Raw genomic sequence first — 52,060 nt, forward strand, 5'->3', positions numbered from 1 at the left:
GGATTTCCACCTTTCGGACAGGAGCAGGACGGTAAGTTCCGCTGAGCAGTTCATTCCGGATTGCCTCCCAGCGCTGGTGACAGAGATCCCACAGTTGATCGACGGTAACACCGTCGATCCCCGGGGCTCCCTGATTACCCACCACACGCCGGTAAGCAGTCAACATGTTTTCTCGGCTGAGCACCTCCTCTAAAGTAACGGACACTGATTGTCTGACGGGATCAGTCCTTGCCGGGTCCGTTTGACGCGCAGACGACGTACCCTGGGCGGTTCCGCCGCCTGCTCTCGGTCGTTGCTCCGGCATCTCAGCCTTCGATCTGCGTCTGTTATCGGACATCGAAATTTCTGCATCAAACAGGTTAAATGGTTCGGCCCTTCACGCTGAACAGCACAGCACTACTATGGCCTCGGCTGACTTCTGAGACGACATCACGACTCCTTACGGAGTCATTAGCCAGTTGGCATCATCTCAGATCTCTCAGGGTAAGACGCGTGACTATCCTCCCAGATACCCGCCGCATATACGCCAGTTCGATCCGGATGACATCGGGCTTTGAGTCTTATTGCCCTCTCGCCCATCCAACCGGCGCCTCGTATGCGATTCGTGTTCCTCGGGCCAGGAGTTTGCCTGCTGCTTCCTTCAGATTCCGCCTCGCGGCGGACACCCTTGCAGTTCGGCTAGGAGTTCCTGTCATCAAGGCCTCCATCGGGACTTACACCCGACAAGTCACTTCCCGGATCGCTTTCGCTTACCGGTTGACAGCGTCAGGTCTTGACGCTGCGCGTCATGCCTGACGCACAACAAAAAAACGCCCCCCTGAATCAGGAGGGCGTTTTCAAAGTTCTGGATTTCGATAGCAAAGCGGATTCAGGAAATCGCGCGGCGCATGATGTTATGTGTGATCTGCTGCACACGGTCATCCGGGCCATGTGGTCGCGACCAGTGAGACCAAGGCAGCATGTGTCCGGGTGGACTGGCGAGATCCTGACACCAGAAGATCGTTGAGGCGTTGAATACAAAGTTGTTTTTCGGGCCGGGATAAATCGTCGCCGTCCACTGCTGAGGGTTCACGCCGCCTTGCAGCGCGGTTCCTTTCGCGACGACTTCCAGACCGGGAATATCGGCTGGCGGATCGCCGTGGTATTCCCAGCCGATCAAACCGGGAATTGAATCTCCTTGTTTCATGCCTGTGTTTTCGAAGATCCAGTGATCGGGCAGTTCACAAACCCAGTCGCCGCCCCCGTTGACCGGATCGACGTTACGGGAACCCATCAGATAACCTTCATCCGGCCCCCGGAACGGGAACGGGCCGTTATCCCGTTCGCGGTCTTTGGCATATTTGTACTCGCCGCCATAAGGGCCGCCGCGAAACATAATTCGCTTCGGGCGTCCGTCGGTACTATCCAGCAGTGGCGTCACCCAGCAAACCGAGTTACCGGAGAAGAATAGTAGATTGACGCCCGCATCGCGCATTTTCACCACCGACTCATACTGTTTGATATCCCAGTATTCATCGTGGCCGACTGACAGGAATGACTTGCATTTCAAGCCATGATCGGGAGTGACCATATCACTGTTGGAGCAATAGGTCACATCATAGCCGTGCTTTTCCAGCCAGTAGGCAAACGGGAATTCAAAACAGAGCCATTCTCCCGAACCGACCGACTGCGGGTTTTCGTAAATCTGCGAGTACTTGGCATAGGGGCGATCAAAACTGACGTCGGCCCACGGCCCCTGATTTCCTTTGGGGTGCGTATAAACCGAATAGTTGCTCGGCCATTTGTTGTAAGCTTGCCAGGTATTGTCCGAACATTGAAACAAAATATCCGCGGGCCGATCATCCTTGACAATGAAGACCACGTAACTCTGCCAGTAGCCATGACCGGTTTTGTCTTTCAATGTCGAAAGACGACCGAGATAAACGCCGCTCGTCCAGTCATCCGGAATTGTCAATGTGACCGCAGAATCCCAATGACATTCATGCAAATTCTTCTTGCCCGGTTGGGGAACGGGCTGCGCTTTGCCTTGCAGGGGACCTATGGTTTTCATCAAACGCGCACCACGTCCGCCATAATAACCGGTGCGGAAGATTTCGATCTTGAATTCCTGCGCGGGACGCGTGGAGACTTTAATATCAATGGTATCGCCGGCCGCCACACTCTGTTTGGAACAATAGCCTTCAATCTTGGGAGAACGAAAGCCAGCGCGTTTATCGAGCTGGATGCGGGTTAGTTGCCAATCGCTGGCACCTTCTTTGAGGTTTTCGCGATGGATTAAATCCGGGTCCGCTTTGGCAGCGTGTGCGTTTTCCAGAGAAAGGTTTCCTGCCAGCGACGCCAGCGAAGTCGCCACGGCTCCTTTGAGAAGCGTGCGACGATCCGAGTTCATCTCTTTCATGGTGCCAGTTCCTGTACTCAAAAGGTGTCTAAGATGAGTGAACGTTGTTGTGTTGTCGTGATCTGTTCTCTTTTTCTGCTGAACTCTACAGTTTATACGTTATCTCTTCATGATAACCTTAACTTTATTAAAATAATAAGTATAATTAAAGGATTTCCATATCAGTCTCTAATGAAATAGACTGTCACGATGACAGTTTATATTCATCATGGCTACCGCCCCCGGAGTTGAAAGTGACATCATTCTCGCTTGATCAGACAGAAATCAGAGCCTGCTATCAGGCGTTCTCAAAACAACTGGAACAGGAACTCAATGAGCTGGAACCAGCGCTGATTGACATCCGACGGACCCTGCATAAAAACCCTGAAGTCAGCGGCGAAGAAAAACAGACTTCCCAACTCATCTGTAAAACCTTACGTGACGTAGGGTTAACTCCCCAATTGATGCAGAACGAGATCGGAGTAATCACCGATGTGACACTGGGAACGCCAGCCCCCGATGCACCACGGATTGCCATTCGGGCCGACATTGACGCCCTGCGGATCACCGATCAGAAAGAAGTCGACTACTGCTCGCATAATCCGGGAGTAGGACACCTCTGCGGACACGACGCCCATACAGCAATCGCCTTAGGTGCCGCCCTCAGTTCTCGCAGCTTTACAGAAATATTCAATACCGAGTGGCCCGGCCAGGGTCTTCGTTTACGATTCATCTTTCAGCCGGCGGAAGAAATCTGCATGGGTGCCCGCTGGATGGTGGAACAGGGGGCGATGGAAAATGTCGCTGCGATCATCGGCCTGCATATGGATCCCGAAATTGAAGCCGGGACAGCAAATATCCGCTATGGTGTGATGACGGCGTTCTGCGATGAAGTTCATTTTGAAATTCACGGCACCGGTGCCCACGCGGCACGTCCCCATCACGGCAATGATCCAATTACAACCGCCGCCCAGTTGATCTCCAGCCTGTATCAGAATCTGCCACGTTCAATTGACTCGCGCATGCCGGCCGTATTTACCATCGGACAAATTACATCAGGGCAGGCGCCGAATGTAATTCCCGAAATCGCCGTCCTGAAAGGGTCACTGCGATCCACCAACGACCATGCCCGCGAGATTCTGCACCGACGCATTGAAGACATCACCGCCGGCATCGCTCAAAGTACGGGCACACGAATTGAAACGCTGTTTAAATCTCCTCTGCCCGCCGTCGTCAATGATTCCACCATTTCCGCGGCTCTGGAACAGGCCTCGCGAGATATCCTCGGCTCCGAGCAGGTGGGGCTGATCGATATGCCCAGCATGGGGGGCGAAGACTTTTCGATTTATCTGCAGTCGACTCCCGGTTCCATGCTGCGGTTGGGTTGTGCGAAACCGGGTCAGAAGACGGCCTTTTTGCATTCGCCCTTCTTCGACATCGACGAACGCGTTTTGACACTGGGAAGCCGCATCCTGCTGCAGACGGCGTTATTACTTTCACTGAATCCACAACTCATCAAAAAAGGTAGTTAGTGATATGGGAACAATTTCTTTCGCAAGAAATGAATACCCGACTTTGGGCGTGGAGCTGGAATTACAGCTGGTTGATGCAGAAACCTATGCGCTCTCGAATTCCGTCTCGGAACTGCTGGCAGGTCTCTCCGAAGAGATGCGAAAGTCGGTCAAACCGGAGCTGATGCAGAGCTATCTGGAAATCAATACCGGCGTCTGTCGCACGGTCGGCGATGTACGGCGGGATCTGACTGCCAAACTGGAAGCGGTTACCAACGTGACCGACAAGCTCGGGCTGAAACTGTTCTGGGCAGCCACACACCCCTTCTCTTCGTGGCGCGATCAGAAAATCACCGTCAACGAACGCTATTACGAACTCGTCGACTTGATGCAGGATGTCGCCCGCCGCCTGGTCACGTTCGGCCTGCATATTCACGTCGGCGTCGATTCGGGTGATAAAGCGGTCATGGTTTGTGATCGCATGCTGCGTTATCTGCCGCTGTTACTTTCTCTCTCTTCGAACTCTCCCTTCTGGGAAGGACGAAACACCGGCCTGCATTCGAACCGTTCCAAGATTATGGAAGGCCTGCCCACCGCGGGGCTGCCGCCCACAATGCGGAACTGGAGCGAATACACGTGGCTCATCAACCACCTGATCAACACTGGCTTCATCAATACCATTCGCGAGATCTGGTGGGACATTCGCCCGCATCATAACTTCGGCACCGTGGAAATCCGCGTCTGTGATATGCCTGCGAATCTGGAACAAGTTTTATCGTTGACCGCCTTCGTGCAGTGTCTTGTCAAATGCATCTCCGATGAAATTGACGAAGGCGCTTACCAACTGCAGCATCACCCGATGATGGTGCAACAGAATAAATGGCGGGCCACCCGCTACGGCATCGATGCCAGTCTGGTCAATAGCGACAGTTATCAACTCTATTCCGTAAGCGACTCGACCAGACATTTGGTCGATCTGGTGTCCCCCGTGTCGGAGCGACTAGAGTGTACGGACGAATTAAATCGAATCTACGATTTGATCCATCATTCCGGCGCGAAGCGGCAGTTAGAGATTATGGAGGCCACCGGCGACAAACGGGAAGTCGTTAAACAGATGATTGAAGAAAATAACATCTTCTGATTTCGCCCTGTCTCACCTATAATTTAACATCCTCAGCGAAATTTCAATCCACGTAGCGTTTTTCAGGAATCTGATTCCGTGTCTGAAACGGGGCCTCTTCCCAACGATGATTCTCCCGCGTCCGAACCGACGACTCCGTCGGCCGAAGAGCCTGCGCAGACACCACAGGAAAAAGCCCGCACGTTTCCGACGACACCGGGCGTGTATCTGATGAAAGACGCCCAGGCTCGTGTGATCTATGTGGGCAAAGCGGTGAATTTAAAAAGCCGTGCGTCCAGTTATTTCACACAGGCCGCTGCTGTGGAACGCCGCACCGCCGAGCTGGTTACCGAAATCGCCGACATCGATTTTCTAGAGACGGAAACCGAAGTCGACGCCCTGCTGCTCGAAGCGCGGCTGATTAAAGACATCCGCCCCCGCTTCAATTCAGAACTCAAAGACGACAAGACATTCCCCTATCTCGAAATCACGACCCGCGAGGATTTCCCGCGCGTCGAATTCACCCGCACGCCGCAGAGCAAAGGAACCAAACTCTACGGCCCTTTCACGAACGCCAAACAACTGCGGGGCACGATCACGGTGCTGCAGAAAATTTTCCGCTTCCGCAACTGTTCGCTGGACATTGAAGACGGCGACGAAAAGTGGCGCTGGTTCCGCCCTTGCCTGTTACACAGCATCAATCAATGCACGGCTCCCTGCAACTTACGGATCAGTAAAGAGGATTACCGTAAAGACATCAACAGGCTGAAACTGTTTCTGGACGGCAAGAAGGATCGGCTGATTAACGAAATGAAAAAGGAGATGCAGGCGGCATCGGAAGCCAAAAGTTACGAAACAGCGGCCCGACTGCGGGATGAAATTCAATTGCTCGACAGTCTGCACCAGCGCGGCAATCTCGAAGATCACGCGCAGCCTGAAGTGTTTTATATCGACCCGAAAAAAGGGATGCAGGGTTTGAAGAAAGTCTTCCAGCTCCCCGAACTTCCCCGCCGCATCGAAGGCGTCGACATCGCACACCTGCAGGGAGGCGAAACGGTCGCGAGTTTGGTCCAATTCATCGACGGCCTGCCCTTCAAGCATGGCTACAAGCGATTCAAAATCCGCACGGTCAAAGGCATCGACGATTACGCTTCGATCAAGGAAGTCGTCAGCCGACGCATCAGGCGGCTGCATCAGGAAGGGGAAAGTTTCCCCGACATTCTGCTGATCGACGGCGGTAAAGGCCAGCTCAATGCGGCGATGTCCGCGATGCACGAACTGGGAGTCGAACCGCCGTTTACGATTTCGCTGGCCAAACGGGAAGAAGAAGTCTACGTCCCGGGCGAAACCGAACCCCGCCGCCTCAGCCGGCACTCCTACGGCCTGCGTTTACTACAATACGTCCGCGACGAATCCCACCGCTTCGCCCAGCATTATCATCACCTGCTGCGGAAGAAGTCGCACTTTGATAAGTGAGTGTTAAAAAGTGTCGTAAAGACAAACTGCGAAGTCTTGATTGAAATTAATCTTTCACTGCTTCCGCTGTATTATCGTAGGATTTCTTCAAATTCTCCCATGCTGAATCCATGTCTTTCTTCAGGCCTTCCCAGGCGTCGGCAGAAGACTTACTGATTTCGTCAACCTTTTCAGCGACCTTCCCGCGCTTCATTTTCAGATCGTCCCGTTTCTCATTCCACTTCTTTTTGGCATCGTCTTTCAGATTGGCACCTTTGGCCTCTAACCCGGCGATTTTCGTATCCAGGTCTTTCAGCTTCTCATTGATCTGTTTTGCATATTCATCTCGTTTTTGCATCGTGAAGTCTTTTGCGGCGTCAATTGCTTCTCCGGCTTCCTTCTTCACATCTTCACCTGTCACCTGCTTCTCACCTGGAACCGGTGCAGGTGAATTCTCATTCCCACACGCGACGAATAATACACTCAGACTCAAGAAACAGGGAGTAAGATATCTCATACTGTTCTCCTTTTTGATATGATAAATAATTCGAAATTTGATTTTGTCAGCGTTCGTCCCAGTATAGCATTTCAACTCAATGATCACGCATAAAACATGTCATCTCCGTTACGATCACGAGAATGAAAAGGTGTTACCTTTTAACTCGGCGCACCGCGTTTGGCTAGAAACACGCCGACCAAGATGATACCAATGGCTCCCATTTGCCAGGCGTCCAGCAACTCGTGCAAGATCAGCCAACCTAGAATTGCCGTTGCCACCAGTTGCACTAATAACACAGATGCCGAGGCCACTGAGGAGACCCGGGTGGCCGGCCATCCCAGTGCCGAGTGGCCGAAGACCTGTGTCACGAGTGACATGCCGACCAGCGACCACCAGCCGGTCGCGTTGCACGGCAGATAGGGTTCTCCTAACAGCGCGGGAATCGCCAACCTCTCGTGACCGGAATTTGACTCCGATTCAGGGGGGGCTTGCAAGCGTTTCAAGCTGGCACGGCAGAACAAATTCCGAAATTGCCACTCACGAGCAACGCTCCCACGACTCGAGGGGGTAAAAACAATGCTCGGAGTTATTTGAAATTGCTTGGCAGAGAAAATCAGCGCAATGCTTCATCGATTTGTTTTATGAAGCCCCCACCAGAGAACCACTTCCTCGCGCCTATTTATTAACAAAGCTAACAATCACTTCTCTTTTTAATAACGGCTAGAAATCAATTGACATATTTGTAAAAACCCCTGTACAATCCATGTGTATATTAATGAACCAATGAATAAATTACCCCTAAACTCTCGCGCCAACTAAAGATAGTTCACACTCGACTAAGCACAGAGATACACACAAGTCTGTCGTCAATCAGATTTTATGTTGTTCAAGCATACATTTACAGTCAGATCGACGGGAATTGAAGCCAGGGTCATCTTTTCTAGCGAAAACACATTTATACCAGCAATCAGCAATCAAACTTACTCACGCGTGAATCTACTGCACGAACAGGAGTGAAGATCTTCGCGATGAACTGAGCCATCTCAATCCGGTGAAATTGACAGTCTCAAATCATCGGCTTCCCCAGGAATTATTTCGTATCAGAAGGAGATTTCATCACGATCAGGAATTAGAAAATAACATTTTTTTACATCTGTTTAATCTCTCTTATTTTCTCTTCCCAAGAAATCATTTTGCAGCGTTCCCTTTTTGTTTTTATTTGAGGAGGATTATTTCATGAGAAAGCCCCGCTTATCATTTGAACTGCGAAACCAACGCGGTTTCACTCTGATCGAGTTGTTGGTTGTGATTGCGATCATCGCTATTTTAATCGCCTTACTTTTGCCCGCCGTGCAACAAGCACGAGAAGCAGCACGCCGTTCCAGCTGTAAGAATAATCTGAAACAGTTAGGGCTGGCGTTCCACAACTACCATGACGCTTTTAACACCTTGCCCATGGGCAACCGTTACACTGGTGGATCGCATCCTCAGTCACTGGCCGGGGGAATCCGGGATAATTCCTGGGGTTGGCCTTTGTTTATTCTGCCTCAAATCGAAGCGGCCAATATCTACAACACTTTGAACACCGATGTCTCACCCTATACTCCCGACAGAAATGATGAGTGGGCGGGAGATTACGGGCCCAGTCTCGTCACAACAAATGAAGAAGCGTGCCAAAAAATGCCCCCGATCTTTGTTTGCCCCAGCGCAGAACGACTCGGCCCCACAAACAGCTATAAAGACTATGCGATCAACTCGGGAACCAATCATTGTTGTCCGGAACGATCGAATGATTCGATTACCTGGAATGGTGTGGGATTCATGAACAGCAAGATTTTGCTGCGTGATGTAAAAGATGGAACTTCAAGTACATTTCTGCTCCTTGAACAGCGGCACTTTACTACTGCCACGAACAAGCGTCCCACAAATCATTTCCTGTACGTCTCGCATAACTCGGAAGGGTATGCCAGCACCAACCGTGTTCCCAATGCCCCGAATGATAACAGTCATGGACGCGTCGCACGGAGCGACCATGTCGGCGGACTTCATGTCACGCTCTGTGATGGGGCCGTGCGCTTTATCAGTAATAATATTGACCTGGCAACGTGGCGCGCATTATCGACTCGTAGCGGTAAAGAAGTCATCGGCGAGTTTTAAAAAACGGGAATTAAAATACTACCTCCAGGTAAAGCATTCAGAGTTCTATTCCGGGTGCACTGGAGGTTGCTCATTTCTTCACTTATTTCAAGATAAAGATGATATCCCCATGAGACGACAACGACCATTTTTAGGATTGCTTTTCTGCTTATTGAGTGCCGTATTTTTATCAGGTTGCGGTGGCGGGGAAGACTTACCAACGCTGTACCAAATGAAGGGAACAGTGACCCATAATGGCAAGCCTTTAACGGGCATCATTCTCGTTTTCACCCCCTTGAGTGGAGGACGCCCCAGTTATGGAAACGTGGACGAGAATGGAAAATTTTCCATGGCGTTTACGAACGACGCAGCGGGTGTCGCGGCGGGGCAAAATATTGTCACGTTGATGCAGCCGAATCCAAACCCGGACACACCGCCTCTTACTCCTGAGATGCGGGCATTATTCGATAAATACGGAGAGGGAAAATCTTCACTGAATGTCACCGTCGATGGTGACAAAAATGACTTTGAACTTAAATTAGATTAACCCTTCGAGCTAAAAAGTGGCCTAAAACGATGTCAGGAACCTTCAACATCAGGTTCCTGACATCTTTCATATCTGCTATCTCGTTTTATAGCAGTACTTTATAGAGGGACCCACTTTTCCCGCGATCTCACTTGCAATTGCCCCGCCGGGCGGCTATCTTCGGAGCCTGTAATTGAGACTCAGTGTCAACTTCATCCCAGCTGTCGCCAGGAACAGGTTGTGTTTATGTGCTGCTTCGAGACGCGTTGTCTATAAGCAGCCCTGAGAGCCCCACCCATACCTTCCAGGAGACAGATATGCGGATTTCCTTGCGCCCTCGGTCCGGTTTTACCCTGATCGAACTTCTTGTTGTCATCGCGATTATTGCGATTCTAATTGCCCTGCTCTTACCGGCTGTTCAACAGGCCCGTGAAGCAGCCCGGCGGACTCAGTGTAAAAATAACCTGAAACAAATCGGTCTCGCCATGCATAATTACATGAGCACCTGGGCCGAGTCCATTCCGAACGCGGGGGGCACACTCACCGGTTATCCGAATGACCATTCTCCGCTGGCGAAGTTACTCCCCTACGCTGACCAGGCCAACCTGCAGAATCTGGTCGACTTCAATATTCAGATGGGGCACCCTGCGATTGCTGATCTTCCCATCGAAATGCAGGAGGTTGCCAAAACCGTCATCCCGATGTTTCTGTGTCCGAGTGATCCGGCTCCCAGCGTGAATGACATCCCAACCCGACCAGGTATAAAATATGCCGGCACCAACTATGCCATGAATCAGAGTGATGGCGTGCAAACCACACCCAACAATCAGGTGCATCCGATTTATCCAGGCAACGGGCTCTGTTGGATCGGAGCGAATCTGAAGATGCGCGACATTACCGATGGCACAACCAATACGCTGGCATTCGCTGAATCCACACGTGGAAACGGCACACGCGTGGCGAATACCAATCCAATCGAAAACGCGTTGCTGTACCGTCGCCTGGTTTCGAGCGATGTCTATTCGGGATCCCAGTCCGACTGGGACAGCGGGCGACTCACAACCTGGCTACGGGGTTCGGTTCCGGAAGGTCCCGTGATGAACGGTTATTATACTCCCAATGATAAGGCCGGCGATGCGATCGCGGGCTCTTCTAAACTCACAGCAGCCCGCAGTTACCATACCGGGGGCATCAACGCGGTCCTCTGTGATGGCAGCGTTCGATTCATCGGCGATTCCATTGACTTGACCCTCTACCGCGGGTTATGGACACGCGGCGGTGGCGAGGTCATCGGCGAATTCTGATGCTCCGTGAGATTTTCAATTCCGCGTCTGGATGCAAATACGTTCATCGCATCCAGACGTTTTCCCTGTACGGAATGCATTCCATTTAGATGAAGTTGCTACCGCAGTCAGAGAACAAACCATGTCGAACACGTTACCCGATCAAGCAACACAGGCCGCGAATCTCCCCGAATCGCAGACCAATTCTGCTCCGAAAAAAGGCCGACTCTATCCCGTCGTCTGGCGCTGGCATTTTTATGCCGGTTTATTGATCGCCCCCATTCTCTGGCTGGTCACGCTCACTGGTGCCTTGTATGTATTCAGTACCGAACTTTCTGAATGGCGCGACCAGGACATGCTGTATGTCACGCCGGAAACAGAACAGATCAGCTATGACCGGTTGCGTGAAGTTGCTGCCAAATCCGCCATCGCCGATGATCTGGAAGCCGTCATCGTCCACACCGACCCGGCCCGCTCGGTCGCGTTTGTAGCACATCTGGAAGGGGAGCCGAACAACCGTGCGGATGATCGACATCAGCGAATTTATCTGAATCCTTATGACGGAAGTGTACTGGGAAGCCGCATTCTGGAAGACGATTTTTTTGTGACAGTGCTCCAACTGCATCGTAATCTAATGCTGGGTAAAACGGGTCGATATTTAACCGAACTGGTGACCAGCTGGGGGCTGCTGTTGTTGGCGACCGGCGTTTATCTCTGGTGGCCGCGCGATAAAAAGAACGTCGGCGTCTTTAAGCCTCGCATCAAAGGAAAATTTTATGCGGTCCTGCGCGACTGGCATGCGGTCTCGGGATTTTATCTAGTGCCTTTGATTGCCATCGTTGCCTTAACCGGTCTACTCTTCACTGTGGTCTTGGGGAGTAATTTCAACACGACCGCTAAGAAGATGGGACATTGGCCACCCAAGTGGTTTCAAACCAGCAAAGCCTCTGCACCCACACCTGACACGAAGCCATTGACGCTGGATGAAATGGTACCTCTGTTTCTGAAATATAGCCGTTCGAACGAAGACGCCGTCGCCATCCGTTTTGCCGAAAAACCGGATCTGGCTCATAAAGCCTTTTTGATGATCGACGACGACAAGAACCAACTGCGTACGGTTTCGGTGAATCAATACACGGGTGAAGAATTCAACCTGCTCGATCCGCCAGATCTGCCGTTTCTGTATCGCGTTCGACTGTGGGCCGTTTCGATTCACATGGGAAAAATTTTCGGCATGCCAACCAAAATCCTGGCATTGATCGCCAGCCTGGGTCTGTTTGGTCTCTCAGTAACAGGCCTCTGGATGTGGTGGAAGCGCCGCCCGCAAGGTCGCTCAGGATTTCCCCGCACACCGCTGCCCCGCTCTCTGCCGCTCTGGGGCTGGTTGGTGATCATCGTCTGCGCATTCCTGCTGCCGGTCGCTGGTATTTCGATACTTATTATCTGTCTACTCGACTGGATTTGCTGGTTAGTAACAAGGCGCAGAACCTGAGCCGATTCATCAAAGATGATCAAGCACCTCTCGAACCCACCATACTGTGACCCATTCCAGATCATTGAAGGGCATCACGCGCGAGCTGGTCCAACCTCGATCATTGAGAGCCAGTTCCATGCCTGGTGCGGCGAGTGAATTGGTCGTATGAATGATCACGTGACAGACCGGTGATTGCGTCGCCAGAAAATCGGCAACATCGCGCCCGGTCCCCGGATCAGGATCGTCCTCGGATTGTGGAAACAGATCATGATCCAGGCTGATGATTGCCGCCGATGAAATGTTACTTGCCAACCATGCAACAATATCAGGCGCATTTTTGAATGTAACCATTTCATAACCAGGAAGGCGTTTTGACAAAACAGCCGTCATCGCTTCCAGACGATCAATTTCATCATCCAAAATCACAATTGTTGATGTCATCTTGATTCCACCTGTGCGTCTATCATGTGAAAACAATGCTTCATCTAGTTTTTTCTGATGCTTAAAAAGGATTTACCCCCTGAGACGAACCAGAGAATTATTATAACACGGCTCTTACGTTCGAGAACAGAGCCGACCAAAAGCCGAGGCTGGTTTGAGAATGTTCGCATTTACCCAAGAGCGGTCTCACATCCCGTTCTGGTGCATCTTGTCAGGCGAGATGGCACACCGATCTACTATCGTGACAATGGCGGATGGCCTCCGAAAATTCGCATCAAAGACCAACGGCCACAGAACATTGAAGATCTGGTTGTGGAACTCTGGACTGCGAATGGCCAAACGCGCGTCAGTCGCGGAATCTGGCGCATTACATGCTGCCGCTAAACCACGCAGATTGGGACGCCTTTCCCGTGGACGCTTTGGTGCGGGTCTCTTCCAACGGGACCTCTCTGGGAGAAGCGAAAATTTTTTTATCGGGACTCAATGGTCTCTATCCCGATGACGTTTACGATATTTTTGTCGAGTAAACTTATCAGTCTTAATTGCAGTCCAAAATAACGGGCATCTGCCTGGCCCCAAGAGGACGCTGCTGCTTACAAAGGCAGGTCATGCATTTCAAATGCGCAATCGGGGGAATTTATTAAGTAACTTCAGGAATAACCCTCAGTAAAAGGCTGAAAAAAACGGGTTTGCTTCTAATTAGGTAAGAAATCCGAAAACCGCAAAAATCCGAGCGGAAAATGTATGGTTGGCGGGGAATTCATACGTGATCTCCCTCAATTTGTGGTCCGAGTCGCTGGTGTCGGCAGGTGAACCCGAGTAAAACGGAGATCCGCAAATAATTTGGCACATATTCTGCTCAAATAATTCGAATGCGTTGTTTTTTCGGGAATTCTGAGCAATTTCGTGCCAGTGCATGTCACAAAAGAACAGTATCCCAAACCAGATATTTTCGCTGATTGTAAAAAGCGCAATCGGTTTTCATAGAAGAATCACGAAAGCCGCTCTGCCTCAGCTGCCTGGTTTCCCGCACACGTAAAAATCCTAAGTAGTATTTTCGCCCAAATGAAAAGGTAAAAAAGTGAACACAGAAATTTCAAGTTCCAATTCGTCGGTAACTTTTACTGGTGCCAGCAATGGAAGTAAAACCACTCTCAGCTCTGCTCGCTCTGCAGCAATTTCGGCTGTAACCAACTACCAGCCCAATCATCCACCGATGAATTTTCAGCAAATTCCCACGGGACAACTCTTCAACGCCAACGTGTTTTCGAAAAACGCAATGAAAAAACGGTTGCCCAAGGAAACATTCAAGAAACTGATTAACACCATTGAAGAAGGCAAGAAACTCGACTGCTCTACCGCCGACGTTGTCGCGTCTGCCATGAAGGACTGGGCAATCGAAAAAGGGGCGACCCACTATGCTCACGTCTTTTATCCCTTAACCGGTTCGACTGCTGAAAAACACGACTGCTTCCTCTCACCCGATGGTGAAGGCGGTGCGATTGCGGAATTCAGCGGTTCTCAGTTAATCCAGGGTGAACCCGATGGTTCGAGCTTCCCTACCGGCGGTATCCGTGTCACGTTTGAAGCCCGCGGTTACACCATCTGGGATGTGACCAGCCCCGCTTACATTCTGGAAAATTCCAACGGAACCACCCTCTGCATTCCAACAGCATTTGTCTCCTGGACGGGCGAAGCTCTTGACAAGAAGACTCCTGTGCTGCGGTCGATGCAGGCGTTGAATATTCAAGCTCAGAGAATTCTGAAACTGTTCGGGCACGATGAAGGCGATCTGGTTTCCTCCACTGCAGGTCCTGAGCAGGAATACTTCCTCGTCGATCGTAATTTCTATTTTGCACGCCCTGACCTGCTCAACGCCGGACGTACTTTGTTCGGAGCTAAACCTCCTAAAGGTCAAGAATTCGATGACCACTATTTTGGTGCGATTCCTGACCGTGTGCTGGCCTTCATGTTTGAAGCCGAACGCGAACTGTTCAAACTGGGAATTCCCATCAAAACCCGCCACAATGAAGTGGCACCGGGGCAATACGAAATTGCACCTCTGTTTGAATCGGCAAACATCGCGACTGATCATCAACAACTGCTGATGACCACACTGCGTCGTACTGCAGAAAAACATGGCATGGTCTGCCTGACACACGAAAAACCGTTTGCCGGCATTAACGGTTCTGGAAAGCATGTCAACTGGTCGATGGGCAGTGCCTCACAAGGCAACCTGCTTGATCCAGGTGATACTCCTCACGAAAACGCCCAGTTCCTGTTGTTCTGTGGTGCCGTGATTCGTGCCGTCCATAAATTCCAGGGACTGTTGAGAGCCGTTGTCGCGTCTGCCTCTAACGATCATCGCCTGGGTGCCAACGAAGCACCACCGGCGATCATCTCGATCTTCCTGGGTGATCAGTTGACTGACGTATTCGAACAGATCAAAGCCGGCGGTGGTGCCAGCTCTTCGATTCCCCGGGGAACACTGACTGTCGGTGCTGATGTTCTGCCACCACTGCCGAAAGATGCGGGCGACCGAAACCGAACCAGCCCGTTCGCTTTCACAGGTAACCGATTTGAATTCCGTGCTGTAGGTTCAAACCAGTCAATCGCCGGTCCACTGGTCGCGATGAATACCATCGTCGCTGATTCACTGGAATACTGTGCCACTCGTCTGGAAGAAGCCACCGGTGGTGATCCTGACAAGCTGCACGGCGAACTGCAGAAACTGCTGACTGAAATCATCAACGAGCATGGTGCCATCATCTTCAACGGCGATGGTTACAGTGATGAATGGCATGCTGAAGCGGCAAAACGGGGTCTGTTGAATCTGAAGACCACCGCCGATGCTCTGCCAATTCTTCAGACAGAAGAAGTGAAGGAACTGTTTACCAAGTACGAAGTCCTGTCGGAACGCGAATTGGAAAGCCGACTGGAAACCTACCTGGAACAGTACTGCATGTCGATTAAGGTCGAATCGAACCTGACAATCAAGATGGCGAAGACGATGATCTTCCCGGCTGCCATTCGTTATCAAAGCGAGTTGGTTACCAACTGTGCCAACTTGAAAATGCTGGGCTATGACTTTGATACCAACTCACTGGACCATATCACCGAACTGGTCAAATCAATGCAGGACGGTATCAGCGAACTGGAAGCGGCTGCCGGGGAAAACGGATCGGAAGATCTGCTCGCAGAAGCCAATTACTTCTGCCACACAATCCTGCCTTTGATGGACAAGGTGCGTGCGGTAGCCGATGAACTGGAAGGAATTGTGGCCGACGATCTCTGGCCACTGCCAACTTACCAGGAAATGCTGTTCATCAAGTAACAGTGACGAGTTAACAATTGAGTCTGTGAACCAGAGCCGACCAGAATTTCCGATTCTGGATCGGCTCTGTTCCTGTGTGACGCATTAAAACACGGATCACTTCAGCACGGCGACAGAGAAGGCGACTATGACCGATTCTGAATCCTTATTCTCTTCAGATGCGATTCAGCTTAAAAGTCAGGCTCACTCCAGACCATTCCGCAAAATCATCACCGGGATCGCCCTGTTCTGCACGATCTGCATTGTGGCAGTGATCGGCTATGTCTCCGCCGGCTGGAAGCTGGAAGATTCGATCTACATGGTCATCATCACCATCTTCGGCGTAGGTTACGGCGAGGTGCAACCGATCGAGTCGTCTGCACTCAGGGCACTCACGATCATGGTCATCATCGCCGGTTATGGCGCGGTGATTTATACTATCGGTGGTTTCATGCAAATGGTGATCGACGGCGAACTCAACCGGGCACTGGGAGCGAGAAGAATGACGAAAGAAATTGAACGCCTGCAAGGTCACACCATCATCTGCGGCGTTGGCCGCATGGGTTCCATCCTGGCCAAAAGTCTGTTTGCAGCGAAGAAACCATTCGTTGTCGTTGACTGCGACGAACGCCGCCTGAAGGCAGCCGAGGATCAGGGCTACTGGGTGATCAACGGCGATGCCTCGGAAGAATACGTGCTGGAACAGGCGGGCATCCGCCGAGCCGCGGTGCTGGCGACGGTGCTCTCGGCAGACGCGACAAATGTGTTCGTCACCATCACCGCCCGCGAGATGAACCCCGATGTGATGATCATCGCCCGCGGCGAAAACCCTAAGACAGAGAAAAAGCTGATCGGCTGCGGTGCGAATCGCGTCGTACTGCCGACCGCCATCGGTGCCACCAAAGTCGCGCAATTGATCATGCGGCCGACCGCAGAAAACATGCTGGAACAGCTTACCAGCAACGGCGACATCAAAGATGAACTCGGCCACCTCGGCCTGCAGTTTGAAGAACTACTGGTAAAACCCGATTCCACATTCGCGAACAAAACACTCGACAAGATCGAAGTCCGCAGCGATCGCGGATTTCTGGTCGTCGCCATTCGCCGCGCTGATGGTGAAGTCGAACAGGATCTCGCCTCCGACACCAAGCTCCTCCCCGGCGACTCCGTCATCGTACTCGTCCACAACAACGACATCCCGCATCTGACCGAAAAATTCGCCGCCAAGGGAATTAAGATTACCTATCGTGGCGTGACGGCGGAACTATGAGACTCCTGGGGTATTTTTCAGTCAGGTAACGGCAGCCCAAGAGTGTCCCGTGCAACAAGCATTATCAGAAATCCATCCTGTTCTTCTAACAACTGCTTGAGCCCTTCAACGGACACGCCTGCTTTCAACGTGGGCACCAGTTTTTCTGCGACAAATTGCCTGATCCGTTCGAGCCTTTGCCCTTCATTACAGGGATAATCATCGATACTCAATAGATCGGCGATGCGGGGCGGACCTTCCTCCGGGCGGTGTGTTCCCTCAGGCCAGAGTGAACTGGCACGAGTGCGAATATGACATTGATGCTCTCCGGGAAAGTCGATGTGCTCTATCTGCTGTAACCAGAAGCCGAGATTGAGAAAATAAGTCGCACTATATTGCGACCTCTGCAGATTTAAAACCACAATCACCTGCTCGCTGGATAGATACCAGTTCGAACCCTTCCGCTGAAATCCATGCGGTTTCAGTTCTGTATGAATCGCATTATTCAGCAGTCGCGTCGTGATCATTTTTGTTTTATATTTCGTGTATGTGATTGATCAGCTATGAACAACTGCCCGATTTCCAGGCAATTCTTCAGCAGGTTCTTTGTATTCCAATGCATCCACTCGCGCGCGGAGTTCTTCATTTTCTTTCTGTAGCTGTGTCAGACAGAAAGTTACAAATATAAATATCCAGGGTACATTGACAAAAAAGAAAGAGTATAGCCAGTTACCCTGAGTGATACTTTCGACGACGGCTGTCGCAGAGAATAGCAGCGCGATAATTGTGGGTATCCAGGGATTCATTTTTGGCATTTGATTTTCTTACCTCACTATCATGGTTTTGTTTCTAAAACCGTTGTCTTCCAATTTGAATCAGCACATTGAACGCATGTCTCATACCGATTATCATAGTCTGCATTGTCAGCGGAATGAAGTCGAGACTGACTGCAGCCTAAAAATACGTCAGAAACAGAACAGATCACAGGAAACTATCATGAATCGCTTTTCTCAATTTATATCCGCCACCATCAACACGTTCGAAGCCAATAAAAAAATGGCAGAGCGGGCAGTGGAACAGGTCTCGGACGAAGGGCTACACGTCGCCCTGGATGACCACACAAATTCCATCGCCGTGATCATGAAACACGTCGCCGGGAATCTGATTTCGCGCTGGACCGATTTTCTGACCACCGATGGCGAGAAACCGGACCGCAACCGGGACGAAGAATTTGTCGATACGTTCTCGGAACGCGCGGAACTGCTGGCTTACTGGGAGCGGGGCTGGACGACTCTGCTGGAATCGCTCAAAAGTCTGACTGCAGACGATCTGGAAAAAACCGTTTACATTCGCGGCGACGCACACACGGTGCCGCTGGCGATTCAACGTTCGCTCGGCCACACCTGTTATCACGTCGGCCAGATCGTACAGGTCGCCCGCGTCCAGGCCGGCGATAACTGGAACACGCTGACCATCCCCCGCGGCCAGTCGGAAGAATTTAATCAGAAACACTGGGGCGATCGGAAATCGCAACCATAGTGTGAGCGGCACGGCGCCAGCCGCCGTTTTTTATAAACGTTGCGTTTCACAAAAACGGTGGCTGGCGCCATTCCGCTCATTTTGGTTGATCCACATCCGCGTTTTCGATTTCCAGCAACCGTTGCTTGCGCCACAAACCGCCGCCGTAACCGGTCAGACTGCCGTCGGCTCCGATCACGCGATGACAGGGAATCAGAATCGCGATCCGGTTATCGCCGTTGGCGCGTGCGACGGCGCGGACTGCCTTGGGTTGGCCGATAATCTCTGCCTGCTCGCGATAGGAACGGGTCTCTCCACAGGGAATGGTTTGCAGGGCCGCCCAGACTTTCTGCTGGAACTCGGTCCCCGGCGTGATCAACGGCAGATCGAACTCGGTACGCTTACCCGCAAAGTAGGACTGGAGTTGTCCTTCCAGTTGCGCGAAGAACGGACTGTCGCCGGGTAGTGCTTTGGCGTTGAGACGTTTTTGCAGTCGATCGAGCTGCGTTTCCAGCATGCGTCGATCCGTGAATTCAAGCAGGCAAATCCCCTGCTCTGTCGCGCCTGCGAGCATCGGGCCTAGCGGCGTCAAAATACGACTGACGGCGATCACTTGTTGACCGTTACTCTTCGCAGGCGCGGTCCCCATTGTCTTTTTGAATCCTTCACCAAACCCGCTGAGCGATTCATAACCGCTTTGAAAGGCAGCGTCGGTGACTGGCGTTTTGTGTTGTATCTGGCTGAAGGCCTGATTGATGCGTCGCATTCGCAGGTAGGCGGCGAAGCTCATGCCGTGCAGTTTTTGAAACCAGCGACGCACGCGAACCGGATCCAACCCACGCTCCCGCAGATCTTCGGCCTGCAGACGAATGGTGGCGTCCTGCTCGACCTCTTCGATCAATGGTTGCAGCCAATCGGGTGTGGAACCCAGCGGAACCAGCGGCCGACAGATTTTACATTCCCGGTAACCGTTGGCAAGGGCCGTCTTCGCATCAGGATAGTATTCGACATTCTCCGGCTTCGGCTTGCGGGCCGAACAGGAGGGCCGACAGAAGATACCCGTCGTGCGGATCGCCGCCACGAAGACGCCTTCAAAGCTGCTGTTCCGCTGGACCAGCGCTGCGTACATCGCATCGCGGTCGGGCAATGACTGCCTGTTATTGGTTGCTGAGTCTGTCTGTTTCATTTCCTGAAAGTCCCTGTAATACCTGTTTCATTTCTAACATGGTATCTGATCGGGAAACAGCGACAACCGGAAAAGGAACAGGGAATTGGGTTTTGTGCGATTCCCGGAACAGGTTTCGATTTCAGGGAACGCGAATCAGCTCGATTCCGCTGATGAGTGACTCTCCAGCTGTTGCCTGTAATGTCAGCGTCAAGCTACCGTCGATCTTAACGTTGTCGATCTGCCGGGTGATTCCCGTCATCGGCTGCTTTACTTCCGCGAGGATGTCAAATTGACTCAGCACTTGCTGCCCCTGGAGTGAGATGTTCTGCTTGCGCTGTCCGGGCTTGATGTCGTCCACTTCCGCGAAGTAGAGCTGAACCGTATAAACGCCCGGCTTGAGATCGTGCAACACCAGCTCATCCAGTCCTTCCACTGTCGAAGCGGCGACCCACGGCCAGGCAGCGCTGGCGTGCATCCAATTCGTGTGCCGATAACGGTAGAGCGGATCTTTCGGTTTCGTCTCGACGCGAATTTGGGGAGAGGGACCACCAATGGACGGGTAATCGAGCCAGAGTGTTCCCGCGCGCGTTTTCCGATCGCCGGGGGCGCCTAGATTCAAACCAATCCGCTGAATCGACGCGGGTTCAATTTTGTCATCGCCCCACGATGACCACTGCTCGTGGCTTTCCGGCATCGCCACCATCGACAGTCCCGCGGGTAACGGATAACTGCAGGTGCAACCGTCATAGAAATAAGGAACATTCAATAGCCCCCCCGAGGGAATAATGCTGTTGGTACAACCGCTGCGCGGGCCACTGATAAAAACCGTTCCGCTTTCCAAAGTTTTATCATAATAGGCGGCCGTACCGCTTCTTAACGTGTAAAATAAACCATAATCAACTCCCCCATCGCAGCCGTACGTTTTGGGAAAGACGCGTGGTTCTTTTAATCCCGTCAGCGGGTTAATGCGTGTGCCTGCCACGGGCGGATCAGGGTGTAGAATCTTTTTCTGGTGCGGCGCGTGATAGTAGCTTGACTGAGCGCCGGCAGGGTTCGCCGTCAAATTCTTTCGGAGTGTCGATTGTTCTGTTTGCGCAAGCACTCGGCCCGTATAGATATCTGAGAGCACAGGGCGGAGTAACGGATAATCGAGCTTATAATCGCCTCTCAGTCGTACTTGATGCCAGTCTTTCGGACGGGAGACCATCGTCCCGTTAAAGAAATGTGGCTGCGGAGAGCGCTTGAAGTGCGAGAGTGTATCGTCAAACCAAAGCACCCCCAATGGAAAGCGGACGAGACTATCTTCGCAATGTTCGTAGTTCCCGCGGTAGTCGGCGGCCCCCGGCAATGGGCCAGGTCGCCGAACCAATGCCTGCCCTGCAAACTCTCCCAACTCAAAGCTGCCGGGATTCAACGCTTTTAAATTCTCTGCGGTTGCAAAGCCGGTATCCCGCTTGATGCCTGGTGCCGCGACTCCACCAAAGGGTCGTAGCGACTGTAACAGCGCGCCCCAGTTTTCGGTGACCTGATCAGGAGTTTCCGTCACGATGACCGTCGCAAGATAGGGAGGCAAACTCAACTTGTTCGTGTCGCATTGAATGACGGCAGCCCGCGTTCCATACAGGTCCGCATGCTGCAACTCACGGCGGAGCTGATCGACTCGATCCGCGTTCTCATCAAAGGCAACCACATGGTAGTTCGATTCCTGCAGCAGCGCTTTCACCAGCGCACCGTCTTTCAGACCGACGACGACTGCAATTCCCTCAAGCCCCGTCGATTCACGAATTAGTGCTTTTGAAAACCGGGTTGCTTCCGGCGTCGTGGTGAGTTCGATCGGGTTTTGTTTCCAATGTTTGACTGGTGTCGTTGTTGCTGTGTCTGACTCTTCGAAGCAGTAGAGGGTTTCATTTCGCGTCGAGACAAACAGCCTGCCGTCGGCGACAATCATGGAATGAATGGTGCCTTCAATATCGTCTAGCTTGTCATCGAATTTTAACGAACGATCGCCGGCCCGAATCGCGCGGCTGACATCCTGTTTTCCCAGTCCTTCACGGACTTTGTCTTCGTGCCGTTGACTATTCACCACTTTATCAAAGGTCAGTGTTCCTCGGCGGACCGCTTTCGCGGTATCAGGATCCAGGGCAGCAAACCAGCCTCCGGGAAAACCTCCCGCATTGGGAAGTTCAAATTCAATCAGCGTGCCTGTCTTTCGATTCAACCGTGCCGGGTATGCGGTCGAACAGGGCACGATCAGTTCATTGTCATTGACGACCAGATACCCCTGCGGTGCCAGTCCCCCGATGGCGCTTGTATTATGAGGCTGTTGGCCAAACAGATATCCAAGCCGCTCGTTTCGCCAGATCACAGCGCCGGTCTCAATATCCATCGCATAGACAAAAACCCCTTCGAACGGCCAGACACCGGCGGCGAAGTAGACTTTGCCTTCTGAAACCACCGGACCTCCCCGAACGGGCCACACGGAGATTAAACGCCGATTCCCCAGCAGGCGTCGTTCATTTGGTACCGCACGATGCTTCCAGCGTAAATCTCCTGTCGACAAGTCCACACAGTAGAACCAGCCATCATCTGACCCAAAACAGACCGCGTTTTTCCAGACTGCCGGTGCGAATCGAACGGGCCCCTCTGTCTGATACACCCAGAGTTCGCGGCCCGTCGCTGCTTCATAGGCCGTCACACAATCATTACGGGACGAAGCGACAAGGAGAATCCCATCAGCCACGATGGGTTCGTAACCAGCATCAAATTGTAAACGCGAACTGTGATAAGCGGGTTCGATCTCCGGCAGATGGCGCACCCATTTGAGTGAGTGCGTTTCCGAAAGCGATTCCGCCGTCACGCCGGTGCGCCCCGCATTGTGTCGCCACATCGGCCAATCAGCGGCACAGGCATCATTTGCTTCGGCAGCGAAAACAGACGCCAGACAGCAGGACATGATCAGAGCATAATAACGCGATAAATCGAAGTAGTTCATCATGCGGGCGGCTTCTGTTCAGGAGAGATATTCGGGAAGGCATCAGTTCCAGGCAAGCTTGGCTAATCTATAGAAGAAAGCCAGAACCGCCGTCAACGTCATACATTATAGGCCCGTGTTCAGGAGGACACAACAAACTTATAATGCATGCGACGCGACGACGCATGTTCGCTTTTCAATCCCGTTCCCAGATCCATCCTTCTTTCAGTATGAATCGTATGACTGAATGGCCTACTCTCGTGTTTTCGATTCCTGGAAACTTTCATTTTCGGAAGCTTTTAGTTGATGATGATCGTAGCCAATTAATTTCATGTTCAGAGTCGTTTCTCCCTCTACCGACCATTACAATCTGATTCAAACTCAATTCAGTTTTGAACGTTTTTTTTGGAGAGATGATTCATGCGGCTCATGATGATTGCCGTGGGGAGTATTGGTGATGTGTTTCCCCTGCTGGGAATTGCGAGGGAAATGCACATGCGAGGGCATGCAGTTCAAGTCATCGCTAATCCCTTCTATGCAAAACATGTTGCGCAGGTCGGAGCGGAGCTACTGCCGATCGGGACGGTTGAAGAGCATCAGCAGATGATGAGCCATCCTGAGATTACCCATCCCCGTAAAGGTTGGGCACTCTGGCTGAAACTGGGTTCTTTGAATTATCTCAAGCAAACGTATCAGTTGATTGAAGAACGCGTTTTTCGGTTCCTGGAACCCTTTTTGATTTGGCGCCCTGTGTTCAGTACAGAATAGTAAGATGAAACTCTACTGGAATATGAAATCCCTGTTCGCAGCTAAACATGAATTAGGGTCTCTATCAATTAAAGAAAGGGGATGAAATGGGTCTATTTGACTTCCTGCGAAAAAAGAAACTGCAAACCGAAGCCGTACCACTGGAGCAGGTTTGCTACGACATCGCCTACTTCCTGCTACCGCAATATGTGTTTCAAGATCTTACCCCCATACTGGAACTCTATGACAAAACTCCTGCAGCAGCTGGACCATTCTGTTACCTCATGGCATGTCAGATCCGAAAAAACGAACCAGACATGGACATCGCCACTACATTCCGCTGGCACCGGGATGCGTTTGAGGATGGTCGCGAATATCTGGCACTGGAATATCCCTCACCGCCGCCCGTTGATCTGGAGGACGCAGATCCAATTGCTCTGTTAGAATCGGGTAAGATGCCGGTGCTGGCCCCTTATTTTTCAGTCGTCCTGCTTAGTGAGAATGCCGAGCCCGAATACTTTATCCTGGGTCAGGCTCCCTTAGGGGAGGGAACTACGGTCCGACAAATCCTGGATGGGGGAATGAACTGCAATCTAGGCCCTGGGCCCACACCGGACCTGGACGCATTTCTAAACGCAATCCGCGAACGATTGTCTAAACGTAAATCTTAATGTTGAAACTTTAGCATCATTTTAAAATTCATGCTTGTTCACGATGTCTAAAGGACTGGTGCGTTCACGGTTGCTGCAGATAGTTTTTCATATCGACCAGCACCCAACCCAGTTCCTGGTCGCTTAGTAACCATGTTCCACTGAAACCTGTTTGTGTCTCCGTGCCATTCGTTCCTGGAACCTTTAATCAACCTGCCCCCGATCCATTCCAAGTTTTCATCGTATTTCAACTGCGATTTCGTATTTTCGACTCTTTTAGATGATCAAAATCACGGCTTTGTGAAAAGTTGCTTTGTCAGTCTCATCTTTTTTTCTTGCAATATAACTAGTCGTATGTATTGTATACGATATCTGAATAGGTGAAAATTCTCATACTAGTGGAGTGTCATTTTAAACTTTGGGTTGATCGATATTAGAGAGTGCGACAACGGAGCACGTAAACAACACCCCCAACCCTCAATTTCTAGCTTGACAAAGCGCTAGGCTAAACATGGGCTATTTCATTTTGATGATCTGAATGTGACATCATCACTAAATGTTTGCATTTCTCGCAGCTTATTTTGAACAGAGTTTCCGACGATTATGTCGAATTCAATATCAACGCTTGATCAAAATACAAAAACGATTTTTACCTCTTTCTTAAGTAAAGATCGCTTAAGGATATTTGGTTACATCCGGGCATTGGTGCCTCATAATTCTGATGCAGAAGATGTTTACCAGCATGTCTGTTTGACTCTCTGGAAAAAATTTGATGACTTCGACCAGAAACGAGACTTCTTTTTCTGGGCCTGTGGAATCGCTTTTTATACTGTTTGTAATCACCGAAGAAGTATCCAGCATGATCGGCATTTTTTCAGTCAAGACCTCATTGAAGCAATGTCTCAGAAACGAGAAGAGCAGTTAAGTAATTACAATATCCGAATTGAGTTTCTCCATGAATGTTTAAGTGGACTGGCCGAAACCGATCAACAACTATTACAAAATGCTTCTTTTGAAAACCAGTCACTGAAAGAAATAGCGAAGGCAGCCAATAGATCGATTCAGACTCTGTATAACCGTCTTTCACTCCTCAGGCGTGAATTGGCGGATTGTATATCTCGTAGGCTCCAAAGTGAGCAGCAGGTATAATGGTAATCCAGGATCTCCCCCCCAAGTTTGAGCAGTTATTGAACCAGCTGTTAAACAGCCAGGAGGGAGAATTCTCTACTTCGGAATTCGAACAGTTCCAAAGCATTCTCTCCACTGATCCCCAGGCGATGCAGCGCTATTTTGAGTACATCGATATCAATTCGGGGATCCAGACTCACATGTCAGAGCGTCTGCAGGCGCTGGAAGAGACTGCCATAGAGGAAACCGCGCAGGAGCCGCAGTTCTACCAGGAGCCCCAGGTAATCAAGGATGTTCCTTCAAGGAGACGGGCGCCTTACCTTAATTACTTCTTCGTTGCCGCCGCTTCGCTGATGATGTTTCTGACACTGGAATGGATAGTTTCAGGCGATTTCCTCTGGAATCAGACATCCGATTCGATCACAAAGAAAAATTTAACGGATCTGCCTTATGTCGCGACACTCACCCGTTCCACAGATTGCGTCTGGGGGGGAGAGTCCCCTCCTGAATTCTCCGGGCAGAGGTTATTAACCAACGAGCTGATTCTGGAACAGGGGGTTGCCGAATTTCGCTTTGATTCCGGAGTCCGCCTGATTATCGAAGGGCCGACCAAAATCAATATGGTGTCGGCCTGCTGTGCGAAGCTGGCTTATGGAAAAACGGTTCTGCACGGATATGAAGCATCACCCGAATTTGCGTTGATCACCCCCTTGCTGACGTTTCATGATATTGGGACAGAATACGGGGCTCGGATTGATAAGGATGGTGAAGTGGATCTGCACGTGTTTGAAGGAGCCGTGCGGGTTGACCCCAATCAGAAGAACGAACAGTTTGCAGAGTCGGTGATTATCAATGCCGGACAAGCCAGGCATCTCAAAGAGACCGCCGTCGATAAGATTCAACTGCAACCGGAACTCTTTAACAGAGAAGTTCCGGGAGCGCCAAAAAACCTACAGGCACTGCAACAGGAGCTGCGAGTCTACGACAGTTTCCATCCCTCTGCGATCAGTGATCCGGAACGTTTGTCTGAATGGCAAAATGCCGGTATCGGCTGGGAAAACCCCTGGCGAAAGCAGATCCATAGCAGGGAGCTTGCCAAAGGTGACAGCCACCCCCGCAAGTCTCTGGCCAGAACAGAACTGACAGAGAACCAGTTGGGTCTGATCGAGCTCCGCAAGGGAAAAAGGGTCTGGCGAACCTTAGAAAAACCGATCCTCATGGATACGAACGCCATTTATTACCTCAGCTTCTACATGCAGAAAATAGACAGTGGACCGGATGTAAGCGGCGAGCAATTCGGCAATCTTTCTCTACAGACATCAGTCGTATTAGAACATCCTCGCAAAATTCTGTTTGGTATGAGTTCTGAAAGTTTCGCCACCCTGCAAGCCGGTATGCAGATCGTTGAAACCGCACCTCCGCTGCAAACCGGAGAAACTTATTTCTTTGTCGCGAAAATTGTTGCCAGTGAAAAAGCGGCTGACCAGGTCTTTCTGCGGACCTTTTCAGAAGCAGAAACCATTCCTGATCGAGAACCCCCTGTCTGGACCTGCGTTACAACCCCGTTTCAGGACTCAAATCAGTTCGACCTGGTTCGAATCCATGTCGCACGCCAGGGTGACTTCCTGTTTGATGAATTACGCATCGGCACCACCTGGGGCTCTGTTATCAATCCTGACCTCCCCAGACTGATACTCGAAAAGAAATAAGACCGCCCGCGCCGCCTGAGTGATCCTGAGATCTGACCGGCCTCAATTCAAACTGCAGTCTTAACACTCACGACTTAATCGCAGTCCGAGACGGGGAGCAGTATTTTAAACCACCAATCTCCCACGTCATTTCCCTCAATAGATTTGATTTCTTATTTATTGTTTTTTTCCCCGTTTTCAACGGTAGGAATTCGTGTTACTTTTACAATCACTTGATGCAGGCAACGTTAAGCAGGCGGAACAACTGGCTCTGAACGGATTCGGGTCATCCATATTGCTAGTCCCTGAACGACAGGGGCCTGAGATGAATTCAGGCCCCTTTTTTTCTACCGCTTCCATGCTTCAGAAGCAAACCGATTCGTGCTGGACTTCGAATCCATTTCTTCTTGCTTCATACCGATTCAGAAAGCCTGCGAAGTTTTCGTTCCAGTAGTTCCTTCTCATGCGGCGCAACCGTTTTGGATAACGCACGCAAGTAGGCATCAATGGCGTCCTGCGTGTTGCCTTCCAATTCATGAATCCGAGCGAACGCACAATCGAGCAGCAGATAATTCTGCATCTCTTCTCGACTCTGTAACGACTGTAATTGCAACAGCGCCTCGCGTGTATCGCCCGCCTGGCCCACAGCGATGGCCCGGTTCAAAGCATAAACGGGCGATTCCCGCAACTGCATCAGACGGCTGTAAAGCAGAACAATCGTGCCCCAATCCGTCTCTGCGACACTGGGAGCAATACAGTGCTGCATCGCGATCGCTGCCTCAAAATGAAACGTCGTGGGCTGATCGATTTTTGATTGCGCCAGCCAACTTTTCGCATTCACCATCAAGCAACGATCCCATTTGGTACGGTCCTGGTCTTCCAACAAGACCACAGCGCCGTCCGCATCCGTTCTCGAGTCAAACCGGGCTGCTTGAAATAACATCAATGCCAACAAAGCCTTCGTTACAGGCGAGGAATAGGCACTTTCGCAAAGCAGATGACACAACCGCGCTGCTTCTTCACAGATGTCGTCACGGATCGGTTCGCTGCCGTGCGAAGTGCTATAACCTTCATTAAACATCAAATAAAGCACATCGTGAACCACGTCCAGCCGTTGCGTCAACTGATCATCGCCCGGAAATTCCAGTGACAGATTTGCTTCCGCTAGAGAATGCTTCGCACGTTGAATGCGTTTTTTCACGGTCTCGTCGGGCAGCAGCAGGCCCCGCGCGATCTCAGAAACACCAAATCCGCACAGTGTTTTCAGTGTCAATGCGATCTGTGTTTTTCGCGCGAGTGAAGGATGACAGCAGACGAAGATCATCCGCAGCAAACTGTCTGGTAGCTGCGCTTCATCCAGCCATTGATCGACAATGGCTTCTTCGTCAGAGATTGATTGACCAGATAGCGCAATCGCTTTTTCATGTATTTTTTCACGGCGCAACACATCCAGAATACGGTTCTTTGCGACACGATGAATCCAGGCGGCAGGCTTATCCGGAACGCCACGCTGTTTCCAGGCATGCACCGCTTCCAGCATCGCCGCCTGAACCATATCTTCGACAAGGTCAAGGCGGCGGATACCAAAGGCACGAGTCAACACTGCAACCAGATTGGCAGACTCGTGCCGAAAGAAGTGCTCGACTAACTGATTTGTCGGCTGCTTCATTCGGTTTGTTTTCCGACATTGGCCAGTTCACGAACCTCGACAGATCCCCCTGATTGAGGCATCGGAGAGCTTTTGGCCAACTCAATCGCGGCCGCCAGATCAGGTGCTTCCACCATCGAATACCCGCCGACGAGCTCTTTCGATTCTGTAAACGGGCCATCGATCACAGACAGGTCCGGATTCACAATCGCACCTTCCGGCTTCAAACCATCACCGCCATCCAGTAACCAGCCGGCCTCGACACCACCCTGGATCCAATCCATCCACACCTGCATCACTTGCTGCATCTCTTCGGGCGTTGCTTGTTCCATGCTTTCATGACCACCACGATAAACAAACATAAATTTCGGCATTTTCTAACTCCTCAGATTAAAAGGTTGATGTTCCGGCGACTGCCCATTAACAGTCGTCTTGCATAAGTCTGACGAATGACGCCGCGCATGCGGGACATCAATCGCAAGAAAATTAATCGGACTGATCATTCACTAAAATTAGCGAATTCGCGGACTTCAATCTTTCCCCCACCTGCGAGCTTCATGGTTTGCTTTGCCAGGTCGCACGCCGCGGCTAAATCAGGAGCCTGGACGATGGTGTATCCCCCCACCAGTTCTTTTGACTCGGTAAACGGGCCATCGATCACTGTCAAATCAGGTTGCACCACGGCGCCGGCACCGCTCAAAGGACTGCCGGGATCGAGCAACCAGCCATCATCGGTCCCCTTTTTAACCCAATCCATCCAGGCCTTCATACCGGCTTGCATTTGTTCGGGTGTCATTTCCGGGCGATTTTCTTCACAGCTTCCACTACTGCGCTGTAGAAACATAAACTTAGGCATCGGATTGTCCTTTTCTGAATTCTTGAATTTCGCTGATGCGAATTGATCGTACACAATAATAACGAACGACCAACAGACCAGGGGACAACTTTTTCCGCGAATTCTTTTCTAGCCATGCGACTGCCGCATTTCGAGCGGGAAACCCTGATCGAACGCGCGTTTGACGGCGTGCCACAGTACTTCCACGACCTCGGCGATAACGACGACATCAACAATCTCAATGAAGTCTGGGCTCATGCTGCGCCGCTGGTTCAGTATTTGAACCGGGTTTGTCGTGAGCGGGTGAGAGGTTAAACAAACTCTAATGAAACCTGTTTTCTTCCGCTATTCTGCAGTAACCTGGCGGCGTATAATGAGATCATTGATATAGCTTGAATGGCACGTTGAATCAGAATATTTGGGAGACCATGAGATGAATCGATCGGCACTTGTCAGCTTTTTCGGATTTTTCGCTGTAATGATCGGCGGCCTTACTGGCGCGATCGCCGAGGAGACAAAACAGCCCCGCTTCGTCCAGTACGGCAAGATGCACGAGGTGATTGGCCAGCAGCAACATCAGGGCCGTGTCAAATTTTCTGAGCTGATTAAGCAGCCCCACTTCTATGGCGTGGGCGCGTTAGAATCGCTGGCAGGTGAGGCGACGATCTTTGATGGTCAGGTCACGCTCACGAAGGTCAAGCCGGATGGTGCGATCAGCCCGCAAAAACTATCCCCAAACACACAGGCCGCCCTGCTGGTGGGCGCGTATGTGAAAAACTGGTCTGAGCACCCGCTGACCAAAACAATCCCATCAGACGACCTCAATTCACTGATCGAACAGACCGCGAAACAGGCGGGGCTAAAAATGAATCAGCCGTTTCTGTTCGTCATTGAAGGCAATTTCAAAGATGTTCGCTTCCACGTGATCAACGGCGCCTGTCCGCTACGCGCCCGAATGCGCAAAGAAGTGCTCCCTGCAGACAAGCGACCTTATGAAGCGGACCTCCCCAAAGTCAGCGGAACACTGGTGGGTGTGTTCGCCAAAGATTCAGCCGGCAACATCACCCACCCCGGCACCTCGGTGCATATGCACCTGCTCTTTAAAGATGCGCGGAGCGGCAAGATGAAAACGGGACATGTTGAGCAAGTGACGATACAGCCAGGAGCGAAGCTGCTGTTGCCTGAGTAAGGCGCTGGATATAGCTTGAGCAAATATCTAATTATAGAATTTCGTGTCTTTCGAAATTTTAGCGGTAGGAAATTGAATCAGAATTAGACTTTTGAGACGGACATTTTAATTTGTCCTCAGCCTGAGCCGTTTTGTCCAAGCAGAATAACCTGTCCCCATCGCCCACCACTACGAGTACAGCGAAACCCCTCCTGACTCTTTGACTCCTAATCAGGGAGAACATAGATAAAATTATAAACAGGCCCTTGCGTTAACATACATTCATGCACCAGAATACTACTATACAAACTGCCTCGTAAACCACATTCAAACCGGTGCACAGTGATGAAAAACAAATTGCAAGGTCGGCTGACTTTACCGGAAAAAGTGCGAGTTGAAGAACAAGATTACATTAACCAACGACGGAACGCCGCTCAATTAGAGAATCAAGAGCTATCACCGCCCGTCGGGTTAGCGCTTTCAGGAGGAGGAATCCGTTCGGCTACGTTTGCTCTTGGTGTTCTTCAGAAATTTGCGAAACATAATAGTCTGCGGCTGGTGGACTATATGACAACAGTTTCTGGCGGCGGTTACATTGGCTCTTGCATCTCATCTTTGATGTCAAGTCCTCAACCAGACACGCCTTCCGATGTGGATGACACGAGCATCGATCAAAGTGCCTTTTCCAACTTCAACCTTTCAGACAACTTTCCGCTGGTGCGTGCCGATCAGATGCACCATTTACGAAAACATGGCAATTTTCTCATTCTGCGAGAAGGCGTGTTTCGAAAAGATGTCTTGCGCGCGGTGGGATTATTTCTAGTCGGCATTATATCAACTTTTTTTCTGTTAGCGCTGCCTTTACTAACCATCGTTGGTCTTTCGATTGCTTATATTTCCTGGGTGGGTGAGATACCTCTGACTACCAAGAAACTAACTTGTATTCCATGGTCTTCCTGGAGTGATGCGCTGGCAGTCAATAGTCATCATTTTTGTGTATTACTTTGGGGGTTTCTCATTGGGATCACGCTGACCTATTTGATAACGCTCATTCATTCCCGCTGGAAGCATCCAGGCGGCAACTTGGGTGAAACAGACGAAGATCTCGTTGAGAGAACCTGTTTGACACGCGTTTTCGTTGCCTACTATTTTGTTGCCGGAATCTTACTCACGTATCTCATTTCAATAAATCTACCACCACCCCAAACCTATTTTACGCTTTCTAACTTTCTGGTTCCCGTATTCTTCAGCCTGGGTAATGTTGCAGGAGCAGTATTTTTTTATTCGGTCATCCTTAGCAAGTTTAGAAAATTATGGACACTCAAACGCCGCTCACTTTCAGGAGCAACAATCGCGATCATGTTTAATGCCACGGTTCTGTTCTTCTTTCTGGCTTTTGTCGCCCTCTGTATTTGGGCAGTATTAGGAAAACATCTAGGACCAAAAGGATTAGACATTTATGATGCAACAGAAACTCCGCCAGGCATGTTTTTTCTTATTTTAAGTGCACTTTCATTCATTACCACGCGGCTATTTGCTTTGCGAGGAAAAGCCCCCAAATCAAACAGTGGCCCTCTTGCTATCCTCGCGTCAAAACTCCCTCTTCTGACTCTACAAATTGCGGTCCCACTGTTTCTCTTCTGTACTTTTATGGTCTGTATTGAATGGGTGATCAACTATGGCCACATCAGCACCCCCGAAGTAGGGCTCTGCCTTGCCGTCATTAGCGCAATCGTGTTACTCGCCGCAGGCTATATCATTGACGTAAATCGGCTGAGCATTCACTACTTTTATCGAGACCGGCTTACAGAAACCTATCTCCAGACTGAACGACACGAATCGGGAGAACTAAAATTGATTCGCGAAGACAGCGATATGACCATCGGAGAATTAAACCCTTCCGACAACGATAAAAAAAATCCGTTCCCCTATCACATTATCTTATGTGCATTGAATCTCGCAGGTTCGCGTGACCTGGCACGACGCACACGGAAATCAGACCACTTCATTTTCTCACGTAAATACTGTGGCTCCAGTTCGACAGGCTATGTCCCCACCAATGTCTATCGAAGGGGGACCACAAAACTGGCAACGGCAATGGCAATTTCCGGGGCAGCGGCTTCAAGTAACATGGGATTTCAAACATCCTTTGCAAGGGCATTTGCGATGACCCTGTTTAATGTGCGGCTCGGTTATTGGTTGGTAAACCCACGAGTTTATGATCGGGAATGTGATGAAACGACTCAGGAAGAAGTTATCCAATTCCCGGTTCAAAAGAAGCCAAAAACAAAATGGATTGATGAAAACTGGAAACATAAGCGACTTCCGTTTTGTCCAAAAGCACTTGAAAAGCGCACTTGGTGGCCTTGGTTTCTTCGCGCAGAAATGATGAGCGACACAAACAGCCAAAGTCGATTCGTTAATTTATCAGATGGAGGACATACCGGCGATAACATTGGTCTCTATCCTCTGTTTCAAAGGCGCTGTCAATTAATCATCGCCAGCGATGCCGAATGCGACCCAGGCTATAGCTTTAGCTCTTTGATCAATGTGATCAATCAGATCTACATTGATGAAAACGTGGAGGTCGAAATTGATATTACCAAACTACGCCCTGATCAGGATAGCGGTCCTGGTAAAGCCCACTTTTTGATTGGAAAAATCAATTACCCCGAAGACCCGGATCGAAACGATAAAGATGCTGAGCCTTCAACCGGTTGGTTAATCTATCTGAAGTCGTCGCTCATCCACAACTATTATCAAAGCACACGCAATGAAGCACACCACCAGCATAATGACCTAAAACATGAGCCGCCCGCCGTTCAAAGCTACGCCATCCATCATAAAGATTTCCCGCATGAGACTACAGCCGATCAATTTTTTGATGATGATCAGTTTGAAGCCTATCGCGCACTCGGTTTCCACGTCGCTGCATCCATGCTTGATTCGTTCGAAAACTGGCGTAAAAAAGAGCCCCCAGAGAAAACAGAACCTGAGTCAGCGGCAACCGTAGAAGAGTTCGTCAAATGGTGTGAATCTCAGTTTCATAAACCAACCAAGGTGCCCCAAGGGGAACACAAACATTAAAGTGAGAATATAGATAGATATCAGGTCCATTTCTTTTAAACTTGTCACTTTTTAATTTAGCAAAGATAGAAACCAACTCCTTCGCGGCAAGATGAAAACGGGACATGTTGAGCAAGTGACGATACAGCCAGGAGCGAAGCTGCTGTTGCCTGAGTAAGGCGCTGGATAAAGCTTGAACAAATATCTAATTTGAGGCTCCTGAAACCTTTGTTTGTCCTCTTCGGGTAAAACCTTGACGACCGCGAATTCACGTAATACTATAAGTTACATGAAACGCGACAGCAAATTATCCGGTGTACTGCACATCCTGCTCCACATGGCTGAGCAGACGATTCCCATCACTTCCGCAGACCTGTCCCAGATGCTTGCCACGAATGCCGTCGTCATTCGGCGAATCATGGCAGGCCTCCGACAGCAGGGATACGTGCAATCTGAAAAGGGACATGGCGGCGGATGGACTCTGTCGTGCGACCTATCGAAGATTACACTACGGGATATTTATGCTGCGCTGGGCAGCCCTTCGCTGCTCGCCATTGGCAATCGCACTGAAGCGCCTGGCTGCCTGGTGGAACAAGCCGTGAATGCGACCCTGCAACAGACGTTTCATGATGCGGAGGAGCTGCTGCTCTCTCGCTTTGGTGAAATCACACTGTCCATGCTGAGCGCCGACTATCAAGCGCGCCTCAGCGCTCGTGGCAATTCTCCTCAATGTGGCGGAGCAAGTTAATGTCCCTTAACCCAACTGAACCCACTGCCCCGTTCTCCGATGCGCGCGTTGTCGCGCGCTATGCCGAAGGTCCGCCACGTATGGTTCCCGGGTTCGCTGACATGCAACGCATGACGACGCTCCTGCTAGCGGAACGCGTCCCAGAGAAAGGTCGCGTGCTTGTCGTAGGGGCAGGAGGCGGATTGGAGTTGAAGGTCTTTGCGCAGGCGCACCCGAGTTGGACCTTCGATGGAGTCGACCCGGCCGCGGAAATGATCAAGCTTGCCAAACAGACTTTGGGACCACTCGCGTCGCGCGTCCGGTTACATCAGGGTGACGTTGACGTCGCTCCGGAAGGCCCCTTCGATGCGGCGACTTGCCTCTTAACCATGCACTTCATAGCACCAGCAGAGCGGCGACGGGTGGCAGCCGAAATTCACCGCCGACTGCGCCCCGGCTCGCCTTTCGTCATCGTCCACATGAGTGTTCCACAGCATGCAGGAGAGCGATCCCGATGGCTTTCGCGCTACGCATCCTTCGCCGTGAGTTCCGGAGTCGACCCGCAGAATGCGGAGACGGCCCGCGCTGCAATCGATTCGCAGTTACACATCCTCACCCCCGAGCAAGACGAAGCAATCTTGCGCGAAGCAGGATTCTCAAACGTCAGCCTGTTTTACGCCGGCTTCACATTCCGCGGCTGGGTGGCCTACGCTTGATGCGCCATAGGTAGTGTCGATAGTAATTCGGGCAAAGCTATTTTTGGTTCCTGGACCCTTTATTTTTCCAGTGCGATTAGTAAATAACACCTGAATGTAATGCGTGTTTTTATTAGAACTTGTCCAAAAATCGCAAAACCACTAAACTTTAGTCACTCGTTCAAATGAATGATCTGCTATCGATACAGTACTTTTAAACAGCCACGATTTTCTGACAGTGGACAATATTCGAAGTTTCAAGATGGATTCTAGAGGCCCCAACAAATTGACTTCGCAAACTCGATCGGTCCAAATTAAGATGCCGATGATTTACATTTTCGGATTCATTGCCATCATGCTCTCTCCGCTTTCAATAAGTTGGGGCCAGCCGTGGAACAACGATCTTCGTCCGACTCAGATCATTCCTGAAAATAAAGAGACTTCTAATAAAACATCGCCCGTTGCTGAGGGAAGTTCTGCACCAACCCTGCCACCTAAAGTCAAATATATTAAGTATTCTCAGGCCAAGGTTCCTGGCGGAGACTCTGTACCCACGAAGTCAATTGATGATCTTCCGCCAGAGAAAAGAAAGCAGTTCGATCAGGCTTACAAAAATTGGAAATCCACCCTGAAAATGGAACGTGAACTGCAGCTTCAAATTCTGGAAGAGGATCAACTCCTTGGAACCGCTGTCAATAAACTCAATGGTGAATTATCAACGAGAGAAGCTCAGATTAAACAAGAGATAGGTAAATTGCCCTCCGGCTGGAACACAATTCTCCAACCAAAGAATTCTCCAGAGAGACTGCGATGGGTGATTGCGTTCCATCGAGCCAATCTGGGCAAGGTGTACCAGGAATTAGCAGAAGCTGAGTTATTTCGACCGTTGCTTGCCTGGTGGGCCCAATTAGTCTTCACTGATGAGAATCTGAAATCATTTGTTTTTAAGGCAGACCTCAAAGATTCGATTCTTGAGGATCATAAACACGATTCGACTCTCACCAACGAAGAATATTTAAACACTCTCTTAGCGATGTATAAACGGCATAGTAATCGTCATGTAGAAGAGTTGCATTCTGCACAAAAAGACTTACAAGTTCCAGCTGAGTTGCCGAAGTTGCTGATTGATTTAAGCCGAATCCATGTGCAGCATCTGATTTGCTCCACATACAAACGGCTGAGTATTCAACCACCTGAGCTGGGTGTTGCCAAACAGAATATTAAACAAGCCTCTCAAACGCTAACACTGATATGGCCTCAATGGCATCTCTATCACCAAAAAGAATCACATAAGCAACTTGCAAGAGAAATACGAGAGTGAGAGAGACACACGCATGATGTGCTGCTCACACGCGTCATCTCCATCAGGTGGATCGACGCGATATAAAAACAACAACCTTTCAACCTGTGATTCCCATCACAAAGACATTCAAATGATAATCACGCCCCATTTTAAGATTCCTGGAAACTTTGTTTGTTTTTATTTGCTTTGAAAATTATGGTTCCTGTTCAAGAACCTCGATCACATTACCATTCAGGTCTACCTTTGCCTTTATCCGGCTTAAGACAAGCGCACCGAATCCATTCTTGCCGCGAAATGTTGTCTGAACGATTAAGTGGTCCGTCCTGTCCCAGTACACCGTTTTTGCATGGTCATACGACGAAGGGTCATTCATTGATTCTTTAATCCATTCAGTCAGGCCTCGGTGTGAACCATCCCACGAACTAAATCCTTCCTTGATTTTTTTCGCACGAGCGTTCTTGAGTTTTACGATCGCTTCGGCTGCTTCTCGGGCTTTGCGTTCTTCCATTGCTTTTTTGGCGGCTATCGCAGCAAGTCTCTGTTGCTCAATCCGTTCTTGTTCGCGTTTTTTACGCTCAGCCACAATGTCTTCTACATGTGCTTTGGTGAGGATGGCAATACGAGTGTCAAGTTCTTGATACCCTGAAATGAATTGCTGCGGCATGATCCCGTTTTTTTGTAACGCTTGAAACTCTTTGTCTGAGAGTTTCATTAGTAAATCGCGATTATGCTTTGGGTCTGTTGCATTTAAAATGTGATCGTCGAGTTTCTTAACGTAAGACACACTACTTGCGTGCGGTATGGAAAGAGCCGTTAAAACGATTTCTCTTCCCTTGTCAACTTTACCTGCTTTTATTAATCCTGTAGCTTCTAAGACCAAAGACTTGACTTGAGCGTCTGCTATCCGAGTGCGAAGTTCCTGGATTGGTTGAAAGTTTGTCGCGTTCGGAATGTTACTGGCTGAATCAAGGGTCTCTTCCACTTTTGCAATGTTTTTGTATTGCCAATAAAGTTCGGCGGTCTTTACAACAGAGACAACTCTCTCATTTGCTTTTTTTGTTAAACGTTCAAGTTCAACTTTTCTTGCCGCTTCCTCTGCGGACTTCTCTTCGGCTACTCTTGTCGCTTCTGCTATGCGACTAGACCCAATCAAACTAGCAGAGAATAATATTATTCCAATAAACGCAAACACCCCCAATTTGAGTTTAGTTCGCCAACCATTGTCTTCATCAATGTGTAGCAACCGGCGAACATGTTGTTTAATGACTGGAATGAATGTGGTGACACATAGGATCAATAAGATCTGCCCTAACCATGCGGATGGTTTGGGGAACGATTGAGAGGTGAGCAGTGCCAATAGGATGAGAATGGAAAACCCAATCAGATACTTTCGCCCGTTTGATTCTCTGATATCACGGTCAATCATAACCGGGAATTTAGTGACGGGAGCAGTCGAAGTAAGTGACTCTTGAATTCCGCTTTGGATCGTTGGTACTTGAACTGCATGGCTACAATTTTTGCACGCTCCCACTTTACCTGCAGAACTTTCGGGAACCCTTATTGCGTAGTTACAATGGGGACAATTGAAGTAAATCACGGCCCGTATCTTTCAATAAAGCGTGCCTGCTTTATTTTTCTGGTAGTCGCACTACCAATAGCCTACCAAATACTCACTTGTGCTCAACAGTTACATGGGAATTCAAGCTCTAATTTCTTTGATAATTTGCTTAGTGTGGGCAGAATTTGGTGCTAGATCCGAATGGCCTCACATAATTTATTTGTAGAATTTACGTAGATATCGAATAATCGATTAGAGTCTACCGCATAATGAAGTCTATTCCCCTCCTGCTCAACCCATCAGCTTCACAATTTTCATCTCGGGGTGTGAGTGGAGACGGGGTAAAATTGATCTTCGTTTTCGTGGTCTGTCAAAACGGCGGCTAGTGCCGCGCCGCTCAGGGTGGGGTTGGTTTTGTTTTCTTGGGGTGTTTTTTGATGGGTGAGATTTCACTGGCGGGCGGACACATCGGTCCTCGTTATTAGGGATTGGATGGTGACTTCACATTCCTGTTGGGACAAGGCACATCTGTTACCAGAAACAACACACAATGGGTAGGCCCGAATGTAATTCGGGCCGAGCGCAGCGAGCAGGAAACCCTCGGGGTACATGTTCGATTCAGCACAAGCTCATTCTGGGCAGTGACTGCACTCTGTTCAAGAAGGCACCGCGAGGTGGCACACGGGATGATTGATCCGGTTTGTGTGATGTTTTCCGAACGGTTTCGCTGGTTCCTTTGCAATCCTAATACGGGACTGAATGTCGCGAGGCGGGCGGACACATGGGTCCGCACCCTACTTTTTTTCTGGATCGAATTCTGGTTCTGAAACGGGTCGGTTTCTCTGCCACTTCCTGTTGCCTGCGGCAATCCCGAATTGCATTCGGGACCACCCCGCCCTTTACTCTGCTTTTCGTGTACTTTCGTGTTTTTCGTGGTAGTAAAAAAATGGGGAGCTCTCTCATCACTGTTGGGCAAGCCAACAGGTGGCACCCGCCGAACAGTATTGGGACGAGCCAAACACTACCACCCGCCGATTTCACTCTGCGCATGCAAACAGGGAGAACGTTGGGCGCTCTCCCTGTTTGTTTTGACAGATCTAACCGAAGCTCTGTTTTCAGTCTCCGAAGGCGCCGTCGAAGGCGATGTCGGAGGGTGAGAAGTCGACGTTCTTGACGAACTGGCAGGCTTCGCGGGCACCTTGATCGCGGTTCATGCCCATGTCTTCCCATTCGATGGAGAGCGGGCCGCTGTAACCGATGTCGTTCAAGGCACGGATGATTTCTTCGAACCGTACGCCGCCTCGTCCGACGCTGCGGAAGTCCCAGCCGCGACGTTGATCGCCGAACGGCAGGTGGCTCGTCAGAATTCCCGTACGACCATTCAGCGTCACCGAAGCATCTTTCATGTGAGCATGATAAATACGATCGGGGAAGTAACGAATGAACTCAACAGGATCAACGCCCTGCCAGATCAAATGGCTGGGGTCGAAGTTGAAGCCGAACTCTTCGCGATTGTCGAGGGCTTTCAAAGAAGCTTCTGCGGAATAAATGTCGAAGGCGATTTCCGTGGGATGGACTTCGAGGGCGAACTTGATGCCGCATTCCTGGAAGACATCCAGAATCGGATTCCAGCGGTCAGCGAGCAGTTGATAGCCGGCGTCAATCATCGTCCGTGGTGTGGGTGGGAAATCATAGAGCAGATGCCAGATGCTGGAACCGGTGAAACCGTTGACCACACTGACGCCGAGCTTCTGTGCGGCGCGGGCCGTGTTCTTCATTTCTTCGATGGCACGGTCGTTCACGCCGGCGGGATCTCCGTCGCCCCAGATATATTCGGGCAGGATGGCTTTGTGTCGTTCGTCGATGGTATCGAGGACGGCCTGGCCGACGAGGTGATTGGAAATCGAGAACAACTGCAGGTCGTATTTTTCGAGCAGTTCCCGTTTGCGGTTACAATAGGTATCGTCGGAGAGGGCCTTGTCGACTTCGAAATGGTCTCCCCAGCAGGCAAGTTCCAGGCCATCATAGCCGAATTCCTGTGCTTTCTTACACATCTCTTCCAGCGGGAGGTCGGCCCATTGTCCGGTGAATAATGTTACGGGGCGTGCCATAAGAAGATCCTTTCATATTGTCACATCTGGGAATGATTAAATCGTCCCTCACACTAGACCAGAGCCCCCGGAAAGTCAAACGAACACGCACTTGTCGGGAGCAGCCTGCAAAAAAAGGGGATGGCAGACTCCTATCAGGTAAGCAAATTGATTATTATCGGGATCACATCCAACCGGAATAACACAATTTTGCTAAGAAATCGCCGCCCTGCGGTGCCAATCGCCTTGAACAGGAAAGTTCCATTATGTCAGACAAGAGTCCCCCGCTGGTGGGCGTGATCATGGGAAGTCAATCCGACTGGGATACGATGAAAGAGGCGGCTGCCATTCTGGAACAGTTTGGCGTGGCGCATGAGTGCCGCGTGGTTTCGGCGCATCGCACCCCCGACTGGATGAACGAATACGCCAAGGAGGCGGAAGCACGGGGGCTGGAAGTGATCATCGCGGGTGCAGGCGGAGCCGCCCATCTGCCGGGTATGGTCGCCGCGCAGACAGTGTTGCCCGTGCTAGGAGTGCCGGTCAAGAGTCGGGCGCTGCAGGGGCTCGACTCGCTATTGTCGATCGTACAGATGCCGGGAGGCGTGCCGGTGGGGACGCTGGCGATTGGAGAAGCGGGAGCGAAGAACGCGGCACTGCTGGCGATTCGTATTCTGGGTAACTCCCGCCCCGAACTGCGGAAACAGATGCACGCTTTCTGTAAAAATCAGACCGACACTGTATTGGAAAATTCTGAATTATGAGTGAGTTGATCGCCCCCGGTGCAACGCTGGGCATGCTAGGCAGCGGCCAGTTGGGTCGGATGTTTGCCATTGAAGCCCGCCGCCTGGGTTATAACGTGCACGTGTTCTCGCCCGAGTCGCAAACGCCCACGGGTCAAGTCGCGGATCTCGAAGTCTGTGGCGAGTATGACGACCTTGACGCCGTCGCAAATTTCGCAAAAAAGGTAGATGTGATTTCTTTCGAGTTTGAAAACGTGCTTTCCGAAACGACAGAGACCGCATCCAAATACGCGCCGGTACGACCTGGTGCGAATGTGTTGCACGTCGCGCAGAACCGAATTCGGGAGAAGTCGGAATTGCGAGACGCCGGGATTCCGGTGACGCCGTTCGCGGTGGTGCGATCATTGGACGAGTTGAAAGCGGCAATTGCTGAGCTGGGTACTCCCGCTGTGTTGAAGTCGGCGACGTCCGGCTATGACGGCAAGGGGCAGGTGAAGATTGATTCTCCCGACGAAGCGGAAGCCGCGTGGAAGGAAGTTGGGGCGGACGAAACGGTTCTCGAAGCGTTTATTGATTATACGTGCGAAATTTCGGTCGTTGGTGTGCGTGGACTGGACGGCGAGTTCGCGTATTACGGGCCGATGAAGAATGACCATGCGAATCATATTCTTGATATTTCGGTCTTTCCCTCTGGTCTGGGAGACGCGGTCAACAAAGAAGCGGTCGACATCACACGGGCCGTGTTTGAGCATCTGGATGTGGTCGGCGTCTTGTGCGTTGAGTTCTTTCTGACCGGCGATCAGCGGTTGATGATTAACGAAATCGCGCCGCGGCCTCATAATTCAGGCCACCTGACGATCGACGGGCATGTGACGTGTCAGTTCGAACAACAAGTGCGAGCGATCTGCGGGCTGCCTTTGGGATCGACGGAATCACTGAAGCCGGCGGCGATGGCGAATCTGCTCGGCGATCACTGGGAAGCGGGGCCGCCTGACTGGAGTGCGTTACGAAATTTTCCCGATGTCAAAGTGCATCTGTACGGCAAACAGGAATCGCGGGTTGGTCGCAAGATGGGGCACTTGACGGTGCTGGCTGAAACATCAGAAGCGGCGGTCGAACGGATTCAGCAGGCGCGGGCAGCGATCTTTCACGGCTGAATTATTTGCCCGGTTTATATACCCAGATTATTTGCCGCGGACGTTGCCCCAGAGTTCGATGTGCATCCGCCGTGTGACCTGACAGCCAAGTTGTTCGGCGATCTCTTCGATCCAAGGCATGCGTTCGGCCAGCATCTCAGCGGTGATGCCTTGCGGCATGAGGTACACATTTTCGCGGTTGATTTCGGGGTAGCGGATTAGATAATCCTCAATCTCTTTGATGTCTTCCCGTTGATCGACGACGAATTTAATCTGATAAGGATGGCGTTTGATCAATTCATGAATGACGGTTGGCTGATCGCGTCGGGCATCATGGCGATGCGCCCAGTCGGGATCTTTGACGGGAATCGAGTTCGAAAGCTTGGGACTGATCGACATCAGGTCGACGTGGACATCCGCCAGAATCGTGCCCGCGGTTTCGATGGTGATGACCTTGCCGGCGGTATGCAGCCGCAGCGTGAGCGATTCGATTTCGTGGCTCAGCATCGGCTCGCCGCCGGTGACGACGACGTGTTCACAATCGTACTGCTCGATGTGTTCCATGATCGCATCGACCGACATCTTGTCGCCCTCCGGGTTCCAGGAGGTGTAAGGCGTGTCACAGAACCAGCAACGCAGATTGCAGCCACTGGTGCGAATAAAAATCGAGGGGACCCCGATCCATTTGCCTTCGCCTTGCGGTGAATGAAAGATTTCTGAGATCAGCACGAAAACGGTTCCTGAAATGAGTGAGAACGAACAATGAGACTCATCTTAATAGAAAGCGGCGGTGGTTGCATTGAAATGTACGGTCAAAGCGTGGTAACTTTGACGAAAATTTGAAATCACATCGATAACGATTAGACTCTTCAGAATTTAGGACAGCCCATGCGCCACGATTCCCGCCAGAACGATCAACTTCGCCCCATCAAAGTCGAACGGGGATACACCAAAGCCACCCCGGGCAGCATCCTGATTTCCGCCGGCGATACGGTGGTGCTGTGTACGGCCAGTCTGGATGACAGCGTTCCCCCCTGGAAGAAATTCGACGAAACCCCGAGCGGCTGGGTGACAGCGGAATACAACATGTTGCCCGGCAGTACGTCTCCTCGGAAACGCAGAAAACCAGACGGACGTTCGAGCGAGATTCAACGACTGATCGGCCGCTGCTTAAGAGCCGTTGTCGATTTCGGTGCCTTGGGACCACGCACGATTACGGTGGACTGTGATGTACTGCAGGCCGACGGCGGTACGCGGACATTGAGTATCACCGGCGGTTTTCTGGCGCTGCTGGACACAGTATTGGCGATTCCGGAAACATGCCAACTGGCCGAAGGGGAAATCTTCGATCCGAAAAAAGTATTTTCAGACAGTGTGGCTGCAGTAAGTGTGGGTGTGGTGAATGGTGAACCGGTGCTGGACCTGGATTATATTGAAGACAGTACCGCCGGCGTGGATATGAATGTCGTGATGACGGGCAGTGGCGACTTCGTTGAAGTCCAGGGAACGGCGGAAGGCCAGACCTTCAATCGGAGTATGCTGGACGCACAGCTGGAACTGGCGACATTGGGAATCAAACAACTGACTGAGATTCAACGAGAGTGCTTCGGAGCCGACTGGCCGTTATGAGGGTGACCGGGAATCGTTTTTTACTACCACGAAAAGCACGAAATCACACGAAAAGGATTGATCCTTTTTGAAACATTTCACGTTAGAACCAAATAGAGAAAGCGACGATAGTCTATTCAACGATCCCCAGTCACTGATTCCCTAAGTTAGGAAGGCCGATGCTGTTAACGCTTGGTAAGCTGCTCGCGAAGAGTTACGGTCTCTTGTTGACGATGGCGGTCGGCGGTCTTGTTTGTGCGAACCTGTTTGGATTTGGGACCTTTCTCGTTCATGAAATCACTTCCGACAGTCAACATGCTCCCTCTACGGAACCGTTCCGGTGGTGGATGCACTGTGGCTGGATCGTGGGTGTCGGACTGGCTCTCGTCGGCGCGGTGATCCAAAAACGAGCCTCAATAAAAAAGTCTGTAGACAAACAGGCTGAGCATCAGGATGAGCCGGAAGAACGGACGACGAAGGAAACAGGGAACGGGAAAACGGTCGGGAAACGGAGCAGTCTTTTCTCTTCCATCGCATTTTTCGGTTTCGCCGGTGGATTCCTGGGTTTGATGCTGGGAGGCTCTTTGTTGTTGTTCTGGTTTTCGATCGCATATAGCCCGTTTACTCCCGCAGGCTGGGCTGCTTCGATCTCTGTTGAACAGAGACATAAAACCGGTTCAGGACAAAGAAAAGATGCGATGACGACGAAAAACCCGGTGGCCCTGTATGCGTTTGGAATTCCGATTGCTCTGGGGGTGACTACTGGGGCGCTAATCGGCGGAATTGGTGCCGCGATGGGGAAGGTGGAAGATGGGTAACGATTTTTTACGACCACGAAAATTCACGGAATACATTGGAGTTGATGCTCCCGCATTTAATTAACTTATCGGGTAACCCCGAATGGAATTCGGAGTTGTCGAAGACAACAGGAAGTGGCAGAGAACCCAAGTGATCTCCTCACAACGGAACGAACAAATAAAGGTAGGGTGCGGACCCATGTGTCCGCCCGCCTGGCGAGATTCAATCAGGGATCACGAAAGCAAAGGAGCCAGCGATAACTTTCGCAGGTCCTCACACAAATCACGTCGATACAGCGGGTAGACACATGGGTCTACCCCTACTTTTCCTGTTGATCCTGTTGATTGAAATATTTCCAAATCACTGTTGGCAAGCCAACAGTGCCACAGACTACCGTGATCTCTTTTATGTTTTTACTTCCACGAAAACACGAAATGAATGCGGGCGGGCTGATTCATTAAACCGAGTCTTCAATATCGTTTGACCATATAGCTGATGACATAGCCGAGGGTCGTGCGCCAGGTATTCTCTACTGTTTCGTTCCACTCTTCGTCGAACTCTTGAACCGTTTCGATGACTGCTTTCAACCAGATATCATAAAGTGGTGGCTCGATACTCAGATGGTCTCGATCGTGTGTCCTGGCGCGCTCGCGCAGTTCTTTCAGTGCCTCGGAATCGCCGGAGGTGGCGCCGGCTGCTAAGCGGAGCGAACGCAGCAACATTTTGTTTTGCTGCTCAAAATTGGTATGTCGGAATTTATGACGGATTTCCTCAGACGTTGACAGAAACCGATCATAAAACGCGGGAATAAAGTTCTCATTTTCCATACACCGGTCAAGGCTGTTTAGAAACTGATCTTTCGGCGTTATAATTTCCATAGGTATTCCACTTGGAACAGGATGATTCATCGCGAGCTAACATGTCACTGTACTATCAGTTTTCACTGTGGAAAGCAATATGGCGAAATGAAACTTCCGATGCACCATTTGATTTGAGGCTGGAGCTGAGTAGTGACGCAGGTTATTCTTCCAACCGATTCCAACGGGCCTTGCGTGATGAGATTTGAAAGGCGTGCCCTGCCTCGTGATCGATGAGGTGGAAGATCGCCCATTCGGGCGTGGTCTCGTAATCCCGACAATTCACAGGACAACGTAAGCGAAGCCATTCTTCGAGGTCCATTTTTTGAAAAACCGAGAGTCTGATTTCCCGCGTCGCATTGAGCCGCTGGAGAGAATTGATGGGGCATCCCGGTCACATGACTGCCTTTGCCGTGTTCGTCAGCCATCGGAATGGGTAGCAGGTCGCTGACCTCGAACGGGATGGATCGTAAAATACTGAACCCAAACAGCTTCACTGGTGTCGTCCTCTCCGACTGAAGATAGGAACAGACACTATGACACTCCAGCATCGCATCAGATCTAATTATAAAGATCAGACTTGGAACCGTAAAATTTACCTGACGGAAAAGTTCCTGCTTGATTCAATCGACGATTGGGCTCGATCTGAGAAGGAATTTCCTATCAAGGGTGTTGTTTCAGGAATCCTGTATCTATTTTCATCACGCTATGAAGCAGAGAGTATCAATGATCGACAACTAAAAGTATACCTTCAGAAGCATGCAGATTCTCCCGAAGTGGAGTATTCTCTGACCTGGCCGAAACAAACTGCATCGCAAGGACAAGAGTTGATTGACCTTATTTCAAAGATATTGTCTTCAGCTATTGCCGAGTGGAGTAAACACGGCAGTCATGGTCTCACTGTTACTTCTGTGCTTGAGCAAATTGTGGATCAGATCATGAAACAACAGTATGTCGTTTTCCATCATCATGAAACGACCATTCGAGATCGAGGTGGTTTTGGGGGCAAGGTTAAATCCTGAGTGACCCGTTTAGAGTTAATCTAACACAGAGCAGTCCTGTAATTGACTTTTTTCCATTTTGGAGTTCACAATGCGAGCGTATGTGCAACAGGGACAAAAAGGAGATCCGAATTATCTTAACCTGGAACGAATTGCGTATACATTCTGGGAACGGGGTTATGAGATGCTGCGCTTCGATTACCCAGAGTTCTGTGAAGGAGCTCTGGACCGGGGGTTACTCACCTATCCCGATGAAACGATTGTTGCAGGTGGCGTGGGAACCGTGCGTGCGGCGATCAAACGGGCCAACCGTTCTCTGCCTGAGCTGCAGGAACTGCCGGACTGCCTGAAGCCGTGGATTGGTCGTAAGTATTGGACTTCCACGCTCGATGAGGTGCGACAGCCGTTTGAGAAAGCAGAGCAGACGCAACCGGTCCACGTGAAGCCTCTGTACGAACACAAACGATTCACTGGCACTGTTTTCAAAGAATTCCGCGACCTGATTCCCTCTGCAGCGGTCGACGGTGCAACGGAAGTTCTGGTGCAGGAAGTAGTGGAATTCGTCACTGAATGGCGGGCATATATCTTTCGTGGTCACATCAAGACTGTTGCGAATTATCAAGGCGATCCGCTGGCGTTCCCCGACCCCACTCGAATGCAGGCGGCTCTGGACGCATTCGAAAGCTGCCCCGTCGCCTGCAGTATGGACTGGGGAATCACGTCTGCAGGAGAAACCCTGCTGGTCGAAGTAAATGACGGTTATGCCCTGGGCAATTATGGCGTCGATATGTATGTTTATACGGCGATGATCGAGGCCCGCTGGAGAGAAATCATGGGACTCGAAGACAATGGAATTGGTGTCCTGCTCTAAACCGGCACCAGATACGAAATTCGTTTTGTTGTTATTTTTACTACCACGAAAAACACGAAAGTCACAAACGGTTACTTGATTTACAGCTGCTTTCGTAAGACCATGAGAGACATTGTAAAAATGATATTTGAACTTCGTCTCTGCAAAGGAGCCTTGATATGAAAGCTGTTGGCCTGACCCGTTATCTACCCATTGATGATCCAGAATCACTGGTGGATGTGGAACTGGAACAACCAGAACCAGGCGGGCGGGATCTGCTGGTGGCGATCAAAGCGATTGCCGTGAATCCGGTGGATACGAAAGTGCGTGCGCCGAAAGAGACCGTGGAGTCTTCCCCCAAAGTGCTGGGCTGGGATGCGTCGGGCATCGTCGAAGCCGTCGGTCCAGATGTGGAACTGTTTCAGCCAGGCGATGAGGTGTTCTACGCGGGCGATATTACGCGGCCCGGATGTAATTCCGAGTTTCAACTGATCGACGAACGGATTGTTGGTTCGAAGCCGAAATCGCTCGATTTCGCAGAGGCGGCGGCGATTCCGCTGACATCGATCACAGCGTACGAAGCGTTTTTTGATCGACTGGAACTGGATGTCGAAGGAGCGAATGCGGGGGAGACGCTGTTGATTGTTGGTGGTGCCGGGGGTGTGGGATCGATTGGGATTCAACTGGCGAAACTCGCCGGGCTGACGGTGATCGCGACCGCCTCACGGCCTGAATCGACGGCGTGGGTGCAGGAACTGGGGGCCGACCATGTGATCAGTCATTATGAACCACTGCGTCCACAGATCGAAGCGCTGGGGTTGAAGTATGTCGATTCGATCGCGCTGTTCAATAATACTGACCAGCACTGGGAATCCGCCGTTGATCTGATTCGGCCTCAAGGCAAGATTGTCTCGATCGTGGAAAACGTAGAGCCGCTGGCACAGTCGATGATGAAAACCAAATCGGCAACGTTTGTCTGGGAGTTCATGTTTACGCGATCAATGTTTGAAACGCCGGACATGATTGAGCAACATCGACTGCTGAATCGGATCTCAAAGTGGATCGACGGCGGTCAACTTCGCAGTACAGCGAATGAAGTGCTTTCGCCGATCAACGCTGCGAACCTGCGGGCTGTACATCAAAAGCTCGAAACAGGACGCTCCATTGGCAAGATTGTGATTCAAGGCTGGGATTGAATCGACGCAGTCTGGTAGAGTTGCCAGTCTGGTCGAGTTGATTGATCGAGTTCTCAATCCGGTATTGTGTGCCACCGCTCGGCTTGTCCGACGGTGCTGCAGTGATGGACTTTTTTCTACCACGAACAGCACGAAAGACACGAACGGAATAGAGATCGCGTTTGCTTTATGACGCGGTTCCCTGCTCCGCCTGAATGGAATTATGGCTCCACCGTGGGGCTCCACTGTTGATTGAGATCTTTGCCTCAGATACTCGCCAAATCAATGGGATTTTCACTGTTTTTAAAAGAAACTTCACAAACAGGGTATGGACTAAGTCGGCAGATCGATTGTGTAGGCAATTGCACAGAATGGGTTTCGTTGTCAGAATGGGGGCCTCATGTTGATCATCATTTAGTCTGGAGAGCGGTTGTGGCGAATTCTGAGTATGTAGATGTGTTTAATTCGGGCGCAGTGGCCATTGATCGCTGGCGGACTCTGAATGCGGATGTCAAACCGGATTTGAGTGGTGCGGATTTAAGCGGAGCCGACCTGACCGAGACGAATCTGGTCGGCGCTAATCTGAGCGGTGCCATTTTAGTCGGTGCTGACTTCAGTGGTGCGGATCTCGTCGGAGCGAATCTGGTCGGTGCCAATCTGGAAAAGGCCGACCTCTGTTTTGCCGATTTGAGCGGAGCCGACCTCAGCTGGGCCAATTTGCATCGGGCGAATTTAAGACAGGCCATTTTTAACGGCGCCCACTCGCGCAATACTCTCTGGGTCGAAGTTGATTTATCCAGAGCCGTGGAACTGGAAACGATCAACCATTGGGGCCCCAGTACGATTGGCGTCAATACACTCATGTGGTCTAAAGGGAAAATCCCAAAAGAGTTTCTGCTGGGTTGCGGTCTCCCCGATGACGTAATTTCGCATGTCACTGGTTATTTCGCCAGCACCGCCGTCGATTTCTTTTCCTGCTTTATCAGCTTCTGTTCGGAAGACTCTGCATTCGCTCATCGATTGTATGATACGCTACAGGCCCGGGGAATTCGCTGCTGGTTGGATGAAAAGCAAAAGTCGTCTGGACCAGGAGCCCCCACCGATCGGGGACTGAAGATTTGGGACAAAGTGCTGCTCTGTGCTTCAGAACATTCCTTAACCAGCGACTGGGTCAATCAGGAAATAGCAGACGCTTTTGAAAACGAAGACCGTCAATACAAAAAAGACACGGTCCTGATTCATTCCTTACTTCCGCTCAGCCTGGACCAGCATCTGTTTGATACGTGGGAGCATCAAGAGAAAGCGGCCCTCTGTGATCGATTAACCGCTGATTTCAGAAACTGGGAAACAGACCCCGCGGTATTTGATCAGCAAGTGGAACGGGTGATGGCAGCACTGCATACGAATTATCCCGGCCGCGGACCGGAGTCTGGGTCGGCTTAGCCTGTGTCCAGGTTTACTGTAGCGTCTCCAAGGCCTTTTGGGCCGAGTATAACAGAATGAGAGACGCTATGGTTAAATGGTACGTGTTCCAGAAATATCCAGCGGCACTCAAAGCCGAAACTGAAGTGGAACAGCGGCTCTGATTATAAAATTCAGAATATAGGATGTCCGCCCTGCATTCATTGCTATGATATTAATATCACCACTGCCCCAGCGCACGGGCAATCATATGCAGATATCTCCCTATGTTGATTTCCCATCAGGAGCCGCTTTCATGATCACGATCAAAACAGTACGGCGTTTTTTCCTTTTCTCACTGGCACTTTCGTTATTCGTCCCGAGTGCTCTCAACACGGAAGTTCAAGCGGCAGCGAAGGATTCTGCAAAACCAGCCGTGGGAGATGTGGCCAAAGATTTTGAACTGGCAACCCCCGCAGGCAAGCAGGCCAAACTTTCTGATCAGCTCAAGAAGGGCCCCGTGGTGCTGCTGGTACTGCGTGGTTATCCGGAATATCAATGTCCCGTTTGTACGCGGCAGGTAGGCCAGTTTATTGCGAATGCCGCCAAGCTGAAAAAGGCGAACGCATCTGTCCTGTTAGTCTATCCCGGGGCGGCTCAAGATCTGGCAAAACGCGCGGATGAATTTATTCGCGATCAAAGTCTGCCGGACAACTTTCATTTCTTAATCGATCCAGATTACAAATTCACGAATGCCTACAATCTGCGGTGGGATGCCAAACGTGAGACCGCATATCCTTCCACGTTCGTGATCGGTAAAGATGGTAAAATCAAGTTTGCAAAAATCAGCATGACACACAGAGGCCGGGCCAATGCAAAAGAAGTTTTGAAAGCGCTGGGTGAGTGAGCTATAGCTCTGTTCGTTTTGTTTTTGAATGGAGTTTGGTGGCTGTATACAAGCACTGTCGGGCGAGCCGACAGTGGCACACAAGAGAAAGAAGACGAGCATTTTCATCACTCCGGAACGATGCCCGTTTTCGTAGGGGCAGGTCCATGTGCCTGCCCGCCGAACGATGTTCATTCCCAAAACACTCTGGGAACGGAACCGGAAACAAACGACGTATCTCAACACATAAACAACGTCGATACCGCGGGCTGCCACATAGGGCAGCCCCTACATGCAATATCACAAAAGCGGCTTCCATTCTGTACGGACCCAGCCGACGAGGTAGGCGGAGAGTCCAAAGCAGAGGATCGCCAGTAGTGTGATCACGATTGCGGGGGCGAGAATGATCTGTCGATCAACGTATTTTCCCAGCTGACAGAATTCCAGCCCGATCGTCGCGAAGGTGTATCCCAAGCTCAGTGCATCGTCAAAGCCGCCCGCGGTGAGCGATTCACTCACCGCCGTCGCCGTGCTGTGTCCACCGACAAAGCCAGCGGGAATCAGCAGGTATTGCAGGACGCGAATGCGGGACCGAAGCAGGTGTGCAATCACCAGCAGGATCGAGATGATGGCAAAGCCTGCAAACATTATTCGTAGGAATTTCCAGTTTAAGTTCGACTGTTAAGGTGAAAAACCTAGTTTGAAATAGAGTAACAGGCTCTTGTGTGATTCACCAGTTCTGTAGTCCGGAAATAGGATAAAGGGATCGCTTGAAAATTTACTTGCCCCCCTGCACTTCTTGTTCTACCAGTGCAGCGAGTGTGGAAGCATCCAGATTGGCTTGTCTGTTCTTAATATAACATCGTTCGACCTGCTGCATACTAATATCTGTTCTGTCATTCATTCTCAATTTCACCAGTGTATCAATCAATAACTCAGGGGGATGCCCGCGTAAACGAATGGCAATGATATGGAGAATGCTAACATGAGTATGGCACAATAATGCACGACGCCAGGGGAGCAGTATGCGAAACAGAAAAGACAAACTGATCATCGCTACCACTCCTGCCACAAATCCGAGAGTGAATGAGAACAGGTCCACTGTTTGATCCTTTCATTCCGTTTTACGATTATTTTCCATCTGCGACACACAGACTGAATTTGATTCAGCGTATCCATCATCGTTAATAGCAGAAATGTAATAACGGTGGCTAGCGCCGAATGGTACTTACTTTACTTTTTTTATGTTGAATCAGAGTCTTTT

Annotated in this window: 48 protein-coding genes and 1 pseudogene; 30 read left to right on the plus strand and 19 right to left on the minus strand. The window is 50.6% G+C overall.

Annotated features, from left to right (window positions below; genetic code table 11):
* Positions 1 to 337 (minus strand): annotated as a pseudogene (locus AAC022_RS24915) (hypothetical protein); the annotation flags it as partial.
* Positions 338 to 868: 531 nt separating this feature from the next.
* Positions 869 to 2,398 (minus strand): N,N-dimethylformamidase beta subunit family domain-containing protein, encoded by a 1,530-nt coding sequence (locus tag AAC022_RS24920; protein ID WP_339735602.1) that lies wholly within the window; start codon positions 2,396 to 2,398, stop codon positions 869 to 871.
* A 233-nt stretch (positions 2,399 to 2,631) separates the two neighbouring features.
* Between AAC022_RS24920 and AAC022_RS24925 the strand changes: the two genes are divergently transcribed.
* The 3 genes from AAC022_RS24925 to AAC022_RS24935 all read left to right on the plus strand — a co-directional run bounded on the left by AAC022_RS24925 (position 2,632) and on the right by AAC022_RS24935 (position 6,484).
* Positions 2,632 to 3,909: an amidohydrolase gene (locus AAC022_RS24925; RefSeq protein WP_339735604.1), complete on the plus strand. Its 1,278-nt coding sequence runs from the start codon at positions 2,632 to 2,634 to the stop codon at positions 3,907 to 3,909.
* 4 nt (positions 3,910 to 3,913) lie between these two features.
* Positions 3,914 to 5,029 carry a YbdK family carboxylate-amine ligase gene (locus AAC022_RS24930; protein ID WP_339735606.1) on the plus strand — a complete coding sequence of 372 codons (1,116 nt, stop codon included), beginning with the start codon at positions 3,914 to 3,916 and terminating at the stop codon, positions 5,027 to 5,029.
* Positions 5,030 to 5,107: 78 nt separating this feature from the next.
* On the plus strand, positions 5,108 to 6,484 hold the full coding sequence (locus AAC022_RS24935; protein ID WP_339735608.1) for an excinuclease ABC subunit UvrC: 1,377 nt from the start codon (positions 5,108 to 5,110) through the stop codon (positions 6,482 to 6,484).
* Positions 6,485 to 6,530: 46 nt separating this feature from the next.
* Here AAC022_RS24935 and AAC022_RS24940 read toward each other — a convergent pair whose 3' ends face one another.
* The gene (locus tag AAC022_RS24940) at positions 6,531 to 6,980 is read right to left on the minus strand and encodes a hypothetical protein (protein WP_339735610.1); all 450 of its coding nucleotides are present in this window, start codon (positions 6,978 to 6,980) and stop codon (positions 6,531 to 6,533) included.
* Between the two features lie 140 nt (positions 6,981 to 7,120).
* The gene (locus tag AAC022_RS24945) at positions 7,121 to 7,465 is read right to left on the minus strand and encodes a DMT family transporter (RefSeq protein WP_339735612.1); all 345 of its coding nucleotides are present in this window, start codon (positions 7,463 to 7,465) and stop codon (positions 7,121 to 7,123) included.
* 733 nt (positions 7,466 to 8,198) lie between these two features.
* Between AAC022_RS24945 and AAC022_RS24950 the strand changes: the two genes are divergently transcribed.
* From AAC022_RS24950 to AAC022_RS24965, 4 genes are all read left to right on the plus strand, one after another.
* A complete protein-coding gene (locus AAC022_RS24950; RefSeq protein WP_339735614.1) occupies positions 8,199 to 9,119 on the plus strand; it encodes a DUF1559 domain-containing protein in 921 nt (306 codons plus the stop codon).
* A 109-nt stretch (positions 9,120 to 9,228) separates the two neighbouring features.
* Complete coding sequence (locus AAC022_RS24955) at positions 9,229 to 9,645, plus strand: hypothetical protein (RefSeq protein WP_339735616.1); 417 nt, start codon at positions 9,229 to 9,231, stop codon at positions 9,643 to 9,645.
* A 296-nt stretch (positions 9,646 to 9,941) separates the two neighbouring features.
* On the plus strand, positions 9,942 to 10,928 hold the full coding sequence (locus AAC022_RS24960) for a DUF1559 domain-containing protein (RefSeq protein WP_339735618.1): 987 nt from the start codon (positions 9,942 to 9,944) through the stop codon (positions 10,926 to 10,928).
* Between the two features lie 121 nt (positions 10,929 to 11,049).
* Positions 11,050 to 12,399 (plus strand): PepSY domain-containing protein, encoded by a 1,350-nt coding sequence (locus AAC022_RS24965; protein WP_339735620.1) that lies wholly within the window; start codon positions 11,050 to 11,052, stop codon positions 12,397 to 12,399.
* 9 nt (positions 12,400 to 12,408) lie between these two features.
* On the opposite strand, the gene AAC022_RS24970 is transcribed toward AAC022_RS24965, so the two are convergent.
* Positions 12,409 to 12,822: a cyclic-phosphate processing receiver domain-containing protein gene (locus AAC022_RS24970; protein WP_339735622.1), complete on the minus strand. Its 414-nt coding sequence runs from the start codon at positions 12,820 to 12,822 to the stop codon at positions 12,409 to 12,411.
* 57 nt (positions 12,823 to 12,879) lie between these two features.
* Here AAC022_RS24970 and AAC022_RS24975 point away from each other — a divergent pair, with 57 nt between their 5' ends.
* From AAC022_RS24975 to AAC022_RS24990, 4 genes are all read left to right on the plus strand, one after another.
* On the plus strand, positions 12,880 to 13,206 hold the full coding sequence (locus AAC022_RS24975) for a hypothetical protein (protein WP_339735624.1): 327 nt from the start codon (positions 12,880 to 12,882) through the stop codon (positions 13,204 to 13,206).
* The gene (locus AAC022_RS24980) at positions 13,194 to 13,349 is read left to right on the plus strand and encodes a hypothetical protein (protein ID WP_339735626.1); all 156 of its coding nucleotides are present in this window, start codon (positions 13,194 to 13,196) and stop codon (positions 13,347 to 13,349) included. Before AAC022_RS24975 ends, AAC022_RS24980 begins: the two co-directional genes overlap by 13 nt.
* Before the next feature lie 554 nt (positions 13,350 to 13,903).
* Positions 13,904 to 16,156 carry a glutamine synthetase III gene (locus AAC022_RS24985; RefSeq protein WP_339735628.1) on the plus strand — a complete coding sequence of 751 codons (2,253 nt, stop codon included), beginning with the start codon at positions 13,904 to 13,906 and terminating at the stop codon, positions 16,154 to 16,156.
* Between the two features lie 127 nt (positions 16,157 to 16,283).
* Positions 16,284 to 17,405 (plus strand): potassium channel protein, encoded by a 1,122-nt coding sequence (locus AAC022_RS24990; protein WP_339735630.1) that lies wholly within the window; start codon positions 16,284 to 16,286, stop codon positions 17,403 to 17,405.
* 17 nt (positions 17,406 to 17,422) lie between these two features.
* Here the strand turns inward: AAC022_RS24990 and AAC022_RS24995 are convergent, their stop codons facing one another.
* Both AAC022_RS24995 and AAC022_RS25000 read right to left on the minus strand, forming a co-directional pair.
* Complete coding sequence (locus AAC022_RS24995; RefSeq protein ID WP_339735632.1) at positions 17,423 to 17,911, minus strand: DUF4304 domain-containing protein; 489 nt, start codon at positions 17,909 to 17,911, stop codon at positions 17,423 to 17,425.
* Between the two features lie 30 nt (positions 17,912 to 17,941).
* Complete coding sequence (locus tag AAC022_RS25000; protein WP_339735635.1) at positions 17,942 to 18,199, minus strand: hypothetical protein; 258 nt, start codon at positions 18,197 to 18,199, stop codon at positions 17,942 to 17,944.
* A 181-nt stretch (positions 18,200 to 18,380) separates the two neighbouring features.
* On the opposite strand from AAC022_RS25000, the gene AAC022_RS25005 reads away from it, so the two are divergent.
* Complete coding sequence (locus tag AAC022_RS25005; RefSeq protein WP_339735637.1) at positions 18,381 to 18,923, plus strand: DUF1572 family protein; 543 nt, start codon at positions 18,381 to 18,383, stop codon at positions 18,921 to 18,923.
* A gap of 76 nt (positions 18,924 to 18,999) precedes the next feature.
* On the opposite strand, the gene AAC022_RS25010 is transcribed toward AAC022_RS25005, so the two are convergent.
* Entirely contained in the window at positions 19,000 to 20,088 is a 1,089-nt protein-coding gene (locus AAC022_RS25010; protein ID WP_339735639.1) for a methylated-DNA--[protein]-cysteine S-methyltransferase, read from the minus strand.
* A 121-nt stretch (positions 20,089 to 20,209) separates the two neighbouring features.
* On the minus strand, positions 20,210 to 23,065 hold the full coding sequence (locus tag AAC022_RS25015; RefSeq protein WP_339735641.1) for a PQQ-binding-like beta-propeller repeat protein: 2,856 nt from the start codon (positions 23,063 to 23,065) through the stop codon (positions 20,210 to 20,212).
* A gap of 396 nt (positions 23,066 to 23,461) precedes the next feature.
* Between AAC022_RS25015 and AAC022_RS25020 the strand changes: the two genes are divergently transcribed.
* The 4 genes from AAC022_RS25020 (at position 23,462) to AAC022_RS25035 (ending at position 27,275) form a co-directional block, all read left to right on the plus strand.
* Entirely contained in the window at positions 23,462 to 23,809 is a 348-nt protein-coding gene (locus AAC022_RS25020; RefSeq protein WP_339735643.1) for a glycosyltransferase, read from the plus strand.
* Positions 23,810 to 23,895: 86 nt separating this feature from the next.
* Positions 23,896 to 24,459, plus strand: coding sequence for a hypothetical protein (locus AAC022_RS25025; protein WP_339735645.1), 564 nt, complete (start codon positions 23,896 to 23,898; stop codon positions 24,457 to 24,459).
* 582 nt (positions 24,460 to 25,041) lie between these two features.
* Complete coding sequence (locus tag AAC022_RS25030; RefSeq protein WP_339735647.1) at positions 25,042 to 25,587, plus strand: sigma-70 family RNA polymerase sigma factor; 546 nt, start codon at positions 25,042 to 25,044, stop codon at positions 25,585 to 25,587.
* On the plus strand, positions 25,587 to 27,275 hold the full coding sequence (locus AAC022_RS25035; protein ID WP_339735649.1) for a hypothetical protein: 1,689 nt from the start codon (positions 25,587 to 25,589) through the stop codon (positions 27,273 to 27,275). Before AAC022_RS25030 ends, AAC022_RS25035 begins: the two co-directional genes overlap by 1 nt.
* A gap of 391 nt (positions 27,276 to 27,666) precedes the next feature.
* Here the strand turns inward: AAC022_RS25035 and AAC022_RS25040 are convergent, their stop codons facing one another.
* From AAC022_RS25040 to AAC022_RS25055, 4 genes are all read right to left on the minus strand, one after another.
* Positions 27,667 to 28,923, minus strand: coding sequence for a sigma-70 family RNA polymerase sigma factor (locus AAC022_RS25040; protein ID WP_339735651.1), 1,257 nt, complete (start codon positions 28,921 to 28,923; stop codon positions 27,667 to 27,669).
* Complete coding sequence (locus AAC022_RS25045) at positions 28,920 to 29,276, minus strand: YciI family protein (RefSeq protein WP_339735653.1); 357 nt, start codon at positions 29,274 to 29,276, stop codon at positions 28,920 to 28,922. Before AAC022_RS25045 ends, AAC022_RS25040 begins: the two co-directional genes overlap by 4 nt.
* Positions 29,277 to 29,401: 125 nt before the next feature.
* Complete coding sequence (locus AAC022_RS25050; RefSeq protein WP_339735655.1) at positions 29,402 to 29,758, minus strand: YciI family protein; 357 nt, start codon at positions 29,756 to 29,758, stop codon at positions 29,402 to 29,404.
* A 108-nt stretch (positions 29,759 to 29,866) separates the two neighbouring features.
* Entirely contained in the window at positions 29,867 to 29,995 is a 129-nt protein-coding gene (locus AAC022_RS25055) for a hypothetical protein (RefSeq protein WP_339735657.1), read from the minus strand.
* Positions 29,996 to 30,170: 175 nt separating this feature from the next.
* On the opposite strand from AAC022_RS25055, the gene AAC022_RS25060 reads away from it, so the two are divergent.
* The 5 genes from AAC022_RS25060 to AAC022_RS25080 all read left to right on the plus strand — a co-directional run bounded on the left by AAC022_RS25060 (position 30,171) and on the right by AAC022_RS25080 (position 36,714).
* The gene (locus AAC022_RS25060) at positions 30,171 to 30,926 is read left to right on the plus strand and encodes an acetolactate decarboxylase (protein ID WP_339735659.1); all 756 of its coding nucleotides are present in this window, start codon (positions 30,171 to 30,173) and stop codon (positions 30,924 to 30,926) included.
* A gap of 324 nt (positions 30,927 to 31,250) precedes the next feature.
* The gene (locus tag AAC022_RS25065; RefSeq protein ID WP_339735661.1) at positions 31,251 to 33,992 is read left to right on the plus strand and encodes a patatin-like phospholipase family protein; all 2,742 of its coding nucleotides are present in this window, start codon (positions 31,251 to 31,253) and stop codon (positions 33,990 to 33,992) included.
* A gap of 268 nt (positions 33,993 to 34,260) precedes the next feature.
* Positions 34,261 to 34,719 (plus strand): Rrf2 family transcriptional regulator, encoded by a 459-nt coding sequence (locus tag AAC022_RS25070; RefSeq protein WP_339735698.1) that lies wholly within the window; start codon positions 34,261 to 34,263, stop codon positions 34,717 to 34,719.
* The gene (locus tag AAC022_RS25075; protein WP_339735663.1) at positions 34,719 to 35,414 is read left to right on the plus strand and encodes a methyltransferase domain-containing protein; all 696 of its coding nucleotides are present in this window, start codon (positions 34,719 to 34,721) and stop codon (positions 35,412 to 35,414) included. Before AAC022_RS25070 ends, AAC022_RS25075 begins: the two co-directional genes overlap by 1 nt.
* 304 nt (positions 35,415 to 35,718) lie before the next feature.
* Positions 35,719 to 36,714: a hypothetical protein gene (locus tag AAC022_RS25080; RefSeq protein ID WP_339735665.1), complete on the plus strand. Its 996-nt coding sequence runs from the start codon at positions 35,719 to 35,721 to the stop codon at positions 36,712 to 36,714.
* Between the two features lie 175 nt (positions 36,715 to 36,889).
* On the opposite strand, the gene AAC022_RS25085 is transcribed toward AAC022_RS25080, so the two are convergent.
* Entirely contained in the window at positions 36,890 to 38,122 is a 1,233-nt protein-coding gene (locus AAC022_RS25085) for a cell envelope integrity protein TolA (RefSeq protein ID WP_339735668.1), read from the minus strand.
* 1,247 nt (positions 38,123 to 39,369) lie between these two features.
* Entirely contained in the window at positions 39,370 to 40,365 is a 996-nt protein-coding gene (locus tag AAC022_RS25090; RefSeq protein WP_339735670.1) for a sugar phosphate isomerase/epimerase, read from the minus strand.
* Positions 40,366 to 40,610: 245 nt separating this feature from the next.
* Between AAC022_RS25090 and purE the strand changes: the two genes are divergently transcribed.
* Entirely contained in the window at positions 40,611 to 41,105 is a 495-nt protein-coding gene (gene purE, locus AAC022_RS25095) for a 5-(carboxyamino)imidazole ribonucleotide mutase (protein WP_339735672.1), read from the plus strand.
* A complete protein-coding gene (locus AAC022_RS25100; RefSeq protein WP_339735674.1) occupies positions 41,102 to 42,241 on the plus strand; it encodes a 5-(carboxyamino)imidazole ribonucleotide synthase in 1,140 nt (379 codons plus the stop codon). The genes purE and AAC022_RS25100 overlap by 4 nt, the downstream gene beginning before the upstream one ends.
* 27 nt (positions 42,242 to 42,268) lie before the next feature.
* Here AAC022_RS25100 and AAC022_RS25105 read toward each other — a convergent pair whose 3' ends face one another.
* Positions 42,269 to 42,949, minus strand: coding sequence for a 7-carboxy-7-deazaguanine synthase QueE (locus AAC022_RS25105; RefSeq protein ID WP_339735676.1), 681 nt, complete (start codon positions 42,947 to 42,949; stop codon positions 42,269 to 42,271).
* Between the two features lie 159 nt (positions 42,950 to 43,108).
* On the opposite strand from AAC022_RS25105, the gene rph reads away from it, so the two are divergent.
* Positions 43,109 to 43,849 (plus strand): ribonuclease PH, encoded by a 741-nt coding sequence (gene rph / locus AAC022_RS25110; protein ID WP_339735678.1) that lies wholly within the window; start codon positions 43,109 to 43,111, stop codon positions 43,847 to 43,849.
* A 158-nt stretch (positions 43,850 to 44,007) separates the two neighbouring features.
* The gene (locus AAC022_RS25115) at positions 44,008 to 44,646 is read left to right on the plus strand and encodes a hypothetical protein (RefSeq protein WP_339735680.1); all 639 of its coding nucleotides are present in this window, start codon (positions 44,008 to 44,010) and stop codon (positions 44,644 to 44,646) included.
* A gap of 450 nt (positions 44,647 to 45,096) precedes the next feature.
* On the opposite strand, the gene AAC022_RS25120 is transcribed toward AAC022_RS25115, so the two are convergent.
* Positions 45,097 to 45,504: a globin gene (locus tag AAC022_RS25120; protein ID WP_339735682.1), complete on the minus strand. Its 408-nt coding sequence runs from the start codon at positions 45,502 to 45,504 to the stop codon at positions 45,097 to 45,099.
* 515 nt (positions 45,505 to 46,019) lie between these two features.
* Here AAC022_RS25120 and AAC022_RS25125 point away from each other — a divergent pair.
* From AAC022_RS25125 to AAC022_RS25145, 5 genes are all read left to right on the plus strand, one after another.
* Positions 46,020 to 46,505 (plus strand): hypothetical protein, encoded by a 486-nt coding sequence (locus AAC022_RS25125; protein WP_339735684.1) that lies wholly within the window; start codon positions 46,020 to 46,022, stop codon positions 46,503 to 46,505.
* A 70-nt stretch (positions 46,506 to 46,575) separates the two neighbouring features.
* Positions 46,576 to 47,355 carry an ATP-grasp domain-containing protein gene (locus tag AAC022_RS25130; protein WP_339735686.1) on the plus strand — a complete coding sequence of 260 codons (780 nt, stop codon included), beginning with the start codon at positions 46,576 to 46,578 and terminating at the stop codon, positions 47,353 to 47,355.
* A gap of 158 nt (positions 47,356 to 47,513) precedes the next feature.
* Positions 47,514 to 48,530 (plus strand): zinc-binding alcohol dehydrogenase family protein, encoded by a 1,017-nt coding sequence (locus AAC022_RS25135; protein WP_339735688.1) that lies wholly within the window; start codon positions 47,514 to 47,516, stop codon positions 48,528 to 48,530.
* 411 nt (positions 48,531 to 48,941) lie between these two features.
* A complete protein-coding gene (locus AAC022_RS25140) occupies positions 48,942 to 49,952 on the plus strand; it encodes a toll/interleukin-1 receptor domain-containing protein (protein WP_339735690.1) in 1,011 nt (336 codons plus the stop codon).
* 274 nt (positions 49,953 to 50,226) lie between these two features.
* Positions 50,227 to 50,817 (plus strand): peroxiredoxin family protein, encoded by a 591-nt coding sequence (locus AAC022_RS25145; protein WP_339735692.1) that lies wholly within the window; start codon positions 50,227 to 50,229, stop codon positions 50,815 to 50,817.
* 279 nt (positions 50,818 to 51,096) lie between these two features.
* Here the strand turns inward: AAC022_RS25145 and AAC022_RS25150 are convergent, their stop codons facing one another.
* Positions 51,097 to 51,444 (minus strand): hypothetical protein, encoded by a 348-nt coding sequence (locus tag AAC022_RS25150; RefSeq protein ID WP_339735694.1) that lies wholly within the window; start codon positions 51,442 to 51,444, stop codon positions 51,097 to 51,099.
* Between the two features lie 130 nt (positions 51,445 to 51,574).
* Complete coding sequence (locus tag AAC022_RS25155) at positions 51,575 to 51,850, minus strand: hypothetical protein (protein ID WP_339735696.1); 276 nt, start codon at positions 51,848 to 51,850, stop codon at positions 51,575 to 51,577.
* Positions 51,851 to 52,060 lie beyond the last annotated feature (210 nt).

The organism is uncultured Gimesia sp. (genome assembly GCF_963976445.1).
In the GTDB taxonomy this organism is placed as follows: Bacteria; Planctomycetota; Planctomycetia; order Planctomycetales; family Planctomycetaceae; genus Gimesia.

Bases quoted from the DNA above. Each gene is read 5' to 3' on its own strand.
- AAC022_RS25030 (WP_339735647.1), top strand. From the start codon at position 25,042: ATGTCGAATTCAATATCAACGCTTGATCAAAATACAAAAACGATTTTT.
- purE (WP_339735672.1), top strand. From the start codon at position 40,611: ATGTCAGACAAGAGTCCCCCGCTGGTGGGCGTGATCATGGGAAGTCAA.
- AAC022_RS24960 (WP_339735618.1), top strand. From the start codon at position 9,942: ATGCGGATTTCCTTGCGCCCTCGGTCCGGTTTTACCCTGATCGAACTT.
- AAC022_RS25015 (WP_339735641.1), bottom strand. From the start codon at position 23,065: ATGATGAACTACTTCGATTTATCGCGTTATTATGCTCTGATCATGTCC.
- AAC022_RS25005 (WP_339735637.1), top strand. From the start codon at position 18,381: ATGAATCGCTTTTCTCAATTTATATCCGCCACCATCAACACGTTCGAA.
- AAC022_RS24940 (WP_339735610.1), bottom strand. From the start codon at position 6,980: ATGAGATATCTTACTCCCTGTTTCTTGAGTCTGAGTGTATTATTCGTC.
- AAC022_RS25125 (WP_339735684.1), top strand. From the start codon at position 46,020: ATGACACTCCAGCATCGCATCAGATCTAATTATAAAGATCAGACTTGG.
- AAC022_RS25000 (WP_339735635.1), bottom strand. From the start codon at position 18,199: ATGCCAAAAATGAATCCCTGGATACCCACAATTATCGCGCTGCTATTC.
- AAC022_RS25150 (WP_339735694.1), bottom strand. From the start codon at position 51,444: ATGTTTGCAGGCTTTGCCATCATCTCGATCCTGCTGGTGATTGCACAC.
- AAC022_RS25075 (WP_339735663.1), top strand. From the start codon at position 34,719: ATGTCCCTTAACCCAACTGAACCCACTGCCCCGTTCTCCGATGCGCGC.
- AAC022_RS24975 (WP_339735624.1), top strand. From the start codon at position 12,880: ATGCTTAAAAAGGATTTACCCCCTGAGACGAACCAGAGAATTATTATA.
- AAC022_RS25120 (WP_339735682.1), bottom strand. From the start codon at position 45,504: ATGGAAATTATAACGCCGAAAGATCAGTTTCTAAACAGCCTTGACCGG.
- AAC022_RS24920 (WP_339735602.1), bottom strand. From the start codon at position 2,398: ATGAAAGAGATGAACTCGGATCGTCGCACGCTTCTCAAAGGAGCCGTG.
- AAC022_RS25130 (WP_339735686.1), top strand. From the start codon at position 46,576: ATGCGAGCGTATGTGCAACAGGGACAAAAAGGAGATCCGAATTATCTT.
- rph (WP_339735678.1), top strand. From the start codon at position 43,109: ATGCGCCACGATTCCCGCCAGAACGATCAACTTCGCCCCATCAAAGTC.
- AAC022_RS25050 (WP_339735655.1), bottom strand. From the start codon at position 29,758: ATGCCTAAGTTTATGTTTCTACAGCGCAGTAGTGGAAGCTGTGAAGAA.
- AAC022_RS25100 (WP_339735674.1), top strand. From the start codon at position 41,102: ATGAGTGAGTTGATCGCCCCCGGTGCAACGCTGGGCATGCTAGGCAGC.
- AAC022_RS25045 (WP_339735653.1), bottom strand. From the start codon at position 29,276: ATGCCGAAATTTATGTTTGTTTATCGTGGTGGTCATGAAAGCATGGAA.
- AAC022_RS25135 (WP_339735688.1), top strand. From the start codon at position 47,514: ATGAAAGCTGTTGGCCTGACCCGTTATCTACCCATTGATGATCCAGAA.
- AAC022_RS25060 (WP_339735659.1), top strand. From the start codon at position 30,171: ATGAATCGATCGGCACTTGTCAGCTTTTTCGGATTTTTCGCTGTAATG.
- AAC022_RS25155 (WP_339735696.1), bottom strand. From the start codon at position 51,850: ATGATCAGTTTGTCTTTTCTGTTTCGCATACTGCTCCCCTGGCGTCGT.
- AAC022_RS24970 (WP_339735622.1), bottom strand. From the start codon at position 12,822: ATGACATCAACAATTGTGATTTTGGATGATGAAATTGATCGTCTGGAA.
- AAC022_RS24930 (WP_339735606.1), top strand. From the start codon at position 3,914: ATGGGAACAATTTCTTTCGCAAGAAATGAATACCCGACTTTGGGCGTG.
- AAC022_RS25065 (WP_339735661.1), top strand. From the start codon at position 31,251: ATGAAAAACAAATTGCAAGGTCGGCTGACTTTACCGGAAAAAGTGCGA.
- AAC022_RS25010 (WP_339735639.1), bottom strand. From the start codon at position 20,088: ATGAAACAGACAGACTCAGCAACCAATAACAGGCAGTCATTGCCCGAC.
- AAC022_RS25025 (WP_339735645.1), top strand. From the start codon at position 23,896: ATGGGTCTATTTGACTTCCTGCGAAAAAAGAAACTGCAAACCGAAGCC.
- AAC022_RS25145 (WP_339735692.1), top strand. From the start codon at position 50,227: ATGATCACGATCAAAACAGTACGGCGTTTTTTCCTTTTCTCACTGGCA.
- AAC022_RS25020 (WP_339735643.1), top strand. From the start codon at position 23,462: ATGCGGCTCATGATGATTGCCGTGGGGAGTATTGGTGATGTGTTTCCC.
- AAC022_RS25040 (WP_339735651.1), bottom strand. From the start codon at position 28,923: ATGAAGCAGCCGACAAATCAGTTAGTCGAGCACTTCTTTCGGCACGAG.
- AAC022_RS25115 (WP_339735680.1), top strand. From the start codon at position 44,008: ATGCTGTTAACGCTTGGTAAGCTGCTCGCGAAGAGTTACGGTCTCTTG.
- AAC022_RS24995 (WP_339735632.1), bottom strand. From the start codon at position 17,911: ATGATCACGACGCGACTGCTGAATAATGCGATTCATACAGAACTGAAA.
- AAC022_RS24955 (WP_339735616.1), top strand. From the start codon at position 9,229: ATGAGACGACAACGACCATTTTTAGGATTGCTTTTCTGCTTATTGAGT.
- AAC022_RS25085 (WP_339735668.1), bottom strand. From the start codon at position 38,122: ATGATTGACCGTGATATCAGAGAATCAAACGGGCGAAAGTATCTGATT.
- AAC022_RS25090 (WP_339735670.1), bottom strand. From the start codon at position 40,365: ATGGCACGCCCCGTAACATTATTCACCGGACAATGGGCCGACCTCCCG.
- AAC022_RS25055 (WP_339735657.1), bottom strand. From the start codon at position 29,995: ATGAGCCCAGACTTCATTGAGATTGTTGATGTCGTCGTTATCGCCGAG.
- AAC022_RS24990 (WP_339735630.1), top strand. From the start codon at position 16,284: ATGACCGATTCTGAATCCTTATTCTCTTCAGATGCGATTCAGCTTAAA.
- AAC022_RS24965 (WP_339735620.1), top strand. From the start codon at position 11,050: ATGTCGAACACGTTACCCGATCAAGCAACACAGGCCGCGAATCTCCCC.
- AAC022_RS25080 (WP_339735665.1), top strand. From the start codon at position 35,719: ATGATTTACATTTTCGGATTCATTGCCATCATGCTCTCTCCGCTTTCA.
- AAC022_RS24950 (WP_339735614.1), top strand. From the start codon at position 8,199: ATGAGAAAGCCCCGCTTATCATTTGAACTGCGAAACCAACGCGGTTTC.
- AAC022_RS25035 (WP_339735649.1), top strand. From the start codon at position 25,587: ATGGTAATCCAGGATCTCCCCCCCAAGTTTGAGCAGTTATTGAACCAG.
- AAC022_RS25070 (WP_339735698.1), top strand. From the start codon at position 34,261: ATGAAACGCGACAGCAAATTATCCGGTGTACTGCACATCCTGCTCCAC.
- AAC022_RS24980 (WP_339735626.1), top strand. From the start codon at position 13,194: ATGCTGCCGCTAAACCACGCAGATTGGGACGCCTTTCCCGTGGACGCT.